The following is a 56,257-nucleotide window of genomic DNA, read 5'->3' on the forward strand; positions in this document are numbered from 1 at the left end:
CTCCCGCCGCCCGGCGAGCCCGAGCGGTACATCCACTGGCTGGCCTCCGACCGCCGTTTCAAGGGCCACGGCGTGGGCGGCGCGCTGCTGGCGCACGCCGCCGAGGCGACCCGGCGGGCGGGCGTCTCCCTGCTCCGGGTGGACTGCTACGCGGGCGACGACGGCAAACTCGTCGCCTACTACGAGGCCAACGGGTTCACCGCGACCGAGCCGTACACGGCGAACGGCGACTGGCCGGGGCAGGTGCTGGCCCGGAGGGTGTGAGCGCACGGGCACCCTCCGGGCACGCGGTTCCCTACCCCGCCGGGGCCAGCTCGCGCTCCCCGTTCTCGTCCTCGCGCTCGCCGCTCTCGCCGCCCTCCCGTGGGACGAACCGCACCCGTGGGTGTCCGTGGTGCCAGCCCACGGTCAGGCGCAGGCCGCCGACGCGGGCCAGGACCAGACCGACGGTGAGGGCGGCGACCGCCGCGATCACGCCGCCGACCGCGAGGCCCGCCCGGACGCCGTACGCGTCCGTGATCCAGCCGGCGATCGGCGCGCCCACCGGCGAGCCGCCCAGGAACACCATCATGTAGAGGGCCATCACACGGCCCCGCATGGCGGGGTCGGTGCCCATCTGGATGGTGGTGTTCGCGGTGACGTTGACCGTCATGCCGAACATCCCGATCGGGGCCATGAGCAGGGCGAACAGCCACAGCGAGGGGGCGCCCGCCGCGACGATCTCCATCGCGCCGAAGGCCACCGCCGCGGCGATCATCACCCGCATCCGGGCCGTGCCGCGGCGGGCCGCCAGCAGGGCGCCGCCCAGCGAGCCGACCGCCATCAGTGTGTTGAAGAGGCTGTAGGCGCCGGCGCCCGCGTGGAAGACGTCGTCGGCGAAGGCGGAGAGGTAGACGGGGAAGTTGAAGCCGAAGGTGCCGATGAAACCGACCAGGACGATGGTCCAGATCAGGTCCGGCCGCCCGGCGACATACCGCAGCCCCTCGCGCAACTGGCCCTTGCCGCGCGGCGCGCGCTCGACGGCGTGCAGGTCGCGGGCGCGCATCAGCAGCAGCCCGGCGATCGGCGCGACGAAGGACAGCCCGTTGGCGAGGAACGCCCAGCCGGTGCCCACGCCGGTGATCATCAGACCGGCGACGGCGGGGCCGACGAGACGGGCGGACTGGAAGTTGGCGGAGTTGAGACTGACCGCGTTCTGTAGTTGGTCGGGGCCGACCATCTCGGAGACGAAGGACTGGCGGGCCGGGTTGTCGACGACGGTCGCGAGCCCGACGGCGAAGGCGGCCACGTACACGTGCCACACCTCGACGTGCCCGCTGAGGGTCAGGGCGGCCAGCGCGATGCCGGTGACGGCCATCGCGGACTGCGTGAACAGCAGCGCGCGGCGCTTGGGGAGCCGGTCGACGAGGACGCCGCCGTAGAGGCCGAAGAGGAGCATCGGCAGGAACTGGAGGGCCGTCGTGACGCCGACGGCGGTCGCGGAGCCGGTGAGGCTGAGGACCAGCCAGTCCTGGGCGATGCGCTGCATCCAGGTGCCGATGTTGGAGACGACCTGGCCGGCGAAGAACAGCCGGTAGTTCCTGACCTTCAGCGAGCTGAACATCGAGGACGTGCGGGCGGGTGTGGGGGTGGGCGGGGAGTCGTGGGCGGCAGGTGCGGGGGCGGAGTCTGCTCCGGGTCCCGAACTCAAAAAGGTTCGCCTCCTCTTGAACTGCTGGACTGCTGAACTGACTGAACTGCCGGGCCGGCAGGGTCGGTTACAGGTGGGCGAGTTTCTCCAGTACGGGGGCGGCGGCGCGCAGTTTCACCCACTCGTCCTCGTCGAGGCCGTCGACCAGGGTGGTCAGGAAGGCGTTCCGCTTGGCGCGGCTCTCCGCGAGCATGGCCTCGGCCTGTTCGGTCTTCGTGACGACCTTCTGGCGCCGGTCGTCGGGGTGCGGCTCCAGCCGGACCAGGCCCTTGGCCTCCAGGAGGGCCACGATGCGGGTCATCGAGGGCGGCTGCACATGCTCCTTGCGGGCGAGCTCCCCGGGGGTGGCCTTGCCGCAGAGGGAGAGGGTGCCGAGCACCGACATCTCGGTCGGGCTCAGCGACTCGTCGACGCGCTGGTGCTTGAGCCGACGGGACAGCCGCATCACGGCGGATCGCAGGGAGTTCACGGCGGCCGTGTCGTCGCCTTGGCTTAGGTCAGGCATCTCTTTAGCGTAACTCATTACTCTCGCTAAACAAGCCGGGGGTTGCCGGGATTCCCGAGACTCCGGCCACGGAAACCCCGTCGTCACTCGAACGAGTGATTCGGCAGCGGAAAGTGATCGAAGTGCGGTACGCGCCCGCGACCCTCGTCTCATGGGGACCAGTGTGCTCAGCCTGCGGATAGACGAGGAGCTGCTCGAGCGGCTCCGGCAGCATGCCGCGAAACGCGGAATGAGCGTCCAGGACTATGTCGTCCAGACGCTCATTCGCGATGACTTCGACGAGCGGTTCCAGACCGCCGTCGAGGAGACGGAGAAGTTCTACGGGCTCACGTGAGCGGCCTCCCGGAGGGGTGCTCCGAGGGGGCGCGGCTCACGTCAGGCCGAGGGCCGGCATCAGGTAGTAGAAGGCGAAGACGGCGGAGACCACGTACATCGGCACCGGGACGTCCCGGCCGCGCCCGGCCGCCAGGCGCAGCACCACGAAGGTGATGAAGCCCATGCCGATGCCGTTGGTGATCGAGTAGGTGAACGGCATCATCACCATCGTGATGAAGGCCGGGACGGCGATGGTGTGGTCGGACCAGTCGATCTCCTTGACCGAGCCGGCCAGGATCAGGTAGCCCACCGCGAGCAGCGCCGGGGTGGCCGCCTGGGACGGGACCATCGTGGCGACGGGCGTGAGGAACAGCGCCACGGCGAAGAGGCCGCCGGTGACCAGGTTCGCGAAGCCGGTGCGGGCGCCCTCGCCGACGCCGGCGGTGGACTCCACGAAGCAGGTGGTGGCCGACGAGGAGCTGGCGCCGCCCGCCGCGACGGCGATGCCGTCGACGAAGAGGACCTTGTTGATGCCGGGCATCTCGCCCTTGGCGTCGGTCAGCTTCGCCTCGTCGGAGACGCCCATGATCGTGCCCATCGCGTCGAAGAAGCACGACAGCAGGACGGTGAAGACGAAGAGGACGCCGGTCAGCACACCGACCTTGCCGAACCCGCCGAACAGGCTGAAGTCGCCGATGAGCCCGAAGTCGGGGGAGGCGACGGGGTTGCCGGGCCACTTGGGGGTGGTGAGGCCCCAGGAGGGGATCGCGGCGACGGCGTCGACGACCAGCGCGAGGACGGTCATGGCGACGATCGAGATCAGGATCGCGCCGGGCACCTTGCGGGTGATCAGCGCCAGCGTGAGCAGGGCGCCGACGACGAAGACGAGGACCGGCCAGCCGTCGAGGTGGCCGTCGGCGCCGAGCTGGAGCGGGACGGTGGTGTGGGCGGCGTCCGGGATGCGGCTGACGAAGCCGGAGTCGACGAGCCCGATCAGCATGATGAACAGGCCGATACCGATCGAGATCGCCTTGCGCAGACCGAACGGCACCGCGTTCATCACGCGCTCGCGCAGCCCGGTGGCGACCAGCAGCATCACCACGAGACCGGCCAGCACGACCATGCCCATGGCGTCCGGCCAGGACATGCGGGGTGCGAGCTGGAGGGCGACCACCGAGTTCACGCCGAGGCCGGCGGCCAGCGCGATGGGCACGTTGCCGATCACCCCCATGAGGAGGGTGGTGAAGGCGGCCGTCACACAGGTGGCGGTGACCAGTTGACCGTGATCGAGCTGGTGACCGTACATGTCCTTCGCGCTGCCGAGGATGATCGGGTTCAGCACGATGATGTACGCCATGGCGAAGAAGGTGGCGAAACCGCCCCGGATCTCGCGCGGCAGGGTGCTGCCCCGCTCGGAGATGCGGAAGTAGCGGTCGAGGGCGCCGTGAGCGGGGCTGGACATGTTTTTGGCGTTTCCTACGAAGAGAAGCGGTCAGGCATAAACCGTTTCAGTATGAACGTATGCCGTTCGAATCAGCCATCTCCGCGCGTAGACCCGGGGGGATCCGACCGTTTCACCAGGCCTCGTAAGCTGTGCCCATGGCCGCGTTCTTCTCGGGACCCACCAAGCACGAGGCGCCGGAGCCCCTGGAGGGCCCCGTCGTCGCCACCATCACCGGCGGCACGATCCTCTGGTTCGTCCTCTTCCTCCTCCAGCTCCCCTTCTACGGCACGCTGGACGACCACGGTCATCTGTGGTGGCTGTGGACCTGCCTCGCGGGGGCCGGGCTCGGGCTGATCGGCATCTGGTACGTCCGCAGGCGGGACGCGGCCATCAAGCGGGCGATCGCCGCCGAGCCCCGGTAGCGGGCGCCGCCGAGCCCGCCACCTCGTCGGTCAGGGGAGGCCCCGTCAGGGGAGGCCCAGTACCGTCGACTCATGGCCCACACCGACGCACCAGCCTCCGTGCCGGCGACGGCGACCGGTCTGACCGCCGCCGAGGTCGCGGACCGCGTCGCGCGCGGTCAGGTGAACGACGTACCCGTGCGCAGCAGCCGCTCGGTCGGCGAGATCGTCCGGGCGAACGTGTTCACCCGGTTCAACGCGATCATCGGCGTCCTGTGGGTGGTCATGCTGGCCGTCGCGCCCATCCAGGACGGCCTGTTCGGGTTCGTGATCCTCGCCAACACCGGGATCGGCATCATCCAGGAGTGGCGGGCGAAGCAGACCCTGGACTCCCTCGCGGTCGTCGGCGAGGCCCGCCCCACCGTCCGCCGCGACGGCACGGCGACCGAGGTCACCACCGCCGCGCTCGTCCTGGACGACGTCATCGAGATCGGGCCCGGGGACAAGATCGCCGTGGACGGGGAGTGCGTCGAGGCGGACGGGCTGGAGATCGACGAGTCGCTGCTCACCGGCGAGGCCGACCCCGTCGTGAAGCGGCCGGGCGACCCGGTCATGTCGGGCAGTTTCGTGGTGGCGGGCGGCGGCGCGTTCCGGGCCACGAAGGTCGGCCGCGAGGCCTACGCCGCCCAGCTCGCCGAAGAGGCGTCACGCTTCACGCTCGTCCACTCCGAGCTGCGCTCCGGCATCTCCACGATCCTCAAGTACGTGACGTGGATGATGATCCCGGCCGCGATCGGCCTGGTCGTCACGCAACTGTTCGTGAAGAACAACGGCTTCAAGGACTCGGTCGCGCGCACCATCGGCGGCATCGTCCCGATGGTCCCGGAGGGGCTGGTGCTGCTCACCTCCGTCGCCTTCGCGATCGGCGTCATCCGGCTTGGCCGAAAACAGTGCCTGGTGCAGGAGCTGCCGGCGATCGAGGGCCTCGCCCGCGTCGACACCGTCTGCCTGGACAAGACCGGCACCCTCACCGAGGGCGGCATGGACGTCACCGAGCTGAGGATGCTCGACGGCTTCGACGAGTCGTACGTACGGCAGGCGCTGGGCGCGCTCGGGGAGTCCGACCCGCGGCCGAACGCCTCCCTGAAGGCGATCATCGACGCCTATCCGGACGTCGAGGAGTGGCGCTGCACCGAGTCGCTGCCGTTTTCCTCCGCCCGCAAGTACAGCGGGGCCAGCTTCAGCGAGGGCAACGGGGAGATCAACACCTGGCTGCTGGGAGCGCCGGACGTGCTGCTGGCCGACGGCGCGCCCGCCCTCGCGGAGACCGGGCGGCTCAACGAGCAGGGCCTGCGGGTGCTGCTGCTGGCCCGCGCCGCCCGCGACCTCGACGATCCCGAGCCCGCGCGCGGTGCCCGGCCCGCCGCGCTCGTCGTCCTCGAACAGCGGCTGCGGCCCGACGCCGCCGACACGCTGCGCTACTTCGCCGCGCAGGACGTCCGCGCGAAGGTCATCTCCGGCGACAACGCGGTGTCGGTGGGCGCGGTGGCCGCGAAGCTGGGGCTGGACGGCCGTACGGTCGACGCGCGCCAACTGCCCGCCGAGCGGGCCGACATGGGGCGGGCGCTGGACGAGGGCACGGTGTTCGGGCGGGTCACCCCGCAGCAGAAGCGGGACATGGTCGGCGCGCTCCAGTCCCGGGGGCACACGGTGGCGATGACGGGGGACGGCGTCAACGACGTGCTCGCGCTGAAGGACGCCGACATCGGCGTGGCGATGGGGTCGGGCTCCGAGGCCACCCGGGCGGTCGCGCAGATCGTGCTGCTGAACAACAGCTTCGCGACGCTGCCGTCGGTGGTGGCGGAGGGCCGGCGGGTCATCGGCAACATCACCCGGGTGGCGACCCTGTTCCTGGTGAAGACGGTCTACTCGGTGCTGCTGGCCCTGCTGGTGGTGTGCTGGCAGGTCGAATACCCCTTCCTGCCACGCCACTTGACCCTGCTCTCCACCCTCACCATCGGCATCCCGGCCTTCTTCCTCGCCCTCGCCCCCAACACCGAACGGGCCCGCCCGCACTTCGTACGGCGCGTGATGCGGTACTCGGTCCCGGGCGGGGTCATCGCGGGCGTCGCCACCTTCGTGACGTATCTGACGGCACGTCACTACTACGTGGGCAAGGGCTCGTTGGACGCCGAGACCAGCGCGGCGACGCTCACCCTGTTCCTGGTGTCGATGTGGGTCCTGGCGATCGTCGCCCGCCCGTACACCTGGTGGCGGATCCTGCTGGTGGCGTCGATGGGCGCGGCGTTCCTGGTGGTCCTGATCGTCCCGTCGCTCCAGGACTTCTTCGCCCTGAAGCTGGTCGGTACGACGATGCCGTGGATCGCGGTGGGGGTGGCGGGGGTGGCGGCGGTCGCCCTGGAACTGACCTGGAAATGGGTCGACCGCCGCTCCCCCGCCTGACTGCTTGCTTCAGGTCGGCTTACTTCACGTCGACGAAGTCGCCCACGGCGCTGATCGCCGGGGTCGTCGTGGTGCCGGCGAAGGTGTAGCGGTAGGTGCCGTCGACGGACGCCGTGACGGTGGTCTTCAGGGTGCCGGTCGAGCTCGTCTTGACGGTCTTGACCGTGGTGTAGGTGGTGCTGCCCTTCTTCTTGAACTGCAGCTTCACCGGCATGGCCGCGTAACCGGCGTACTTGTTGGTGTCCCAGTTGGCACGGCTCAGCTTGCCCGTGACCGTGATGGTCTTGCCCTTCATCACCGGCTCCGGCGCGGCGTTGACCGTCAACTGCGCCTGGCGCTGGACGTTGACCGCGCCCAGGTTGCTCTGGAGCGTGAAGTCGTCGTCCGAGGTGACGTCCTTGGGGAGGGCGAGGGCGCCCACCTTCCAGGTGCCGGCGTCGCTGTTGGCCAGGTCGTCGAAGTCGGTGGAGACGGTCGGCCGGAACTCGATCTTGGCCGTGCACTTGAGGACCGTCGTGGAGGACGCGGTGCAGGTGCCCGGGTTGTCACCGCTGAGCACGTCGGAGTCCAGGGTGAGCTTGGTGCCCCGGTAGAGCACCGGGCCGCTGTCGAAGGAGCTCGCGCTGAGGCTCGCGGGCTTCGTCACCGTGTACGTGGCGGAGACGGTCACCTTGGCCGTGGGGCCGACCACGACGGCCTTGCCCGCGTTCACCTTCACGTTGGAGAAGGTGACGTTCGGCGCGGCCGACGGCGCGGCCTGCGCGGCCGGGACGGCGAGGGCGGAGAGAGCGAGGGCGCCGGAGGAGGCGACCACAAGGGCGCGTATGCGCATGTGTGTTCCTTGAGGCAGGTCGTACGAAGGAAATGAAGAAAGAAGAGGGGTGAAGGGGGGTGAAGCGGGGGCTACTTCACGTCGACGAAGTCGCCGGCCGCGTTGACCGCCGGGGACGTCGTGGTGCCGACGAAGATGTAGCGGTAGTAGCCGTCCACACCGGCCTTGACGGTGGTGGACAGGCCGCCGGTGGCGGTGGTCTTGACGGACTTCACCGTGCTGTAGGTGGTGGAGTCCTTCTTGCGGAACTGAAGCTGGGCGTAGACCCCGGCGTAACCGGTGTACTTGTTGGTGTCCCAGTTGGCGCGGGTCAGCTTGCCCGTGACCGTGATGGTCTTGCCCTTCTTCACCGGCTCCGGCGCGGCGTTGACCGTCAACTGCGTCTGGCGCTGGAGCTTGACGGTGGCGAGGGAGTCGGCCTCGGTGTAGCCGACCTTGCTCCAGTCGATGCTGTCGGCGTCCCGGTCGACGTCGTTCCAGTCCATGATGAAGCCGACGGCCTTCCACGTGGCGGCGTCGGCGTTGGCCAGCTCATCACCCGGGTAGATGTCGATGGTGCTCTTGCACGTGGCGACGGTGGCCGTGGTGTTGGTGCAGACCGGCCAGTCGTCGCCGATCAGCAGGTTGTCCGACTCGTCGAAGTCGCCGCGGTAGATGAACAGGTCCAGCTCGGTGTCCTGCGCCGTGACGTCGACACCCGCGCCGTGCGTCACCTTGAAGCTGACCGGCACGGTGACCTTGCCGCCGGTGCCCGCGACGACCGGCTTACCGTTGTTGATCTTCACGCCGGTGAACTTGGCGTCCAGCGGGTACGGCGTACCGGTGTCGGCGGGCGCCGAACCGGTGAAGGCCGTCTTCCCCGAGATGGCCGCGTGCACAGCCTTCAGGGTGTCGACGGTGTGGTGCGAGTCTTTACCGACGGCCTGCGCGGCCGGCACGGCGAGAGCGGAGAGAGCCAGGGCGCCGGTGACGGCGGCCACGGTGGCACGGATGCGCATGCAATCCCCCGGTGGAGAATGGACCCGATTGCCCGAGTCGCCCTGCGGCTCGTCATCGGACAGGGTCCAAGTGATCGTGGAGCCTGTTGGCTCATGAAGGAAGATCCGTGCCGCATGTGAATGGTTGTACCGAGTGAGGGTGATTCTCTGACGGTTTTTCGGAGGAGGTCCTCTCGGGTTCTAGGAGGCAAGTGAACGACAACGCGCTCATCGAGGCGATCCGTGACACGCCTGAAGGGTTCGGACTGAACGGCGCCTACTACCCGACTGCCATGATCCTCACGGGAATCGACGTCGGCAGGTCAGGCGGGCTGCTGCGGGGCTTCAGGGAGTGGCTGGTCGTCCGCGCGGACGAGTGCAACGGCCTCCAGTGGCATCAGCTCGTCCTCCTGGACCTGTTCCCCGACATGAGGCTCCAGGGCTGGAAGAACCCGGAGCACCTGACCCCGGACCAGCACCGCCAAGCCGTGGACCACCTCTTCTCACTCGTCCTCGAATTCCTGGACGTACGGAACAATCCGCGAGAGCTGGGCCGCATGTACACGCGGCACGAAACGATGTACGCGCACATCGAGGGCTAGCGGGAACAGCCGGAACCAGCGACGGCCGCCCCACCAGGAATGCTCCGGTGGGGCGGCCGTTCCGATTGTGTCGGCCTCAGTCGAACCAGCGGTCCCGTGCCAGTTCTCCCGTGCGGGACGGGTCCTCCAGGAGGGCTGCGACCTCGAAGCGGCGGGGCCATTGGTGGGTTGCCCAGGACAGGGCGGCGGCTACGCCTTCCAGGGTGGCGGCGTGGGGGACGCCGTCGGGCGGGAGGCGCCAGTCGATTTCCGTGCCGGACACGACCAGTTCCTCGTGTTCGACGTATGTGGCGGGGGTGCGGGGGCCGAGCAGGGCCCGTACCGACTCCGGTACGTCGTGTTCGGCGCCCTCGGAGTCGATGGGCCCGGTGACGGACTCGCTCAGGCGGCGGACTTGGAACAGTTCGGCCAACTCGGCGGCGCGGGAGGGGCGTACGGGCAGGAGTGGGACGCCGTTCGTGAAGGGGAGGAGGTCGGGTGAGTCGACCACCATCGCGTCCGCCGCGTCCACTACCTCGACCCGGCCGTCGACGACGGCGCGCAGGTCGTCCGGGAGGGTGACCTGATCGGGGTCCAGGTCAGCCAACGCGCTGTACAGGCCGTGCAGTTGGGCGGCGGTGACGGGGCGGTCCGGGTCGGCGAGGCGGTCCAGGAGTTCGGCCGCGCCGCCCGGCTCGTCGAGGAGGGCGGACACGGATGTCCGTACGCCCAGGGCGCGCAGTACCTGTTCGTCGTCGAAGCCGGTGGCGTCGGCCTCGTCGTACAGGCCGTGCAGGAGGGGGTCGCCGCCGGCCGCGAGGAGGCCGGCCGGGCGGCGGCCGTCGAGCACCGGGTTTCCGCGCAACCACCAGGCGGTGTACGGCCGTACGGCCTCGTGGGTGCCGTCCGGGAGGAGGATGCGGACGGGCTGGGTGAGGGCGTCGCGCAGCGGTGGCTGCGCGAGCAGGGCGAGGGCCTGCGGCCAGCGGTCCTCGTCGACGAGGTCGAGGTCGCGGACGGCGACCAGCTCGGTGGCGACCGGCGGGACGGGGCTGTCGGGGAAGCGGTCGAGGATGTCCTCGCACCACACGTCGACGGCGTCCAGCAGGCCCGCGTCGTCCGGTTCGGCGAAGTCCCCTTCGCGCGGCTCCAGTTCGTCCGGGTCGAGGACGACGTCGGCGGCGCGTACGAGCGCGAAGTTCGCCAGCACCCCGCAGGCGGCGAGCGGCCGTTCGCCCCACTTGTCCGCCAACTCTGCGTCGACGGAGGCGAGTTCGTCCTCCCGGATGACGGAGGCGAACGGGCTGCCGGGGAGGACGAGTTCACCGGCGGGGACGAGTTCGCCGTCCTCGTCGGGCAGGGCGAGGGCGCCGAGCCAGGGTTCGTCGCCGGGCTCCAGGCCGGCGTCCCGGACGAGGGCGAGGACCGTGTCGGCGAGTTCCTCGGCGTCCGGGGTGTCCTGGTCGTCCCAGGCCCCGCCGTCGTCGTCCAGGGACGCGGCGACGGCGGCCCGCACCTGCGGGGTGGTCAGGACGGCGCGGGGCGTGGCGGGCAGCGCGCCGAGCTTCTCCAGGAGGGGGTGCGCGGCGTCCTCGTGGGCGACCTTGAGGCCGAGCCGGGCGAGGACCTCGGCGTCGACGCCGGACGTGTCAGGAGTGGGCAGCAGTACCTGGCGCGGGCCGATGGTCGTCCGGCCGTCGGCCAGCGGTACCGGCAGCCCGGAGAGGCGGTCGGGGTCGACGCCGGCGAGGCTGTCGTAGAGCCGGTACCACCAGTCGGGGTCCTTCTCCAGGCCGGCCAGCCGGTCGATCGCGTCGGCGAGCGGGATCCGGGCGACGCCCAGCGTGCGCAGCTCGACCCGCCGTTCCAGCCCGGCGGGCAGCAGCGTCGGCAGGACCTCCGCCAGCACCCGCACGGTGTCGGCGCCGGCGCCCTCGACGACCTCGGCGTCCCGCGGACGCAGCGCCTCCGGGAACTCGACGACGTCCTCGCCCTCGTTCTCCGGGACCGGCGCGACGGCGGGCGGCAGGAACGCGGTGCGCGGCAGCCGGTCGAGGACGGCCTGCCGCAGGGCGCCGTCCAGCTCGCCCTTGCCCAGCGCGCCGGGCACGAGGTCGATGATCCCCGCGCCCACCGGCCTCCAGCCGGCGAGGAGTTCGGCGTAGAGGTCCGCCGCGCGCTGCACCAGGTGGTCGGTCAGCGGGCCGGGGGCGGCGTGCCGGCGGGTGGTGTCGAGCGGGAAGGAGGCGATGAGCAGGGCGGGCACGCCGAGGGGCTCGTCGCTGGGGGTGGGCGCGTGCACGACGGGCGTGGTCCGGGGCCGGGCGGGCGCTCCGTCCGCGTCGACCGGCACGGCCCAGGTGACCGACCAGTGGGGCCGCAGCCGCTCCTCCACCGGCCGGTCGGCCAGCAGCTCGGCGGCGAGGGAACCGTGCGTGGCGACGACCCGCCACCGGGTGCTCCCGTCCCGCGTGTCCTCGACGACGGTCAGCGCGCCGTCGGCGGAGTCGGCGGACCGGCGCAGGACGCGCGGCGCGTCGTCGCCGACCTCGATGACGACCTCCGCAAGGCCCGGCAGGGCGAGCAGCAGGGCGTCGTCGACTGCGGTGAGGAGCCGTTCGGCGAGGTCGGCGGCGGCCGCGTCGCGCAGCGGCAGGATGACGGCGGTGTCGTACGGGTCGGGCGCGGTGCCCTGGGCGGCGAAGGGCAGCCGCAGCAGCGGCACATGCCCGTCCCGGCGCCGGACCTCGTCACCGAGGCCGGGGCTGTGCCGGGCGGTGTCGGAGGCGAGCGCGCGGGCCTCGGCGAGGTCCCAGCGGACACCGCCGTACCGTCCGACGACGGCGGGCTCGTCGGTCACGGCGAGGACGGCGGCGAAGCCGACGCCGAACCGTCCGACGGCCACCTCCGACTGCCGGGCCTCGCGCTTGGCGGAGGCGCGGAGGGTGGCGAGGGACTCGACACCGGCCGCGTCCAGGGGCGCGCCGGTGTTGGCGGCGACGAGGACGCCGTCGCGCAGGGTGAGCCGCAGCCGCCCCGGGACTCCGGCGCGGGCCGCGGCGTCGGCGGCGTTCTGAGCGAGCTCGACGACGAGCCGGTCGCGGTACCCGCCGAGGACGAGGTCCTCCTCGGCGTTGGCGTCCTCCCGGAAACGGGCGGGACTCGTGGCCCAGGCGTCCAGGACTCCGCGACGCAGGCGGGCCGTGCCGAAGGGGTCCGCGCCCTCGGGTGCCGGCCGCACGAACTTGCTCACGTACGTTCACTCTCCTCATCGGCGTGGGCACGAAGGTACCGCGAGGAGGAGGAGCGGCCGAACGGGACGGTTGCGGGGCGGTCGCACGGCGGTCACGGGGGCCGGTCCGGACACCGGACCGACCCCAGATCACAATCACACAACGACTACGAGCCGACCCTGCGATCGGACAACTGCTGGATGGTTACAAGTGCACGGCTACGAGTGCCCCAGCTCCGCCGTGTCCGCGTCGTCCTCGTCCGCCGCCGTCGGCACGGAACCGGAGTCCGGGGCCGGGCGCAGCGGGAAGGGGTCCACGCGGGTCTCGTCGACCACCGGCGGGGCGGGCCGTGGCGGCGTCGGCATGACCGCCGCCTCCGAGTGCCCGCCGCAGCCGTACGACAGGGAGACGACGCGGCCGTCCGCCGGGGAGAACTCGTTGGCGCAGACGCCGAAGGCCTGGCCGAGGGAGCCGCCGATGGGGGTGAGGAAACCGCAGCTCACGCAGGGTGCGGGGGCTGCCTGGGCCATGGGTGTGGTGGGGCCGAAGCCCTCCTCCCAGCGGTCCGCGGCGATGCCCAGTCCGTACCGGGACAGGACGCGCGCCCGGCGCATCCCGAGCTCCTCGGCCACCGCGGCGATGGTCCCGCGCACCGGTGTCGTGGGCAGTTTCGCCGGGGCCGCCTGGGTCACCTCGGCGTCCTCCGCCTCCACCAGCTCGGCCATCTCGGCGGAGACGGGCGAGTTCGGCAGCGGCTCGTCGACGCCGGTGAAGCCCGGCTCCAGGCGGAGATCCTCGGCGTCGGTGGGCAGGAGGTCGCCGGGGCCCATGTCGCCGGGCCGCAGCCGCTCGCTCCACGGGACCCACTCGGGGGCCAGCACCGCGTCCGGGCCGGGCAGCAGGACGACCTCGTCCAGGGTGACGAGCTTGGCTCGGGACGCCCTAGCGACCGTCACCGCCCAGCGCCAGCCCCGGTAACCGAGCTCCTTGCAGCCGAAGTAGTGGGTGACCACCCGGTCGCCCTCGGAGAGCATGCCTACGTGCTCACCGACCACACCGGGGGCGGCTGCCTCCTCGGCTGCGGTACGGGCGAGGTCGACGGCCTCGGCGCACAGGCGGTCGGGGGTGCGGCTTCGCGTGGTCGCTGCGCTCACAGGTATCGCTTCTCTCCTACGCCGTCTCTCGGTGCGCCTGCCTGAAGGCGGCGGGTGCGGACGGAGCGGACCAAAGGGCCGCGTCGACGTCCGCGCCCGATCGCGCTCGGGCGCACCTGCTGTCATCCATTCTGCGGGATGGCCGGGAGGCGCGCGGCCGAGAACGATCGCCACGGCGCGCTACGCACGCTACCTGCTTCCGGACGTTCGTCCTACACCGACAGGACGTTTCCCCTTTTTGAAAGCCTCCGGAAGCCACCGTAAGCCTCCGGACACCGCCTCGAACAGCCACCTGCACGTCCTTCGCAGGCCCGCCCGACCGTCCCCGGACGCCCGCCCCGGCACCGATCACCCGGCCTGATCACACGGCCGCCGACCGGATCACACGGCCATACGTGCGGTAACCCCACTACATGGCACGTTCTCGGGGCACTATGACGGGGTGGCAGCCGCGAGGACACCCCAGGGCGCCACCGGGATCGGTGCGACGAAGGGGAACAAGGGGAGGAGCCGGGTGAGCGGTTCGGGCCGGATGAGCGGGTCCGTCCGCGCGGTCGGCCGTGCCCTGCACTTCCCGTTCACCGGCGCCGCCCGCGGCATCCGCAAGGCCACGCACGCGCACGGCGCGGGCGAGTCCGGCCTCGGCAAGCTGATCGAGCTGCACGGGGTGAACGGCGCGGGCGATGTCATGATCACCGTCGCGCTCGCCTCCACCGTCTTCTTCTCCGTGCCGACCGACGAGGCCCGGGGGCGCGTCGCGCTCTACCTCGCCATCACCATGGCCCCCTTCACCGTCCTCGCCCCCGTGATCGGCCCGCTCCTCGACCGGCTGCCGCACGGGCGGCGCGCCGCGATGGCCGGGGCGATGGCCGCCCGGGCGGTCCTCGCGCTGGTGCTGTCCGGCGCGGTCGCCACCGGCAGCATCGAGCTGTATCCGGCGGCGCTCGGCGTCCTCGTCTCGTCGAAGGCGTACGGGGTGGTCAGGAGCGCCGTCGTGCCGCGGCTGCTGCCGCCCGGCTTCTCCCTGGTCAAGGCCAATTCGCGGGTCACCCTCGGCGGTCTGCTGGCCACCGGCGTCGCCGCGCCCGTGGGCGCCGGGCTCCAGGCCCTGGGGCCGCGCTATCCGCTGTACGGCGCTTTCGTGATCTTCGTGGTGGGTACGTTCCTGTCGTTCACGCTGCCCCGGAAGGTGGACTCCGCCAAGGGCGAGGACGTCGCGCTGCTCGCCGCCGACGAGCAGCACCTGCACGGCCCGCACCTCAAGGAGGTGAAGCGGCCGGGGCTGCGGACGGTCGGCATCGCCGTCACGCACGCGCTGGGCGCGAACGCGTCGCTGCGCTGGCTGTCCGGGTTCCTGACCTTCTTCCTGGCGTTCCTGCTGCGCGAGCACCCGCTGACCGGGCAGAGCGCGGCGGTGTCGCTGGGCATGGTGGCCGTGTCGGCGGGCGTCGGCAACGCGCTCGGGACGGCGGTGGGGGCGTGGCTGCGCTCCCGGGCCCCGGAGCTGATCATCGTGGCGGTCGTCGCCGTCGTCCTGGGCGCGGTGCTGGTCACCGCCGTCTTCTTCGGCGCGTTCCTGGTGGCCTGCCTGGCGGCGATCGCCGGGTTCTCGCAGGCGCTCGCCAAGCTGTCGCTGGACGCGCTGATCCAGCGGGACGTGCCGGAACTGGTGCGCACGTCGGCGTTCGCCCGCTCGGAGACGATCCTCCAGGTGTGCTGGGTGTTCGGCGGCGCGGTCGGCATCGTCATGCCGCTGAACGGCACGCTGGGCCTGTCGGTGGCCGCCGCGGTGGTCGCCCTGGGCTGGCTGACGACGGTCCGCGGCCTGCTGTCCTCGGTACGGCACGGGGGCGGCGCGAAACCCCGGGTGGCGTGAGCGCGCCCCCGCCCGGGCGGGCATCGCGTGGCGTAATGCGCGGCGCAACGCACGGCCACGCCGCACCCCGCGTAAGGAGACGGCTGGACGTGCCCGATAGCCTTCCGCCATGACCACGATGCCCCGCGGCGGAGCCGCTGATGTACTCGGCGTTCGGCGACGCCGCCGCGCCGTCGCCGCCGCCGGCGCCGTATCCGCCGGACTGCTCCTCCTGTCGGCCTGCGACAAGCCGACGCCGCTGTCCACGATCACCGTCGGCCGCACCTCGGTCAGCTCCGAGGCGACCTGCGGCGGCGAGGGCGACGCCCTCAAGCCCGCGGCGCTGACCGCGTGCCTCGCCGACAAGGACATCAAGTCCATCAGCGTCGACCCGGACGAGACCGTCCGCTTCGGCGTCGACCCCGACGTGGCCGACAAGCGCTGGACGATCCTCATGAACGGCCAGCCGCTCACCGAGGACAGCGACAAGACGTACCGGACGATCCCGGGCAGCGTCTTCTTCAACGCCCAGTACGGCGCTCAGGGCAACTCCACGCTCGTCACCATCAAGGCGGGCGACGGCAAGAAGGCGAGCCAGGCGGCGACCGGCCTGTGGTCCTTCAAGCTGAAGAAGGACGACTGACCACGCCTCGCGCACGCGTCCTCGTGGCCACCGCGGTCCCCGCCGAACGGGACGCGGTGGCACGGGCGTTGCCGGAACCCGGCCACGAGGTGCGGCTGCCGGGCGTGACCCTGCACCGCACCGCCGGGGCCTACGACCTCCTGGCCGCCGGAGTCGGCCCGGCCCTGGCCGCCGCCTCCGTCTCCGCCGCCCTCACCGCGGCCGCGCTGCGCGGTGACCCGTACGCCCTCGTCGTCTCGGCGGGCATCGCGGGCGGGTTCGCGCCCGCCGCCCCCGTCGGCTCGCTGGTCGTCGCCGACGAGATCACCGCCGCCGATCTGGGCGCGGAGACCGCCGACGGCTTCCTGCCGGTCACCGAGCTGGGCTTCGGCACCGTCACCCACCGTCCGCCCGAATCCCTCGTACGGGACGCCACAGCCGCCACCGGGGCCCCCGCGGGCGCGGTCCTGACCGTGTCGACGGTCACCGGCACCGCCGCCCGCGCCGCCGCCCTGCGCGAGCGCCATCCGCGCGCCCTCGCCGAGGCGATGGAGGGCTTCGGGGTCGCCGAGGCGGCCGCCGCGCACGGCGTGCCCGTGCTGGAGATCCGCGCGGTCTCCAACCCGGTCGGCCCGCGCGACCGCGCCGCCTGGCGCATCGGCGAGGCACTGGCCGCCCTGACGACGGCCTTCGGGAAGCTCGCACCCGTCCTGGAGAGTTGGACCCCACATGACCACCAGTGAGCCTGCATCGACTTCGGCATCAACGTCGGCATCGGCGTTGCGGATCGCGTACTCGCCCTGTCCGAACGACACGTTCGTCTTCGACGCCCTCGCGCACGGCCGGGTGCCGGGCGGGCCCACGCTCGACGTGACGTTCGCGGACATCGACGTCACCAACGGCATGGCGGAGCGCGGTGAGTTCGACGTGCTGAAGGTGTCGTACGCCGTGCTGCCGTACGTCCTCGACACGTACGCGCTGCTGCCCTGCGGGGGCGCGCTGGGCCGGGGCTGCGGCCCGCTGGTGCTGACCCGGGAGGCCGGGGTCGACCTCACCGGCCGGACGGTCGCCGTGCCGAGCGAGCGGTCGACGGCGTATCTGCTGTTCCGGCTGTGGGCGGCGGACACGGTGCCGGGGGGCGTCGGCGAGATCGTCGTCATGCCGTTCCACGAGATCATGCCGGCCGTGCGGGACGGCAAGGTCGACGCGGGCCTGGTCATCCACGAGGCCCGCTTCACGTACCAGAACTACGGCCTGCACAAGCTCGCGGACATGGGCGAGCACTGGGAGTCCACGACCGGCCTGCCGATCCCGCTCGGCGCGATCATCGCCAAACGCTCGCTTGGAGCAGGGGTGTTGACCCGCCTGGCCGACGCGATCCGTACGTCGGTGCGCGCCGCCTGGGACGCCCCCGCGGTGTCCCGCCCGTACGTCATGGCGCACGCCCAGGAAATGGACCCGGCCGTCGCCGACCAGCACATCGGCCTGTACGTCAACGAGTTCACGGCCGACCTCGGCGAATCCGGTTATGCGGCGGTGCGCGGACTGCTCACCCGCGCGGCGGCCGAGGGGCTGTTGCCGCCCCTCGGCCCACACGCACTCGATTTCCCGTAAAGGGTCGGACGCCCGGTCGTCGGACGCCCGGTTGTCAGACGTCCAACTGGTCGGCGACCGCGCGCAGTAGACCGGCGATCTGCTTGCCGGAGGTCTTCTCCGGGTAGCGGCCCTTTTCGAGCATCGGCGTGATGTTCTCGAGAAGGGTCGTCAGATCCTGGACGATGGAGGCCAGTTCGTCGGGCTTCTTGCGCTGCGCCGCGGCGACCGAGGGGGTCGGGTCGAGAACGATGACGGAGAGCGCCTGGTCCCCGCGCTGTCCGGCGACGACGCCGAACTCCACTCGCTGGCCCGGCTTCAGTGCCTCGACTCCGGCGGGGAGGACCGAGGAATGTACGAAGACGTCACCGCCGTCGTCGCGGGAGAGAAAGCCGAAGCCCTTCTCGCTGTTGAACCACTTGACCTTGCCGGTAGGCACGTCTGTCCTCGTCCTCGTACTCGTCGGGAAAACTGCTTCGGAAACGGCTCTGGAACCGTTGTGGAACGGCTCTGGATAGCACTTGGGCGGGTCCACCATGACCCGCCGGTACCAAGGCTAATGGTCTTCGGGCCGGTGACAAGACGTCCCCCGGTCGTTCCTCAGGGCTGGGAACTACCCTGGTCGGGTGCGTGACAAAACCCAAACGAATTCCGCCGTCCCCGGTGACCGACTGATCCGTGCCGGTGCCATCGTCTTCTTCGTCGGCGCCGTGGCCACGCTCGTCACGGTCGCCCCGTTGTTCCTCGGCGCGACGCCTTTTCCGACATACATGTTCGGACTGAGCATGCTCATGGGCGTCGGCTTCCTGATCGCCGGCGCGGGAGTGCTGCGCTCGGCCGCCGCCGGACGGCGTCAGGCGCGGGGCGCGGAGGGCTAGTCGGCGAGGTGGCCGGTGAGCCAGGCGGGGAATTCGGTGAGGTCGGCGAGCACGACATCCGCACCGGCCGTCCGCAGTTCCTCCGCATCGATCGGCCCGGTCGGCACGGCAACGGACAGCGCCCCGGCGGTGTGCGCGCCGATGACGTCGCCCACGTGGTCGCCGACGTAGACGCTCGCGCCGTGCGCGCGCAGCGCCTCCGCCTTCCGCTCGGCCCACAGGTCGCCGATCACCGCGTCGGGCCCGAGCCGCAGATGCTCCACCTGGAGCTTCGCGTTGGGCTGGTGCTTGGCGGTGACGACGATCGCCCGCCCGCCGGCCGCCCGCACGGCCGCGATCGCCTCCCGGGCGCCGGGCAGCGCGCTCGCGCCGGTGACGCCGTGCTCCGGGTACAGCGAGCGGTAGACGTCGGCCATGGCCGCGACCTGCTCCGCCGGGTACCAGTGTGCCAACTCCGTCTCGGGCGGCGGACCTAGCCGGGTGACGACCAGATCGGCGTCGATGTACGTCCCCGTCCGCTCGGCGAGCGCCAGGTAGGTGGCGCGGATGCCGGGCCGGGAGTCGATCAGGGTCATGTCGAGGTCGAAACCGACGGTGAGCACGGGCGCGGATGACGTCATACGGCCATTCTGCCCGCCCACCACAACCCCCCGCCTTTGCTTTTACGCCTACCTTTGCTTCTGCGACCGCCAGACCAGGAACAGCGCGGACGCCACGGCCGCGCCCCGGATCACCCAGGGCCAGGTGCCGGCGAGCGCGTCGTTCATGTGCCCGGCGGCGATGGGCTCGCCCCAGCGGCCGTCGGAACGGCCCCACAGCCACACCAGCCCGGCGGCGACCGAGAGCCCCGGCAGCCAGATGACCGCGAACTTCGTCTCCCGCTCGGTCAGCCGACGCGAGACATAGGCGATGGCCCAGCCCGCGATCAACGCGAACCAGTTCCCGAGCACCGCACCCGCGACGAGAGACCCGGCGGCGATGAGCAGCAACGGGTTGCTCCAGCGACGGCCGGGCCCATCGGAGGAACCTCGGGGGAAAGGAAGACGAAGGAGACGGCGACGACGGGGTCGGGCGTCTTCGTCGCCATCCCCGTCTCCGTCAGCCCCGTCTCCCGCATCCGCACCCTCCGCGTCCTTCCCCTCGACCGTCCTGGGCGGCGGGGGCTTGAGCAGGTCCGGGATCTCCACACCGCCGACGAACCCCGGGACGTCGTCGCCGAGTTCGAGCGGCGCGGGCCCGCGCAGCCACCAGTCGGGGTCGGCCGCCTTCGGTCTGTCGCCGGACTTCTGGAGGGGTACGGAACCCGTCCCGGGCTGCGGCACGGCCCGCTGGACGGGCACGGAGGGCGCGGGCTGCTGCGGCGCGCCGGTGCCGCTGTCGGCGGCGGCGTCGACGAGGTCGTCGGGGCTGCCGAGGCGGTCGATGATGCGGCGGACGGCGGCAGGCGAGTCGACGGTCGCCTTCGCCCGACGCCGGTCGATCTCGTTGCGCAGCTCGGACACGAGCCGCATCCGCGTGGCCGACGACAACTGCCGCTGCTGCGCGACATCCCCGACCCGGCTCAGATACTCGTAGACGACTTGGTCGCTCTCGATCCCCACGGAAAGAAGCTACCTCGTCTGTTTGGTGGTTCCGGCTCACCTTTGTCAGCGCCGGCCCGCATAAACCAGCCCGTCCGGCGATTGAGGACGAGGCCCCTTAAGGGCCGAAGCGGGGGTCTGGGGGCGCAGCCCCCAGGGGGCGCCACCCGCTACCGTGGGCAAGATGAGCACCGAGGACGAGCCGGCCCCCCGCTCCCTAGCGGCAGCGCTCCGCGCCCGGGACGACGCTTCCCTGGCCGCACTGCTGCGCGCCCGCCCCGACCTCATCACCCCGGTCCCCACCGACCTCACCCAGCTCGCCACCCGCGCCGGCACCCGTGCCTCCGTCGTCCGCGCGCTGGAGCGGCTCGACCGGTTCGCCCTGCAGACGGCGGAGGCGCTGGCCGTGGCCGACGACCCGGCGACGTACGGCGAACTGCTCGCGCTGACGGCGGGCGACGCCCGCGACCCGGCCGTCGTCGAGGCGCTCCCGGGCGCGCTGGCGGCGCTGCGCGAACAGGCCCTGGTGTGGGGCGCCGACGACCGCCTGCACCTGGTCCGCACTGCCCGCGAACTGCTCGCGCCGTCCCCGCAGCACCCGTCCCCGACGGGGCTCGGGCCGAGTGTGCGGGAGGCGACGGCGGGCATGTCGCCGGGCCGGATCCAGGAGATCGTGGCGGCGGCCGGGCTGCCGTCCACGCACGACCCGGTGTCCGCCGTCGCCGCGCTCACCGCCCTCTTCGGTCACCGCAAGAAGATGGCCGCGCTGCTCGCCGGTGCGCCCCCCGAGTCGCTCGACGTGCTGGAGCGGCTGGTGTGGGGGCCGCCGTACGGGCAGGTCACGCATGATCCGGCGGCGCGGCTGCGCTGGCTGCTGGACCGCGGACTGCTGCTGCCGACGGCGCCCGGGACCGTCGTACTGCCCCGCGAGGTCGCCCTGCATCTGCGCGCGGGGCGGGCGCACCGTACGCCCGAACCGGCGCCGCCCGCCGTGGAGCCGGCCGCCGCGCACGCGCCGCAGGTGGTGGACGCGACGGCGGCCGGGCAGGCGTACACGGCGCTGGCGACGGTCGAGGAGCTGCTGAAGGACTGGGACGAGGGCGGGCCCGCGGCGCTGCGGGCCGGCGGGCTCAGCGTGCGCGACCTGAAGCGGACGGCGGTCGCGCTGGACGTGTCGGAGCCGGTGGCCGCGTTCTGGGTGGAGCTGGCGTACGCGGCGGGGCTGCTCGCCTCCGACGGCGAGGCCGACGAGCGGTACGCGGCGACCCCGGAGTACGACGAGTGGCTGGAGCGGCCGCCGGCGGAGCGGTGGGCGCGGCTCGCGGAGGCGTGGCTGACGGCGACCCGGACCGCCGGGGTGGTCGGCGGCCGGGACCTCAAGGAGCGGGCGCTGTCGGCGCTGGGTCCGGGCCTGGACCGGTCCGCCGCGCCCGAGGTCCGCCACCGGGTGCTGACGCTGCTGGCCGGGCTCCCCGAGGGCACCGCGCCCGACCCGGAGGCCCTGCGCGCCCGCCTCCGCTGGGAACGCCCCTTGCGCGGCCCCCAGAACCACCAGAGCCCGCAGACCCCTCCGGGTTCTCAGGGTTCTCAGAGTTCTCAGGGTGACGAGGATCTGCGGTCCCGGCTGGCCCGCTGGACCCTGGCGGAGGCCGAGTCGCTGGGCGTGACCGGCCGGGGCGCGCTGTCGGCACAGGGCCGCGCCCTGCTGGGCGCACCGCACCCGCCGAAACCCCCGCCCGCGCCCGCCGCCCCGACCGGCCCCGGCGACCGGCTCCCCGCCCACCACCAGCACCACCCCGTCCCCGCCGCCCAGGCGCCCCTCTCACCCCCCGAGCAGGCCGTCGCCACGGCGGCCGCCGCCCGGCTGCTGGCCCCGCTCCTCCCCGAGCCCCTGGACCACGTCCTGCTCCAGGCGGACCTGACGGCGGTCGCCCCCGGCCCGCTGCGGCGGCCCCTCGCCGATGTGCTGAACGTGCTCGCGGACGTCGAGTCCAAGGGCGGCGCGACGGTCTACCGCTTCACGCCGGGCTCGGTCCGCCGCGCCCTTGACGCCGGTCGCAGCGCCTCCGACCTGCAAGCCTTCCTCGCCGAGCACTCGCGCACCCCGGTGCCGCAGCCGCTGGCGTACCTGATCGACGACGTGGCCCGCCGGCACGGCCATCTGCGGGTGGGCGCGGCCTCGGCCTACGTCCGCTGCGACGACGACGCCGTACTGAACGAGATCCTCGCCGACAAGCGCGCCGTCGCCCTGCGCCTGCGCCGCCTCGCCCCCACGGTGCTCGCCTCGCAGGCCGACCCGGCGACGCTGCTGGCCGGGCTGCGCGCGATGGGGTTCGCGCCGGCCGCCGAGTCCGCCGAGGGCGACGTCCTGATCGCCCGCGCGCACGCCCACCGCACCCCGCCCCGCACGGCCCCCGAGCCGGTGCCGGACGGCCCGCCGGTCCCCGACGCCACGCTCCTGACGGCCGCGATCCGCGCGATCCGGGCCGGCGACCAGGCCGCGACCACCCCCCGCAAGCCGACGACGGAGGACGCCGCGCCGCTCGCCCCCGGCGAACTCCCGCGCACCAGCCCCGCCGAGACCCTCGCCACCGTCCAGGCCGCCGTCCTCACCGGCGAGAGCCTCTGGATCGGCTACGTCAACGCCGAGGGCACCGCCAGCCAGCGCGTCATCGCCCCGGTGCGGGTGGAGGGCGGCTTCGTGACGGCGTACGACCACACGGCGGACGAGGTCCGCACGTACCCGCTGCACCGGATCACGGGCGTGGCGGAACTGGCGGACGACTGACGACACGCCCTTTCGGGGCCTTCAGCACTCCCCGACGGAGGCGTCGGCGGGCAGCCCGAAGTGGGCGCGGGCCGCGGTCTCCAGGGCGGCGGACGACATCGGCTCCTGGAGCGCGGACCTGACGTAGACGCCGAAGTGGGCGTGGGTCCACGGCGTGTACCCGGCGCCGTCGGGCGGCTCCTCCCGGGAGACGACGCGGTAGCCGCCGTCGGCCGCGTCGTCCCGCTGGAGCCGCACGACCTGCGGGAACTGACCGGCGCCGCACTCCACCAGGCCGCCGTCCCGGACCCCGTACCCGACGCACAGCGTGTTGACGCCCGCCCGCACCTCGCCCGCGTGCGCCGCCAGTTCGAGCGGCTCGGCCCGGCAGAACCAGCGCGCGTCGAGCGCGGACCCGCTCTCGCCGCTGCCGCTGTCCTGTGAGTCCGCCGCGATCCGGGCCTCGATCACCGGCCGTATCTCGCCCCACAGCCGGGCGTCGACGGCGGCCGGCCACAGCACCCACGTGCCGGTCGCCGCCAGCACCGCCGCCGCCCCCACCCCGGCCGCCGCCCTGCGAAGCGACAGCACCGACTCGGCCGACCGAGCCGACTGGACCGGCATACCGTGAACTCCTCACCGCGTCGCGCCCACCGCGCTGCTCCCCCGGTCAGACACCCGACCGGTGCCCAGGGTTGCGGTCCGGCAGCGACCCCCCGTTTCGGGACGCCGTACGGCACACTGGAGGTTTGGCCCGCGCGGAAGGGATGGCGTACGTGAACGGACCACTGATCGTCCAGTCGGACAAGACTCTGCTCCTGGAGGTCGATCACGAGCAGGCCGGCGACTGCCGTCGGGCCATCGCGCCGTTCGCGGAGCTGGAGCGGGCGCCGGAGCACATCCACACCTACCGGGTGACCCCGCTGGGCCTGTGGAACGCGCGGGCGGCCGGGCATGACGCCGAGCAGGTCGTGGACGCGCTCGTGCAGTACAGCCGCTACCCGGTGCCGCACGCGCTGCTCGTCGACATCGCCGAGACGATGGACCGCTACGGCCGCCTGACGCTCAGCAAGCACCCGGCGCACGGCCTGGTGCTGACGACCACCGACCGGCCGGTGCTGGAGGAGATCCTGCGCTCCAAGCGGGTCGCCCCGCTGGTCGGCGCCCGGATCGACCCGGACACCGTGATCGTGCACCCCTCCGAGCGCGGGCAGATCAAGCAGACGCTGCTGAAGCTGGGCTGGCCGGCCGAGGACCTCGCGGGGTACGTCGACGGCGAGGCGCACCCGATCGACCTGGCCGAGGACGGGTGGGCGCTGCGCCCCTACCAGAAGCAGGCCGTGGAGAACTTCTGGCACGGCGGCAGCGGGGTCGTCGTCCTGCCGTGCGGCGCGGGCAAGACGCTCGTCGGGGCGGGGGCGATGGCCGAGGCGAAGTCGACCACCCTGATCCTCGTCACGAACACGGTCTCGGCGCGGCAGTGGAAGCACGAGCTGGTGAAGCGGACGTCGCTGACCGAGGAGGAGATCGGCGAGTACAGCGGGACGCGGAAGGAGATCCGGCCCGTCACCATCGCCACCTACCAGGTGCTGACGACCCGCCGTAAGGGCGTCTACCCGCACCTGGAGCTGTTCGACTCCCGGGACTGGGGCCTGATCGTCTACGACGAGGTGCATCTGCTGCCCGCGCCCGTCTTCAAGTTCACCGCCGACCTCCAGGCCCGCCGCCGGCTCGGTCTGACCGCGACGCTGGTGCGCGAGGACGGCCGGGAGTCGGACGTGTTCTCGCTCATCGGGCCGAAGCGGTTCGACGCGCCGTGGAAGGAGATCGAGGCGCAGGGCTACATCGCGCCCGCCGACTGCGTCGAGGTCCGGGTCAACCTGACCGACTCCGAGCGGCTGGCGTACGCGACGGCCGAGGCGGAGGAGAAGTACCGCTTCTGCGCGACGACCGCGACGAAGCGGAAGGTGACGGAGGCGATCGTCCGCCGCTTCGCGGGCCAGCAGATCCTGGTCATCGGCCAGTACATCGACCAACTCGACGAGCTGGGCGAGCACTTGAACGCCCCCGTCATCAAGGGCGAGACCTCCAACGCGCAGCGCGAGAAGCTCTTCGACGCCTTCCGGCAGGGCGAGATCAGCGTGCTGGTGGTGTCGAAGGTCGCGAACTTCTCGATCGACCTGCCGGAGGCGACGGTCGCCGTGCAGGTCTCGGGCACCTTCGGCTCCCGCCAGGAGGAGGCGCAGCGCCTGGGCCGGGTGCTCCGCCCGAAGGCGGACGGCCACCAGGCGCACTTCTACTCCGTCGTCGCCCGCGACACCCTCGACCAGGACTTCGCGGCCCATCGCCAGCGCTTCCTGGCGGAACAGGGCTACGCCTACCGGATCATGGACGCGGACGAGCTGCTGGCGGAGAGCTGAACCCGGGAGCGGGCGGGGCGGGCAGGGCCGGCGTCACTTACGGCGGACGCCTGCTTCCTCTCCGTACTCACCGAGGATGATCACGTCGAAGGCGGCGCGCACGAAGACCTTTATCGCGCGCAGGCTGTCGCCGACGCGGTGATGATGGATGTCGGACGGGTCGGACACGGGGGTCGCACCGGACGGGCGACCGGGGGCTGGGGTGAGGGTCGCTGCACTCATGCCTCCATGATGCGATCCGGGGCATAAAGGGGGCATCGGTCCTGAGTCCCGACCTTGTGTACTACTTGAGTACCCCTGGGTGGAGCCGCCTCCCCTAGGGGGCCGCCCGCTGCTCGAGTAGGGGGCCACCCGCTGCTCGAGTAGGGGACCCGCTCCTCGGGGGCCTGGGCATTGTTGGACGCATCCGTGGTCGGAAGAGCATGATGGGTGTTTGGAGCTCGTCGGCGAGTCTCCTGCCGGCCGAGCTCCGAGCACTCCCTCGCATGTGACGGGAGACTGACCATGGAGCACGCCACCACGACCACGCCCGACCCCACCCACCACACCGATTACACCGACTACACCGCGTCCGCCGTCATCGACGAGCGGGGCGTGGTGACGGGCTGGACCGAGGAAGCCCAGCGGTTCCTGGGCTTCCCAGCCGCGGAGATCGTGGGGCGATCGGCCGCCGTCCTGCTGGCGGACCCTCTCCCCGAAGCGACACCGCGATCGTTCGCGGACCTGCCCCGTTGGCATGGCACGGTCCGGCTGCGGCATCGCGACGGCTCGTGCCTGGAGACGCGGCTGCTGGTCCATCGCCGGGCGTTCGACGGTCTGGGGCAGGGCGAGTGGCTGATCGTCGCGCCCGTCCTGAGCGAGGCCGATTCCCCGTACAGCGGGGAGCCGCTGATGGAGCGGGCGTTCGCCGAGGGGCCCTGCGCCGCCGCGATCTACGACAGCGACCGGCGGCTGCGGCGGGCGAACGCGGACATGGAGGCGGCGCTGGGGCTCGCCCAGGAGGACATGCGGGGGCTTCGGGTGTCGGAGATCATCCTGCATCCGCACATCGAGGAGACCGACAAGGCCATCCGGGAGGTCCTGGCGACCGGCGAGCCACAGCATCGGGAGAACTTCCTGCCGACGCCGGGCCGCAGCCGCCAACAGGCGTGGGCCGTCTCCATCGTCCCGCTGCGGGGGCGCGACGGCCGGGTGAACGCCGTGTGCCTGGCCGCGCACGACGAGTCCCGGCAGTATTGGGCGCGCCAGCGGCTCCAACTGCTCAACGAGGCCAGCGCCAGCATCGGCAGCACGCTCGACGTCGTACGCACCGCGCAGGAACTCGCCGACGTGGCCACTAGGGGGCTCGCGGATTTCGTCAGCGTCGACATGCTCCGCCTGCGCGAGAACGGCGACAACGGCGAGACCGATGGTGCTCCGACCGCACCCGTGCGGACGGAGCGCGCCGAACCGGTCGCTCTGCGCCACATCGCCAAGGCCGCCGTCACCGAGAGCTGCCCCGAGATCCCCTTCGCCGTCGGCGACGTGGAGACCTGCCCGGAGGATTCGCCGCAGGCCGAGTGCCTGGCGACGGGGCGGACCGTCTCACGCACGGTGACGGCACCGGACACGCCGGACGCGCAGGACGCGCAGGACGCGCAGGACGGAGCCGGGGAGCGACTCGGCTTCCATGTGATGGCGGTGCCCATGCAGGCCCGTGGCGTGACGCTCGGCGTGGCGGTGTTCGGTCGCCGCCGGTTCCAGGAGGCGTTCGACCCCGACGACCTGCTGCTGGCGGAAGAGATCACGGCCCGCGCCGCGGTCTGCATCGACAACGCCCGGCGCTACACCCGGGAGCGGAGCACCGCGCTCACCCTTCAGCGGAGCCTGCTGCCGCGACGGATGCCCCGGCAGGCGGCGGTGGAGGTCGCGTCCCGCTATCTGCCCGCCGGCGCGCAGGCCGGCGTGGGCGGCGACTGGTTCGACGTCATCCCGCTCTCCGGCGCCCGGGTGGCCCTGGTCGTCGGTGACGTCGTCGGCCACGGCATCCAGGCGTCCGCGACGATGGGCCGCCTGCGCACGGCGGTGCGCACCCTGGCCGACGTGGATCTCCCCCCTGACGAACTGCTGACCCACCTGGACGACCTCGTCACCCACCTCGCCGACGACGTGTACGACGCCGGTCCCGATGCCGGCGCGGTCGCCGCGGAAGCGACGACGGGTGACGTCGGGGCCACCTGCCTCTACGCCGTCTACGACCCCGTCTCGCGCCGTTGCACCCTGGCCCGCGCGGGCCATCCGCTCCCCTTCACGGTCACGCCCGAGGGGACCGCCGAACTGCTCGGTCTCCCGGCCGGCCCGCCCCTGGGCCTGGGCGGTCTGCCCTTCGAATCGGCGGAGGTGGAACTGCCCGAGGGCAGCCTGCTGGTTCTCTACACCGACGGTCTCGTCGAGGCGCGTGGCCGGGACATCGACGAGGGGCTCGACATTCTGCGCCGGGCGCTCACCCGGCCGGCCCAGTCCCTCGACGAGGTGTGCGACGCGGCGCTCAAGGCCTTGCTGACCGACCGCCCGGAGGACGACGTCGCCCTGCTGATCGCCCGCCCCAAGGCACTCGACGCCGGGCAGGTGGCCACCTGGGACATCCCGGCCGACCCCGCTTCGGTGGCCGGGGCGCGCAAGAGCATCTCCGCCCAACTGGACGCGTGGGGGCTGGAGGAGACCGTGTTCACCACCGAGTTGGTGGTGAGTGAGCTGGTGACCAACGCCATCCGGTACGGCGAACCGCCCATCCAACTCCGCCTCATCCATGACCGTACGTTGATCTGCGAAGTCTCGGACGCCAGCAACACGGCCCCGCACCTGCGCCGGGCGCGCCTGTTCGACGAGGGAGGCCGCGGACTGCTGCTGGTCGCCCAACTCACCCAGGGCTGGGGCACCCGACAGTCGACCAACGGCAAGACGATCTGGGCGGAACAGACACTTCCCGTGCTTTAGCCGACCGGGGAAAGACCCTGGGGGGCCCTACGGGAGACCCGGAGGCGACCCGGGGAAGCCCAACGGGAGACCCGGAGGCGACCCGGGGAAGCCCAACGGGAGACCCGGAGCCGACCCGGGGGAGTGAAAACCGTTCGCCTCCGCCGCTCCCACTCCCCTAGAATCTCCGCTCTTCCCCGCCTCCCTCAACCGGAGCGCCGCCGTCCGGCCGGAAACCGGACGGCATCCCGCAGCCGCAGTCCACCCTGCGGCGCCACCCCCAGCCGGCCGCCCGGAGGCACCCCCTTGTCCACGCCGTCAACCACGCCGTCCACCTCGTCTCTGCCCACCGCCCCCGCCCCCTCCCCCTCCCCCGAGGACCCCCTCGCCCGCGAGCGCGGCCATCTCACCTCCTCCCGCGCCGCCCTGCGCGCCATGCGCGAGGACGTCGAGAACCTCGACATCACCGACGTCACCGCGAACTGGGTCAACGCCCAGATCCTGGGACGCCAGATCGAGGACCGCATCAAGGCGCTCGCCGACCTCAGCGACACCCCGCTGTTCTTCGGCCGCCTCGACTACCTGCACGCCCCCGGCGCCGACCGGGCGGAAGGGGCCGAGGGCGAGCGGTTCTACATCGGGCGACGGCATGTGCACGACGGGGACGGCGACCCGATGGTCATCGACTGGCGGGCACCGGTCTCGCAGCCGTTCTACCGGGCGTCGAAGAAGGACCCGATGGACGTCGGGCTGCGCCGCCGCTTCGGTTACACCGGCGGCGACCTCACCGCGTACGAGGACGAGCACCTCTCCGACCCGGCGGAGACGTCGCAGACCAGCAAGCTGCTCCAGCAGGAGATCGAGCGGCCGCGTGTCGGCCCGATGCGGGACATCGTCGCGACCATCCAGCCCGAGCAGGACGAGATCGTCCGCAGCGGGCTGGGCGGCACGGTCTGCGTCCAGGGCGGCCCGGGCACCGGGAAGACGGCCGTCGGCCTGCACCGGGTCGCCTACCTCCTCTACGCGCACCGCGAGCGGCTCGCCCGCACGGGCACGCTGGTCATCGGGCCGAACAAGTCCTTCCTCCACTACATCGAGCAAGTGCTGCCCGCACTGGGCGAGTTGGCGGTGCGTCAAGGCACGGTCGACGACCTGGTGGCCCATGTCGAGGTGCGGGGCGTGGACGACACGGCGGCGGCGGTCGTCAAGGGCGACGCGAGGATGGCGGAGGTGCTGCGGCGGGCGGTCTACGCGCACGTCAGCATGCCGGTCGAGCCGATCGTCGTGGTGCGCGGCTCACGGCGCTGGCGCGTCCCGGCGTACGAACTGGAGCAGATGGTCCGGGAGTTGCTCGACCGGGACATCCGTTACGGGGCCGCCCGCGAGGCGTTGCCGCAGCGCATCGCGCATGTGGTGCTGGTGCAGATGGAGCGCTCGGGCGAGGCCCCGGACGACCGGGTGCAGGACGCCGTGGCCCGCAGCAGCGCGGTGAAGGCGGCGGTGAAGGCGGTCTGGCCGGCCGTCGAACCGGCGAAACTCGTCCTGCGGCTGCTGTCCGACGCGGAGTTCCTCGCCACGCACGCGGCGGGCGTGCTGACCGAGGACGAGCAGCGGACGATCCTCTGGCCGAAGCCGGTGCGGTCGGTGAAGGCGGCCAAGTGGTCGGCGGCGGACGCGGTGTTGATCGACGAGACGACGGACCTCGTCGAGCGCACGCACTCCCTCGGCCATGTCGTCCTGGACGAGGCGCAGGACCTGTCGCCCATGCAGTACCGTGCCGTCGGCCGCCGCTGCACGACGGGTTCGGCGACGGTCCTGGGCGACCTCGCGCAGGGCACCACCCCCTGGGCGACTGGGAGTTGGCAGGAAGCCCTCACCCACCTCGGCAAGTCGGACGCGGCGATCGAGGAACTGACGGCCGGTTTCCGCGTCCCGACGGACGTCATCACCTACGCCTCCCGCCTGCTCCCGCACATCGCCCCGGGCCTCACCCCGGTCGCGTCGGTCCGCGAGAACCCCGGCTTCTTCGCCCTCCGCCCGATCACCGACGACACCGAAGTAGTGGCGGCCTGCGAGGAGTTGCTCCGCAACGAGGGCTCGACGGGCCTGATCGCGGCAGACCCCCGCATCCCGGCCCTGACCAAAGCCCTCACGGCGGCAGGCATCGGTTTCCTCTCCCCCGGCGAGGAAACCACGACAGAAACCCGCCTCACCCTGGTCCCCGCCTCCCTGGCCAAGGGCCTCGAATACGACTACGTAGCCCTGGACGACCCCCAAGCCATCATCAACGCAGAACCAGACGAACGAACAGGCCTACGCCGCCTGTACGTAGCCCTGACCCGAGCGGTATCGGGCCTGATCGTGACCCACACGGACCCACTGCCTGTGCAGCTCGGCTGAGGGAGCCTCTGTCACCGCCGAGGACAGTCCCGGCACGCCATGGAGACGGGCGGTGCGTTGCGGGTGGCAGGGCTCCTCGGGGGCGGTGCCCCGGTGCGCGGGGTGGCGGGCCCGACACGTGCGCCCAGAGGAACGGCGGCGCTGTCGACGGGTTCGGCGGTGAAGACGTAGCTCAGGCCGGTGCCGGTGATCACCTGGAACACATACGGTCTGCCTTCGTCGAGCCCGTCCAGGGCCCATTGGAGTTCGTCGGCGTCGCGAAGCCAGGCGTGCACCTGCCGGGCGGTCGGACCGTCGAGCCGACCGACCACGGGGCCCACACGCCCACGCAGACAACGCATGACCAGTCGTGCGGAGTTCGCCTCGTACTCCCCGAGCACGGTGCGGAATCCGCCGGGCACATACGCGACCACCCGCAGCCGAAATCCCAGGTCCACCCGCGTCGAGGCCATCCGCGCCGCCGTCACGACTCCGTCCCGTCCGGCAGCGCCAAGTGCCCACACGATCTTGCCGATCCCGTCACGCGGGCTCACGCCCCAGTCGACGGCCAGCGCGTCGACGAGGGTCAGACCCCGGCCGGACTCGTCGTCGACCCCGGCGTATCCCAACTCCGGTTTCCCATCGCCGGAGTCGGAGACTTCGAGGCGCAACCCGGCAACGCCCAGTTCGAACCGAACGCCGATTCTCCGGCCGTTCGTCGTCCTGGCCTTGATGGCGTTGGTGGTCAGCTCGGAGAGCAATAGAGCGGCGCAGTCTGCGAGTTCACCGTTCACGCCCCAAAGGGCGAGTTGCTTCCGGAGTTCCTCACGGGCACGCCCGACGCTCCGGCGATGCCTGGGGAATGTGTGCGCCTTGCTCTGCACCGGTGCAGGCGGCGCGAGTTGGACGGGTACGGCTCTTGCGGGCATAGCTCATCCCCTTGAGAGCTAGGGAGAACACGTCTCGTCACGAAACGAGAGCGCTGGGTAACTGGAATCAGAATGCACGGCACTTGCGCCGACCGCAATCTACTCATTGGAAATAGTGCCATGATCTTTTACGGCGGATAGTGTTCCACCGAAGAGAATCCACACGAAGGGGGCACTCATGGCCGGAGCGCGTCCAACAGTTCGACGACGTCGCCTTGCCGCACTTCTGGTCGAGTTCCGGGAGCAAGCAGGGAAGAGCCTTGACGATGCGGCAGAACGCATCGGCTGCCACCGGACGAAGATCAACCGCATCGAGAACGCGCGCCTGGGCATCTCCCTGGGCGAGTTGCGCGACCTGCTGACGTTCTATGGCGTCGAAGACCCCACGCGGGTCGAGGAGATGGTGTCACTGGCCCAGCGCAGCCGGGAACCGGGTTGGGTGCAGCGTGCGGGGCTGGCACGCCCGACCTACACGGACTTCATCGACTACGAGGGCACGGCCGACTACATCCGGTCGTATCAGAACAACCTCATCGCCGGACTGTTGCAGACCCCCGACTACGCACGGGAGGTCATCTCCGCGCGCCCGTCCACCCTGAAGCTCGAAGAGGTGGACGCACTGGTCGAGGCCCGCATGAAGCGCCAAGAGGTGTTGCAGCGCAGTACCCCTCCACGGCTCTGTGTGATCGAGGCAGAGGCGGCCCTTCGACTTCAGGTCGGCGGCAGAGAGGTGATGCGCAAACAGTTGGATCATCTGGAAGCGATGGCCGGCCATCCGTCCGTAGAAGTTCAGGTCATCCCTGACCGAGCAGGGGCGCACGCAGGACTGGCCGGATCGTTCGTGCTCTTCGCCTTTCCCAACTCGATGTTCTCCGATGTCGTGTGCGTGGAACATCGCATCGGGACGTTCTATATGGAGACCCTGGAAGAAACATCGGAATATACGCTCATCTTTGATTCGCTCCGTTCAATCGCCTTGAGTCCTGGTGACAGCCTCAGCATGATCGCCCGGGTACGGCAGGAGCTGTAGCAGCAATGAAGTGGAGAGGTACCGAGGGATGAGCACCCCCAATCTTGAGACCGCAACGTGGCACAAGAGCAGCTACAGCGGGCAAGGCGGCGACTGCGTCGAAGTGGCGTACACCGCTGACGGGGGCCGGGCCGTCCGTGACAGCAAGGACCCGGCCGGGGCCGTTCACTTCTTCGGGTCCGACCAGTGGACGCACTTCGTGGCCGCGCTCAAAACCAGCGAACTGCCGACGCCCTGAGTCTTCCACCTGCCGTGCAGACGTCAGCCGGCACAGGCGGTTGCCATGACTGGAACGAACGCCTTCGCCCTCGGATCCAAGAGCACGTAGTTGAAGCACAGTTGGGGCGGCAACTACCGCACCCCTGGCATCCCGCGCTGAAGGCCATCTCGTGATCGAAGCATCCGTCGCGGCCGTACCCGGCTTGGTCGTCTCCTTCCTGGTTCTCGCCGTCGTGTTCGCGGTGCCCACCGCGCTGGTGGCCAAGGCCCGCAACAAGCCCTGGCCGCTGAGAACCGCAGTGGCCGGGTACGCGGCCGGCATCCTCGCGGTGACCCTGCTCCCAGGTGCCGCCGGCCTTGAGGCCTGGCAGTGCGACACGGGAGCGCCCACGCACCTGTTCACCTCGGTCAGTTCCCTGCTGAACATCGCCCTCTTCGCACCGGCCGGGTTCCTGGCCGTCCTGGTGTTCCGGCGGCCGGTCACCGTGGCGGCCGCGGGTGGCTTCCTTAGTGCGGCGGTCGAGCTGACGCAGTCGGCGGCGAGCTTCGGCCGGTCGTGCAGCGTGAGCGATCTCGCGGCGAACGCGGTGGGGGCCGTGGCCGGGGCCCTGGCCGGGGCTTTGTGGCTCTACCGACAGCGCGGGCTGCCGCGCGAACCCGTGCGCGACCTCCTGTGGGGCACCACTCTCGCCGTGGCCGGTGCCGTGGCGGTGACGGGAGTCTTCGACAGCCGCATCACCGGGGTGGACGTCGTCGCCAGGGACGAGCGGACACACAGCCTCGCCGAGTCCTCCATGCAGGCCAACGAGTGGATCACCGGCGCGGCCAAGGGCATCTACGGCAGCGACACCGAGGTCACGGAATCCGCCACCCGGAAGAGCGGGCGGCGGTTGAAGATCACCGCGGAGACGAACCGCGGCAGCATCTCAGGCTGGTGGCCCGACAAGGACCTCGTCAGCGCGTGGTCGTCGGACACGCGCGGCGACGAAGGGTCCGTCACCGAGGCCCAAGTCGCCAAGGCCGCCGACAAGTTCGCACGTCGGTGGTTCCCGAAGAACGTCGCCGGAAGCGAGCGGAAGATCCGCTCCATCGGGGACGGCCCCACCCGGGCCTACACCGTGATCTACCGGCGCTACGCGGACGGCGTGATGACGCCGATGCGCCTCGACCTCACCATCACCACAACCGCTCGGGTCATCGGGTTCTCAGCCGTGACAGTCGAGGATCCCGCACTGCCGCAGGTCACGGTCGACGCCTCGACGGGCAAGCCCCTTTCCACCTCCTGACCCGCCCTTCGAAAAGGGAGTTCACCCGTGCTCGGAGGGAAGCCTCACCTTGCACACACCGCCCGACGCTACGACCGCTGCCGCAGTCGAGACCTTGAAGGAGTACGAAGTTGAAGACGATTCCTGACGCATCGACTCTCCCGGCCTGGCGCAAGTCCAGCTACAGCGAAAACGGCGAAGGCGCTTGCGTCGAGGTCTCGGACCGATACCTCACCGGCGTCCCCGTCCGTGACTCCAAGGCACCCCACGGCCCCGCGCTCGTCTTCGAGTCGGCCGCCTGGTCGTCCTTCGTCGGCGCGGTCAAGGGCGAGGAGTTCACCGCCTGAACCCGTAGCGGCTCCGGACAACCGGCCCCTACCCCCCGTCCACCACCCGCCGCCACTCCCCCACCGCCGTCGCCGACACCGGGCCGGTCCAGCCGGTCGGGCGGGCCGCGCTGCCGATGTGGAAGGCGTCGATGCCGGCGGACCGGAGTGGGGGGACGTGGGCGAGGTGGAGGCCGCCGCCGACGAGGAGTTGCTGCTCGTAGCCGGGTTCGCCGTGGCGGGACGCCTCCGTGCGGAGGGTGGGGAGGCCGGTGTCGACGCCTGCCGCCGAACCGGCCGTGAGGTAGGTGTCCAGTCCGGGCAGGCCGTCCAGTTGCTTGCGCAGGGCGTCGCGGTCGGCGGCGTGGTCGAGGGCGCGGTGGAAGGTCCAGCGGCAGCCGTCCAGCTCGGCGACGATCCGTTCCACCGCCGCCAGATCCACCCCGCCGTCCGCGTCCAGGAACCCGAGCACGAACTCCTCCGCGCCCGCCGACCGCAGCTCGCGCGTGAGATGGACGAGGCGGTCGACATCCGACGCGGCTCCCGCCGCGAAGCCCTCGGACAGGCGGAGCATCACGCGCAGAGGCAGGTCGACGGCGGCCCGGATCCGGGCGAAGGCCGCGACCGGCGGGGTGAGCCCGTCGGCGGCCATGTCGGTGACCAGTTCGAGGCGGTCCGCGCCTCCGGCCTCGGCGGCGACCGCGTCCTCCACATCGAGGGCGATCACCTCCAGCACTGCACGCTTGCTCATGGGACCCCATTCGTCGACGGGCGGCTACGGATCCGACGCAGATCCGGTACAGGTCTAGTCCAATTGAGGATACGCCTCCGCGGCCGGCCCTCCCGCGCGACAATGAAGACATGGCCGATCTCGACGCCCTGCGCACCCGCTTCAGTCACGCCCTGGAGAGGGCCCGGTCCCCCGTCGGCGGCCCCGACCCCGTGCCGTACGCCGACAACCTCCTCGCCCGCTGGCAGGAGCCGCAGCGCCGCTATCACACGCTCACGCACCTCACCGCAGTCCTCGACCGCGTCGACGAGCTGGAGGCGTACGCCGACGACGCCGACGTCGTACGGCTGGCGGCCTGGTTCCACGACGCCGTCTATCTGCCCGACCGCTCCGAGAACGAGGAGCGGTCCGCCCGGCTCGCCGAGCGCGCCCTGCCCGAGGCGGGGGTGTCGCGGGAGCGGACCGGCGAGGTCGCGCGGCTCGTCCGGCTCACCGTCAGCCACGACCCGGCCGACGACGACCCCGACGGCCAGGTCCTGTGCGACGCGGACCTCGCGATCCTCGCCGCGCCGCCGTCCGCGTACGCCGCCTACACGGCCGCCGTCCGCGAGGAGTACCACTTCGTCCCCAGCGACGCCTTCCGCGCCGGCCGGTCCGCCGTCCTGCGTCAACTCCTCGAACTGCCACGGCTGTTCAGGACGCCGTACGGCAGCGAGCGGTGGGAGGAGACGGCCCGCTACAACCTGCGCGGCGAACTGGAGCTGCTGGCCTCGTGACCACCGGTGCTCCGCCCCCGCGCATCCCCGCCGCCCGCCTCACCCTCGAAGGCCTCACCCCGCCCGCCGCCGCCGGACTGCGCGCGGGCGGCGGCGGAGGGTTCGAGTGGCTCGGGGGCGGACCCTACGAAGGCACGCGCGACGCCGCCGGAATGCTCGTCAAGGCGTACGTGAACGGCGTGCACCGGCCCGAGTTCGGCCTCTACGTCCTCGTACGGCACGAGGACGGCCGGGCCGTCGGCAGCATGGGCTTCCACGCGGCTCCCGACGAGGACGGCCGCACGGAGATCGGCTACGACCTGGTCGAGGCGGCCCGCGGCCACGGCTACGCCACCGAGGCGCTGCGCGCGCTGGCCGCGTGGGCGCTGGCGCGCAGCGACGTACGACGCCTGTTCGCGGTCGTCGAGCACGCCAACGCGGCCTCCCGCGCCGTACTGGAACGGGCCGGGTTCGTCCGGGTCGCCGAGAGCGACGGGGACGGAGGCGACGACGCCTACGAGCTGACCTGACTCAGGGTGCGCTCTGCGGGTCGGCGGCCCCGCCGCCGCCCTTGCGTCTGCGCAGGCCGGACGTCGTCAGCAGCCGGATCACCTCACGGCTGCTCACCTCGACCGCCCCGGCGGCCACCACCTCGGCGTAACGATGGGACGGGATGTCGTAGTGGTCGCGCTCGAAGGCCCGGCGCGGGATGCCCGACGCGTCGGCGAACGCGTGCAGTTCGGCGTACGAGACGTCGCTGACGAGGTGGGACCACATCCGGCCGTGGCCCGGCCAGGCCGGCGGGTCGATGTAGACGGTCACGAGCACCTCACGAGGATGGCGTGCCCCCCGCGGCCGAGCCCAGCGAGCCCACCGACGCGACCTTGACGCCCGCCTTGTGGCACACCCAGTGCGGGTCCGGGCCGAGTTCGGGCTCGACGTCGAGGGCGTGCGGGTCGCCGGAGCCGCAGACCGGGCACAGGGGCCAGCGGCCGTGGCGTTCGAGGATCGCGTCCTGCACGTCCTGCGCGACCAGCCCCGCCACGTACTCCGCGCCCGCCGGCCACTGCTCGACCCACCAGCGGCGCTGCACGACGGAGTCCTCGACCATCGACACGACGTCCGCCGCGGCGACCTCGCCCGAGGCCAGATCGGCGAGCACCAGGGCGCGCGCCGCGTGCAACGCCTGTTCCAGGGGGCTGATGGGGTTGCCGGTGGGGTCCATGCCCCTATTGTGCGCACGCCTGGCCCACTCCCCGAACGGAAAATACCGTGAGGAGAGCGGTCGCAGGCAGCCGCACTGGACCCTCGCCGGAAAGAGTCGACCCCGATGACCTCCCCGATGACCTCGCGCAACCTCCTCCCCCAACTGGCTTCGCTGACCACCGAAGCCTTCCGCCCGGAACTCGCCGAGATCGATCTGCTCCCCACCCTCGACATCGCCCGGCTCATGAACGCGGAGGATTCCGCCGTTCCCGCCGCCGTCGCCGCGCAGCTTCCGCGGATCGGTGCCGTCGTCGACGCCGTCGCCGCGCGGATGGCGCGCGGGGGGCGGCTGGTGTACGCCGGTGCCGGTACCGCCGGGCGGCTCGGGGTGCTGGACGCGTCCGAGTGCCCGCCGACCTTCGACACCGCCCCCGGGCAGGTCGTCGGGCTGATCGCGGGCGGGCCGGCGGCGCTGGTGACGTCCGTCGAGGGCGCCGAGGACTCCCGGGAACTGGCCGAGGCGGACCTGGCCGCCCTCGCCCTCACCCCGGACGACACCGTGGTCGGCGTCTCCGCCTCCGGTCGCACCCCGTACGCGATCGGCGCCGTGGCGTACGCGCGGGCGCGGGGCGCGCTGACCGTCGGGCTGGCCTGCAACGCGGGCAGCGCGCTGGCCGCCGCCGCCGAGCACGGGATCGAGGTGGTCGTCGGCCCCGAACTGCTCACCGGCTCCACCCGGCTGAAGGCGGGCACGGCGCAGAAACTGGTCCTCAACATGATCTCGACGATCACGATGATCCGGCTGGGCAAGACGTACGGGAACCTGATGGTCGACGTCCGCGCCTCGAACGAGAAGCTGCGCGCCCGCTCACGGCGGATCGTGGCGCTGGCGACCGGCGCGGCGGACGACGACGTCGAGGCGGCCCTCACGACGGGCGACGGCGAGGTGAAGAACGCGATCCTGGTGCTGCTCGCCGGGGTGGACGGGCCGACGGCCGCCCGCCTTCTGGAGGAGTCCGGGGGACATCTGCGCGCCGCGCTCGCCTCCGCCGACGGCTGAGCCGCACGCTCGGGGGGTGCGTACCGACTCCTCCTCCACAGCCGCCTCCCCGGCCGCCGCCACAGCCGCCGCGATCCTGCCCCTGGTCGGCGGCCCCGCGAACGTCACCACCGTCGCCCACTGCATGACCCGGCTCCGCCTCGTCCTCACCGATCCGTCCCGGGCGGACGAGACGGCGCTGCGGGCGCTGCCCGGGGTGCTGGGGGTCGTCGTGGCCGACGGCTCGTGGCAGGTGGTCCTCGGCCCGGGCGCGGTGACGACGGTGACGACCGAGTTCGAAAAGCTCCTCGCCCACCACCACTCCGGCACGGAGTTGCGAGACGCGCAACGACTGCGCGACGCGACCCCCCTCAAGACCGTCCTGCGCCGCATCGCCGCCGTCTTCGTCCCGCTGATCCCCGCCCTGATCGGCTGCGGAATCCTCGCCGGCCTCAACGGCCTTCTCCTCAACGCCGGTTGGCTGCCGGGGCTGACGCCCGCGCTGGCCGCCGTCGCCGCCGCCTTCATGTCGCTGATCGCCGTCTTCGTCGGCTACCAGACGGCGAAGGAGTTCGGCGGGACGCCGATCCTGGGCGGCGCGGTCGCGGCGATCGTCGTCTACCCGGGGGTCGCGAAGGTGACGGCGTTCGGGGTGACGCTCGCCCCCGGCCAGGGCGGGGTCCTCGGCGCGCTGGCCGCCGCGCTGCTCGCGACGTACGTCGAGAAGCGGTGCCGCGGCCGGCTCCCGGAGAGCCTGGACGTGCTCCTCACCCCCACCCTGACGGTCCTCGTCGCCGGCCTCGGCACGCTGTACGGCCTGATGTACGCGGCCGGCGCGGTCTCCACGGCGATCGGCACGGCCGCGAACTGGCTGCTCACGACCACGGGCCCGATCGCGGGCCTGATCCTGGGCGGCCTTTTCCTGCCCCTGGTGATGCTCGGCCTCCACCAGGCCCTCATCCCCATCCACACCACCCTCATCGAACAGCAGGGCTACACGGTCCTGCTCCCCGTCCTGGCGATGGCGGGCGCGGGCCAGGTCGGCGCGGCACTCGCGGTGTACGTCCGCCTGCGCCACGACACCGCCATCCGTACGACGATCAGATCGGCACTCCCGGCCGGCCTGCTGGGCATCGGCGAACCCCTCGTCTACGGCGTCTCGCTCCCCCTCGGCCGCCCCTTCCTCACCGCCTGCGCGGGCGGCGCGGCCGGCGGCGCCTTCGTCGGCTTCTTCGCGACGCTCGGCGACAAGGTCGGCGCAACGGCGATCGGCCCGTCCGGCTGGGCCCTGTTCCCCCTGCTCACCGGCCCCCGAGGCCTGGCCATGACAGCGGCGATCTACGCGGGCGGCCTGCTCACGGCCTACGCGGTCGGCTTCGCGACGACCTACGCCTTCACCGGCCCACTGGCCACCCGCCGCACCCCGTAGCCACACAACCACCGCTCACCACCACGTCCCCCGCGCTCCGCGCCCCGACCGGCGTTCGTCCTACCCTTGGGCCCATGAACCACGCCCAGCTCACCTCTCTCGGTCGTGCGCTCCGGCTGCTCGGGGAGCATGGCGACGCGCTGACCGCCGACACGCCCGACGCCCGGCTGCATGAGGTCAAGGCCGATCTGAAGCGGGCCCTGGAACTGCTGGACGACGGTGTCGTCGGTGCCACGCCCACCACCCGGTGCGCCGAGCACCCGCACGGCCCGGTCGACGAGGCCGCCCCCGACCTGTGCCTGCTGTGCGAGACGCGCCGCCGGTCGGCCCGGCGCGCCGAGTTCAACGGCCCCGCCCCGCAGGCGCCGTACACCCCGACTCCCTCGATCTCCCGTTACGGCACCCGCGCCGACCGCCCGCAGCCCCAGCAGCGCTGGCTGCCGGAGCTGTGGAACGGCCAGGAGTGGCACCTGTGCGGAACCCCGAGGCGGGACCGGCGCGAGGCCGAGCTGTACATCGCCGCCCTGCGCCGCGGCTCCCGGCCGGCGATGGCCTACCGGCTGGTGCACGAGTTCACCGACTACGAGGTGCTCCGCATCTGGGGCACCCCGGTGAAGGTCGACATCGAGCCCCTCGGCAACCTCTGAGACACGTCGGACGGGTTGTGGCTCAGCTCAGGGTCTTCAGGGCGGCCGCGTCGTAGGGGGCCAGCTCGTCGAGGCGACCGCCGAGGACCTTGGCGGCCCACTCCGGGTCCTGGAGCAGCGCCCGCCCGACGGCCACCATGTCGAACTCGTCGCGCTCCAGCCGGTCGAGGAGGTCGTCGATGCCCTTGACCTGGGAGCCCTCGCCCGCGAAGCCGCCGATGAAGTCGCCGTCGAGGCCGACCGAGCCGACGGTGATGGTGGGCTTGCCGGTGAGCTTCTTCGTCCAGCCCGCCAGGTTGAGGTCGGAGCCGTCGAACTCGGGGAGCCAGTAGCGGCGGGTGGAGGCGTGGAAGGCGTCGACACCGGCGGCGGCGAGCGGCGCGAGGATGGCCTCCAGCTCCTCCGGCGTCTCGGCGAGCCGCACGTCGTACGCCTCCTGCTTCCACTGCGAGTAGCGGAAGATGATCGGGAACTCGGCGGAGACGGTCTCGCGGACGGCCGCGATGATCTCGGCGGCGAACTTCGCGCGGGCCACGGGGTCGCCGCCGTACGCGTCGGTGCGGCGGTTGGTGCCGGACCACAGGAACTGGTCGAGCAGGTAGCCGTGCGCGCCGTGCAGCTCGACACCGTCGAAGCCGATGCGCTCGGCGGCCGCGGCGGCCTGCGCGAACGCGCCGATGACGTCGTCCAGGTCACGCTGGGTCATCGCCTTGCCGACGCCCTCGGTGCCGTCGAGACGCACCCCGGAAGGCCCGACGGCGGGCGCGTCGGCGAACGGCGGCTCACCCTGGTTGCGGACCATCCCGATGTGCCACAACTGCGGCACGATCGTCCCGCCGCCCGCGTGCACGGCCTCGGCGACCTTCGCCCAGCCCGCCAACTGCTCCTCACCGTGGAACCTCGGCACCCGGTCGCTCTGCCCGGCCGAGTCGTGCCCGACGTACGTCCCCTCGGTGACGATGAGACCGACACCGGCGGCGGCGCGCCGCGCGTAGTACGACACGACGTCCTCACCGGGAATCCCGTCCGGCGAGAACATGCGCGTCATCGGCGCCATCGCGATCCGGTTCGGAACGGTCAGCCCGTTGATGGACACCGGCCGGGAGAGAATCTCGGCGGCACGGGAGGGGGCAGGCGGGGTGACGCTCACGTGGGGCTCCTCAGGTAGGGGACCAGGGGTGGGACGAGTGGCTTGACCAGGCGGTATGTGCATGTGCATCGAGTACCTGGTACGACAACCCCCGGCGGCCCCGGCACCATTCCGCCCGCCCCGCGATTCCCCCTGTGATCCCGCCCACGCACCCCGGTTCCGCCCCGGACACGCCCGAGGGCGGCACCCCCTGCTGGAACAGGGAGTGCCGCCCTCGGTCGCGTACTGCCATGAACCGCTGATCCTCGGGGGATCAGAAGTCCATGTCACCGCCCGGCATGCCGCCGCCGGCCGGGGCCGAGGCCTTCTCCGGCTTGTCGGCGATGACTGCCTCGGTGGTGAGGAACAGCGCGGCGATGGAGGCGGCGTTCTGCAGGGCAGAGCGCGTGACCTTCGCCGGGTCGATGATGCCTTCGGCGATCATGTCGACGTACTCACCGGTCGCGGCGTTCAGGCCGTGGCCGATGGGCAGGTTGCGGACCTTCTCGACGACGACGCCACCCTCGAGACCACCGTTGACGGCGATCTGCTTGAGCGGGGCCTCGAGCGCGATGCGCACGGCGTTGGCGCCGGTCGCCTCGTCACCCTCGAGCTCCAGCTTCTCGAAGACGGCGGCGGCCTGGATGAGCGCCACGCCGCCACCGGCGACGATGCCCTCCTCGACGGCGGCCTTCGCGTTGCGGACGGCGTCCTCGATGCGGTGCTTGCGCTCCTTGAGCTCCACCTCGGTGGCGGCGCCGGCCTTGATGACCGCGACACCGCCGGCGAGCTTCGCCAGGCGCTCCTGCAGCTTCTCGCGGTCGTAGTCCGAGTCGCTGTTCTCGATCTCGGCGCGGATCTGGTTGACCCGGCCGGCGACCTGGTCCGACGAGCCGGAGCCGTCGACGATGGTCGTCTCGTCCTTGGTGATGACGACCTTGCGGGCCTTGCCCAGCAGGTCCAGGGAGGTGTTCTCGAGCTTGAGACCGACCTCCTCGGAGATGACCTCGCCACCGGTGAGGATGGCGATGTCGTTCAGCATCGCCTTGCGGCGGTCGCCGAAGCCCGGGGCCTTGACCGCGACGGACTTGAAGGTGCCGCGGATCTTGTTGACGACCAGCGTCGACAGAGCCTCGCCCTCGACGTCCTCGGCGATGATCAGCAGCGGCTTGCCCGACTGCATGACCTTCTCCAGGAGCGGGAGCAGGTCCTTGACGTTGGCGATCTTCGAGTTGGCGATCAGGATGTACGGGTCGTCGAGGACGGCCTCCATACGCTCCATGTCGGTGGCGAAGTACGCCGAGATGTAGCCCTTGTCGAAGCGCATGCCCTCGGTGAGTTCCAGCTCCAGACCGAAGGTCTGGGACTCCTCGACGGTGATGACGCCTTCCTTGCCGACCTTGTCCATCGCCTCGGCGATGAGCTCGCCGATCTGGGTGTCGGCGGCGGAGATGGAGGCCGTGGAAGCGATCTGCTCCTTGGTCTCGACATCCTTCGCCTGCTCCAGCAGGGCACCGGAGACGGCCTCGACGGCCTTCTCGATACCGCGCTTGAGAGCCATCGGGTTGGCGCCGGCGGCTACGTTGCGCAGGCCTTCCTTGACGAGCGCCTGGGCGAGGACGGTCGCCGTGGTCGTACCGTCGCCCGCGACGTCGTCCGTCTTCTTGGCGACTTCCTTGACCAGCTCGGCGCCGATCTTCTCGTACGGGTCCTCGAGCTCGATCTCCTTGGCGATGGAGACACCATCGTTGGTGATCGTGGGGGCGCCCCACTTCTTCTCGAGGACGACGTTGCGGCCCTTGGGGCCGAGCGTCACCTTCACGGCGTCCGCGAGCTGGTTCATGCCGCGCTCGAGGCCGCGCCGTGCCTCCTCGTCGAACGCGATGATCTTGGCCATGTGAAGTGGTCCTCCCGGACTGGGGTGGATTGCTCCGGACCGCGCAGGCGCCCGCGACGGACGGCTCGCCGGCCTCGTGGTTCCTTGCCCCACCTGGCCTGCGGGCCTCGCCGACCCGATCCTCGTTGTCACTCTCACCTTCAGAGTGCTAACGCCAATGATTAGCACTCGGCATGGTCGAGTGCAAGCGGCTCGAGCGAATCCGCAGGTGAACAACGGTCCCGGCGCGGGACTGAAGACGACGGCCCGGGTACGACGGCCCGGGTACGACTGAAGGGCCCGTACCCCGGGAGGTACGAGCCCTTCAGTCGTAGTGCGGACGTACAGACATGCGGACGTACAGAAGAACGACGCTGTCAGTCGGCGCGTGCTTCAGCCGGTCGCGAGACGGACCATGTCCGCCTGCGGCCCCTTCTGGCCCTGCGAGATCTCGAAATCGACTCGCTGACCCTCTTCCAGGGTGCGGTAGCCGTCCATCTGAATCGCGCTGTAGTGGACGAAAACATCCGCACCACCGTCGACCGCGATGAAGCCGTACCCCTTCTCCGCGTTGAACCACTTGACGGTGCCCTGAGCCATGCCTAACTCCCCTATTACTGGCCCTTGCACAGATCCACACTTCGCGGATCCGGGTCAGACCTCACCCCCCACACGATTGGGGGCGTGCGCCGGAACGCGTCGACCGCGGCCGAATGTATCTGTCCAACTGCCCTCTGCAACAGGTCACTTGGACGAGAATTCTGGACGCGCGAGATCCGGAATGTGGCGAGAATTCGCCAGAACTCAGGGCAAGTCGGGCCCCGCAAAAGCCACAAAAGCCACGAATGAGGCGCGCACTTTGGCTGCTTCTCATCGGACGGTGGGCAGAAAGAAAAGGTTCCGGATCCTGTGATCACGACCCGGTTCCCCAACTGTACCGCGCTCAACCACACTGAATTGCCCCCTCCGCTTCAATCGCGGAGAGGGCAATTCGATGAACTCTCGGTAATTGCTGTTACCGACGGTCAGTACCGGCGGGTACTGACCGACAGTCAGTGACCATTCGACGATTCAGCCGCCGGCGACGGCCGGGATGATCGAAATACCGGCGCCGTCCGGGGTCGCCGTGTCGAGCCCCTGCTCGAACCGGACGTCGTCGTCGTTCACGTACACATTGACGAACCGCCGCAGCTTGCCCTGGTCGTCCAGAACCCGGGCGGCGATCCCGGTGTGGTTCTTCTCCAGATCAGAGATGACCTCACCAAGGGTCCCTCCCTCGGCCGACACCTCGGCAGCACCACCGGTGTAGGTGCGGAGGATTGTAGGGATCCGAACAGAAACGCTCATGCTGTGACCTCCGGTCAGGTAATCGCCGTCAGGGGCGCGGGGCTGTGTTGAATATGCGGCTACCGCCGCGTGGGCGCGACCGACCCCCACCGGCCCGCAGACGAACAACAACGACTGCTAAACGAGCCCCGCTTCGCGGAACGACTCAAGGTTGGGACGAATCGTCGCCGTAAGCCCGGTCCCCGCCACCGCGTCCAGCGTCTTCAGACCATCCCCCGTGTTCAGGACGACAGTCGTCAACGTCGGATCCAGCAACCCGCTCTCGATCAACTTCTTGGCGACACCGACGGTCACGCCACCCGCGGTCTCCGCGAAGATGCCTTCCGTCCGGGCGAGCAGCCCGATCGCGTCGACGACCTGCTCGTCGGTCACGTCCTCCACCGCCCCGCCCGTGCGCCGCGCGATGTCGAGGACGTACGGCCCGTCCGCCGGGTTGCCGATGGCCAGGGACTTGGCGATGGTGTTCGGCTTCTGGGGGCGTACGACGTCGTGGCCCGCCTTGTACGCGGCGGACACCGGCGAGCACCCCTCCGCCTGCGCGCCGAAGATCTTGTACGGCCTGTCCTCAACGAGCCCGAGCTTGATCAGCTCCTGCAAGCCCTTGTCGATCTTCGTGAGCTGCGAGCCGGAGGCGATGGGCACGACGAGCTGGTCGGGGATCCGCCAGCCGAGCTGCTCGCAGATCTCGTACGCCAGCGTCTTGGAACCCTCGGCGTAGTACGGCCGCAGGTTGACGTTGACGAAGCCCCAGCCCTCGCCGACCGGGTCGCCGATGAGCTCGGAGCAGAAGCGGTTGACGTCGTCGTAGTTGCCCTCGATGCCGACGAGTTCGCCGCCGTAGATCGCGGCCATGACGATCTTGCCCTGCTCCAGGTCGTGCGGGATGAACACGCAGGAGCGGAAGCCGGCGCGGGCGGCGGCGGCACCGACCGCGCCCGCCAGGTTGCCGGTGGAGGAGCAGGAGAGGGTGGTGAAGTGGAAGGCGCGGGCGGCCTCGATGGCCTGGGCCACGACGCGGTCCTTGAAGGAGTGCGTCGGATTCCCGGAGTCGTCCTTGACGAAGAGCTTGCCGGCGTCGACGCCCAGCTCGCGGGCCAGGTTGTCGGCCTGGACGAGCTTGGTCCAGCCGGGGTTGATGTTCGGCTTGTCCGCCACGTCGGCCGGGACGGGCAGCAAAGGCGCGTAGCGCCAGATGTTCGCGGGGCCCGCCTCGATGCGCTTGCGGAGCTCTTCGGTGTCGTAGGCCGAGAAGTCGTAGGCGATCTCGAGGGGGCCGAAACACTCTTCGCAGGCGAAGACCGGGCCGAGGGGCACGCGGTGGCCGCACTCGCGGCAGCTCAGCGCGACGGCGGGGCCGAGGTCGACGGGCGTGGAGTCGGCGGTGGGGCCGGTGGTGTTTCCAACAGTCTGCGCAGCCATGTGAGGCGAGGCCCTTTCTCCTCATCTTCCTCACGACGCATCTCGCCGTGAGACGGATTTGGCACCTTCCCGAGCCGGGAGCCTCGCCGCAGACGTGCGGACAAGACCGGCTGGAGGGTTGCCGGGGCTTCATCGGGCCGTATCCCTCTGCCCCTCTGGATGAGCGGTATGAAGTTGTGATCGGCGACCTCTGACATGCGATGGTCATCCGCGTTGTTCAAGACTGTAACCGAAGGCCAGGACAGTTGAGATAGTCGTCCGAACCGCGAGATGGATCACACGGTCACCTGCCGTGCACCTGCTGTGATCACGACGTGAGGAGCCGCTGACCGTGCTGGAAGAAGTCGAACGCTGGCTGGCCGCCCGCTCCTGGTCCGTGACCGATCGCCCGCTGCACCGGATCATGGCCGCGAAACGCGCCACGAACCAGTCGGTGTCCGTGGTCCTGCCCGCGCTGAACGAGGAGGAGACGGTCGGTGACATCGTCGCCGTGATCCGTCACGACCTCATGCACCAGGTGCCGCTGGTCGACGAGATCGTCGTCGTCGACTCGGGGTCGACCGACCGCACGGCGGAGGTCGCGGCGGCGGCGGGCGCGCGGGTCGTGCACCGGGACGCGATCCTGCCCCGGATCCCCGCCGTGCCCGGCAAGGGCGAGGTGCTGTGGCGGTCGCTGCTGGTCACCACCGGGGACATCGTCTGTTTCATCGACGCCGACCTGCGGGAGTTCTCCTCCGACTTCGTCTCGGGGATCGTCGGCCCGCTGCTCACCGAGCCGGGCGTGGATCTGGTCAAGGGCATGTACGACCGTCCGCTGGGCGGTGCGGCCGGTCAGGGCGGGCGGGTCACCGAGCTGATGGCCCGGCCGCTGCTCAACATGCACTGGCCGCAACTGGCCGGGTTCGTGCAGCCGCTCGGCGGCGAGTACGCGGCCCGCCGCAGCCTGCTGGAGCAGTTGCCCTTCCCCGTCGGGTACGGCGTGGAGCTGGGCATGCTGGTCGACGCCCTGCACCTGGTGGGGCTCGACGCCCTCGCCCAGGTGGACGTCGGCGTGCGCAAGCACCGGCACCAGGACGGCCAGGCGCTGGGCCGGATGGCGGCGACGATCTACCGCACCGCGCAGCTCCGGCTGGCCCGCGGGCACATGATCCGTCCGGCCCTCACCCAGTTCGAGCGCAGCGGCGACGGCTTCGCGCCGCGCACGTACTCCGTGGACACCGAGGAACGGCCGCCGATGGCGGAGATCACGGAGTACGCCACCCGCAGGGTCGCCTGAGAGCTGACACATGCCCGCCGTCTGTAAAAGTTGCGGGGCCTGTATACGGCCTCGCAACTGTGCGCTACCAAACGTTTGAGCGTTTCCCGACAGGGCTAGGTTGGGCGTATGGCTTCCACGCACGAAACGGCTGCCCGGGGTGCTGAGGTGCTGGTCGCGTCGAACCGCGGTCCGGTCTCCTACGAGGTGCGCGAGGGCGGCGCGCTGCACGCGAGACGCGGGGGCGGCGGGCTGGTCTCCGGCCTGTCGGCCATCGGCCCCGACGTGGGCGCGCTCTGGGTGTGCGCGGCGCTCTCCGACGGCGACCGGGAGGCGGTCAGGCGCGGGGTCGGCGAGGACGGCGTCCGCATGCTGCCCATCCCGGCCGACGTGCACGCCGACGCCTACAACGGCATCGCCAACTCCGTCCTCTGGTTCATCCACCACCTCCTCTACCAGACCCCGCTCGAGCCGGTCTTCGACGCGGAGTTCCGCCGCCAGTGGGCGTCGTACGAGGCCTACAACCGGGCGTTCGCCGAGGCGCTGGCCGAGGAGGCGGCGGCCGGGGCGGCCGTCCTCGTCCAGGACTACCACCTGTGCCTGGTCCCCGGGATGCTCCACGAGCTCCGCCCCGACCTGCGCATCGGCCACTTCTCGCACACCCCGTGGGCCCCGCCGGACTACTTCGCGCTGCTCCCCCAGGACATCCGCGAGCGGTTGCTGACCGGCATGCTCGGCGCGGACCGGCTGGGCTTCCTCACCCGGCGCTGGGCGGACGCGTTCACCGCCTGCCGCACACAGTTCGCCGGGGCCGGGGACGTGCGGAAGACGCAGGTGGGCGTGCACGGGCTCGGGGCCGACGCCGACTTCCTGCGGGAGCGCTCGCACCGGCCGGACGTCGACGAGCGCATGGCGGATCTGCGAGCCCAGATCGGCGCGGGCGAGGACGGCGAGGCGCGCAGGACGATCGTCCGTGTCGACCGCACCGAGTTGTCCAAGAACATCGTGCGCGGCCTGCTGGCCTACCGGCAGCTCCTCGACGACCACGAGGAGTGGCGCGAGCGGGTCGTCCACGTGGCGTTCGCGTACCCCTCGCGCCAGGATCTCGCCGTCTACCGCGACTACATGGCGGAGGTCCGCCGCCTGGCGGAGGAGATCAACTCTGCCTACGGCACGCCCGGTTGGACCCCGGTCCTGCTGAACCTGGAGGACGACTTCGCCCGCTCCCTCGCCGCCTACCGGCTCGCCGACGTGGCCCTGGTCAACCCCATCCGGGACGGCATGAACCTGGTCGCCAAGGAGGTCCCGGTCGTCTCCGACGAGGGCTGCGCGCTGGTGCTGTCCCGGGAGGCGGGGGCGTACTGGGAGCTGGGCGAGGACGCCATCGTCGTCAACCCGTACGACGTCATGGAGACCGCCCGGGCCCTGCACGAGGGTCTGACCATGAAGCCGGCGGAGCGCGCCGAGCGCACCGAGCGCCTCACGGCGGCGGCGACCGCGCTGCCCCCGGCCCAGTGGTTCCTGGAGCAGCTCACGGCCCTGCGGGAGATGCGGGAAAGTCCGGAGAGTCCGGAGAGTCCGGAGAGTCAGCCGAGCTGAGCGGCCAGCTCGCGCAGCAGGCGTACGACGCCGGCGGGCCCGTCGACGACGAGGTCCGCGCGTTCCGCCAGCGCGCCGACCTCCGTGCTGCCGCTGCACACCAGCAGGCCCGGGACGCCGTCGGAGCGGAGTTTCTCGACGGCGGCGAAGGCGGGGAGGTCGCCGAGGTCGTCGCCTGCGTAGAGAACCGACCGCGCGCCGGTCTCGCGGACGTGGTCCAGCAGCGCCACGCCCTTGTCCATGCCGGGCGGGCGCAGCTCCAGGACCAGGCGGCCGGGTTCGACGATCAGGCCGTGCCGGGTCGCGAGGTCGGTGAGGGGGGCGCGCAGCGCGTCGAAGGCGGCCTGGGGGTCGTCGGCGCGGCGGGTGTGGACGGCGACGGCCCGGCCGCCCTTCTCCTCGACCCAGACGCCCGGCCGGTCCCCGGCCGCCGTCAGGATCCCCGGGAGTTCGGCCCGCGCGGCGGCCACTCCGGGGTGCGGGGCGGGGGCGTTCAGGGTGCCGGTGCGGGCGTCCCAGCGTTCGGCCCCGTAGTGGCCGAGGACGGCGAGGTGCGCCAGCCCGTCGACCCCGGCGAACCCGCCGTGCCGTACGGCGACCTCGGCCGGCCGCCCCGTGATGACGGCCACGGCGGCGACCTTCGGCGCGAGGGCCGCGAGCGCGGGGACGGCGTCGGGGTGCGCCCTGGCGTCCTGCGGGTTCTCGACGATCGGGGCGAGGGTGCCGTCGAAGTCGAGGGCGACGAGGGTGCGGGAGGGCCGCGCGAGGATCGCGGCAAGCGCCTCGCGACCGGCGGGGGTGGTGGGTTCGGGGTCCGTGGAGTGCGTCTCTTGGGTGCCCATACGGCGACCATAGCCAACGGGCGACGAGCTGCGGACGGGACTGGCTTACGAGCTAGCGCTCCCCGCGTCTCGACTCCCGGACCCTTCGGAGTCTGTTGACCGTGACCGGGTCGTGGGCCAGGGCGCGGGGGTCGTCGAGGAGGGCGTTGAGGAGTTGGTAGTAGCGGACCGGGGAGAGGTGCAGTTCCTCGCGGATCGCCCGTTCCTTCACGCCGGGGCCGGGGAAGCCGCGCCGTTCCAGGGCGAGGATCCCGCGTTCCCGTTCCGCCAGCTCTTCGTCTCGCCGTTCCATGCCCGCACCGTAACGCCCACCACCGACACCGGACCGACTCGGCCGACTCCGCTCACTCGGTGGCGGAGTCCAGGGTCGTCGCCGTCGCCTGGAGCTCGCCGAGTACGTCGGCCGGGTTGCCCTTCGCGGTCACGGCGCGGCCGATCCGCTTCTTGATCTCGGCGCTGACCTTCGCCCAGGTGGTCCGCCCGACGGGGTAGGTCTCGGAGAGCGGGAGTTCCGCCAGGAACGGCCGGAGGTCGGCGTCCTGCTCGGCCGTGCTCATGACCTCGGAGGCGGAGTTGGTGACCGGCAGCAGGTTGTACTCGCGAGAGAAGGCGAGCACGTTCTTCTCGTTGTAGACGAAGTCGAGGAAGTCGCCGATCTGCTCGGCGTGCCCGTTCTTCCGGAAGGCGGTCATCCAGTCGGCGACGCCCAGGGCGGTCTTGCTGGGGCCTGCGACCCCGGGCATCGGCACCATGCCGAACTGGACGCCCTTGCTCTCGGCCGTCTTCATCAGCGAGGGGTGCCCGTTGAGCATGCCCACCTCGCCTTTGGCGAACGCGGCGAACGCGGCGGCCCGGTTCAGCTCGCCCGGCGCGACCGGCCCGGTCAGCCCCTTGCCGACCAGTTTGTTCTTCAGCCAGTCGAACGTGGCGACGTTCTCGGCGGAGTCGAGGCTGTAGCTGCTGACGGTCTGGGTGTAGCCGCCCCCGCCGCTGAGCAGCCATTGCAGCGTCTCGGCCTGCGCCTCCTCGGAGCCCAGCGGCAGCGCGTACGGGTACTTCACGCCCTCGGCCTTGAGAGCCTTCGCGGCCTGGGCGAGCTGGGCCCACGTGGTCGGCGGGGTGAGGCCGGCCTTGGCGAAGAGGGTCTTGTTGTAGAACAGCAGCCGCGTGGAGGAGGCGAACGGCATGCCGTACTGCACCCCGCGCACCTCGCCCGCGTTGGCGAGCTGGGAGACGAAGTCGGCCTCTACGGGGATGGAAAGCACGTCGCCGGCCTTGTAGAGCAGGTCGTCGGCGGCGTAGTCGGCGTACGCGCCGATCTGGGCCAGGTCGGGGGCGTCGCCCGCGTCGACCATCGCCTTGACCTTGGCGTCGACGTCGTTCCAGGAGTACACGGTGACGTCGACGGTGACGCCGGGGTGATCCTTCTCGTACGCCTTGACGAGCCGGTCCCAGTACTTCTTCGAGCTGTTGGCGGCGCTGTCGCCGTAGTCGGCGGCGACCAGTCTCAGGGTGACGTCGTCGGGGCCTCCGACAAGTCCGCAGCCGGCGAGGACCGCCGCCATGCCGAGGGCGGACGCCGCCGCGATCGTCCCTGACTTCCGCGCCCGCCGCTGCACCGGATCTCCACTTCTTCGACTAATTGTCCATACCATTGGATTCGTTATCCGGAGTAAGGTCTACACCACGTAAGTGGACTAGACCTCTCATGGGTCGGCGGTCCACACTGTTCCGGTGAGACATGTCATCGCCCTGGATGTGGGCGGCACCGGGATGAAGGCCGCGCTGGTCGGCGCGGACGGCACGCTGCTGCACCGGGCCCGCCGGGCCACCGGGCGCGAGCGCGGCCCCGACGCGGTCGTCGCCGGCATCCTCGACTTCGCCGCCGACCTGCGCGAACACGGTGCCCGCCGGTTCGGCGAGCCGGCCGCCGCGGCGGGCGTCGCGGTGCCCGGCATCGTCGACGAGGCGAACGGCGTCGCCGTCTACGCGGCCAACCTCGGCTGGCGGGACGTCCCGCTGCGCGAGCTGCTCACCGTCGCGCTCGGCGTGCCGGTCGCCCTCGGCCACGACGTCCGCACCGGTGGCCTCGCCGAGGGCCGGATCGGCGCGGGGCGGGGCGCGGACCGGTTCCTGTTCGTGGCGCTGGGCACCGGCATCGCGGGCGCGATCGGCGTCGACGGCCGGGTGGAGGCGGGCGCGCACGGCTTCGCGGGCGAGATCGGCCACATCGTCGTACGGCCCGGCGGGACCCTGTGCCCGTGCGGGCAGCGCGGCTGTCTGGAGCGGTTCGCTTCGGCGGCGGCGGTGAGCGAGGCGTGGGCGGCGGCCTGCGGCGACCCGGAGGCGGACGCCGCCGACTGCGCCAAGGCCGTCGCGTCCGGCGACCCGAACGCCGTTCGGGTCTGGCAGTCGGCGGTGGACGCCCTCGCCGACGGCCTGGTCACCGCCCTCACCCTGCTGGACCCCCGCACCCTCATCATCGGCGGCGGCCTCGCGGAGGCGGGGGAAACCCTGTTCACACCCCTACGGGACGCGGTCCGACGCCGGGTCACCTTCCAGAAACTCCCACAGATCGTCCCGGCGGCCCTGGGCGACAGCGCGGGCTGCCTGGGAGCGGGCCTACTGGCCTGGGATCTCCTCAACACAACCAACAACGACACGGAGGTAACCCCCTAATGGCCACCCCCTCAGGGGCGCGGGACAGCGCCGATATGCGGCTCCGCCGCGGGGCGCAACCAGCCACAACGCACCCGCAGGTACTGACGGGCGCGAGGGTGGTACGACCGACGGGCGTGGTACCCAACGGCACCATCACGATCACCGGCACAAAAATCACACCCAACGCCCCGCACGACAACGCGACGGCGATCGACGCAACGGTGATGGACGCGACCGGCCACTGGCTAGTACCCGGCTTCATCGACCTGCACAACCACGGCGGAGGCGGCGCCTCGTTCCACGGCACCGCCGAGGAAGTCCAGCAGGCCATCCACACGCACCGCCGGCACGGCACGACCACCCTCGTCGCCTCGACCGTCACCGACGACATGGACGTCCTGGTCAGCCAGGCAGGCCTGCTCAGCGAGCTGGCCGAGCAGGGCGACCTGGCCGGCATCCACTTCGAGGGCCCCTTCATCTCACCGTGCCGCAAGGGCGCGCACTCCGAGGCGCTGCTGCGGGACCCGGACCCGGCGGACGTGCGCAAGCTGCTCGACGCGGCGCGCGGCCAGGCGAGGATGGTCACCCTGGCGACGGAACTGCAAGGCGGCCTGGACTCCGTACGCCTCCTCGTCGAGCACGGTGTGATCGCCGCCGTGGGTCACACGGACGCGACGTACGAGCAGACGGTCGAGGCCATCGAGGCCGGTGCCACCGTCGCGACGCATCTCTTCAACGCGATGCCGCCGCTCGGTCACCGCGCCCCCGGCCCCATCGCCGCGCTCCTCGCGGACGAGCGGGTGACGGTCGAGCTGATCAACGACGGCACCCATCTGCACCCGGCCGCACTGGAGTTGGCGTTCCGGCACGCGGGCGCGGGGCGCGTCGCGTTCATCACGGACGCGATGGACGCGGCCGGTATCGGCGACGGCCACTATCTGCTCGGGCCGCTGGAGGTCGAGGTCAGCGCGGGCGTGGCCCGGCTGGTGGAGGGCGGCACGATCGCGGGCTCCACCCTCACCCAGGACCGCGCCTTCCAGCGGGCGGTGACGATCGACCGCCTCCCGGTCGAGGACGTCGTCGCCGCGCTGTCCGCCAACCCGGCCCGGCTGCTGGGCATCGACGACCGGGTGGGCTCCCTGGAACCGGGCAAGGACGCCGACCTGGTCCTGCTGGACGCCGACTTCACCCTCAAGGGCGTGATGCGCAAGGGCAGTTGGGTGGTCGATCCCCAACTGGATCCCCAACTGGATCCTCAACTGGCCTGAAACGTCCAGTCCTACGGCAACGGTGGCCGACCCCGCTCTGGGCCGGTCACCGTCTCTTTGGCATGATCGGGCCTCCGGCAGCAGGTGCGTGAGGGAGGTGCGGAGGTGATCCTCACCGTCACCCTGAACACCGCTCTCGACGTCACCTACCGCGTCCCGGCCCTGCGGCCGCACACCTCGCACCGGGTGACCGACGTACGGGAGCGGGCCGGCGGCAGGGGGCTGAACGTCGCGCGGGTGCTCGCCGCCCTCGGTCACGAGGTGACGGTCACCGGGTTCGCGGGCGGGGCCACCGGACGCGTCGTGCGGGACCAACTCACCGCCGTGCCAGGGCTCGTGGACGCGCTCGTCCCGGTCGCCGGGGCCACCCGCCGCACGGTCGCCGTCGTCGACGCCCGCACCGGCGACACGACCCGGCTCGACGAACCCGGACCGCTCGTCGTCCCGGCCGAGTGGTCCGCCTTCCAGGAGGCGTACGGTGAACTGGTCGTCGGTGCCGACGCGTTGGCGCTGTGCGGCAGTCTGCCGCCGGGGGTGCCGGTGGGCGCGTACGCGGCCCTGATACGGACCGCGCGGGCCGCCGGGGTGCCCGTCCTGCTCGACACGAGCGGCGAGCCACTGCGCCGGGGCGTCGCCGCCCGCCCCGACATCGTCAAGCCCAACGCCGACGAACTGGCCGAACTCACCGGCTCCCACGAGCCGTTGCGCGCCGCCCAGGACGCCCGCAGACGCGGCGCACGATCGGTGGTCGCCTCCCTCGGCCCGGCGGGCCTGCTGGCGGCGACCCCGGAGGGCCGCTGGCACGCCACCCCACCCGACCCCGTCCCCGCCAATTCGCCGGGCACCGGCGAGGCGGCGGTCTGCGCGGGCCTGCTCTCGGGCCTGGTCGACCAACTCCCGTGGCCGGAACGCCTGTCCCGCGCGGTCGCCCTGTCGGCGGCGACCGTACGGGCCGCGACGGCGGGCGAGTTCGACCGGGCGTCGTACGAGGAGCTGTCGGGCCGGATCACGGTGACCGGCGAGGCCACCGCGGCGTAGAGCGACCTGCCGCCCGGTAACCCGTCGGCCCGTCGGCTACTTCGTGACCTGGCCCGCCTTGAGCCTCAACTGGTCGATCAGGACGTCGCACTTGTCGCCGTCCTGGCAGGAGATCGTGAGGGTGTTGGTGCCCTTGGTGAGGGTGGGCCAGGTGTAGCTCGTCGTCCAGCCCTTGACGTAGTCGCCGGCGGGGGCGTGGGCGAAGTTGTCCAGGCCGAACTTGCTGCCGAACGTCTTGCCGTTGACGGTGAGCGTCATCTCCTGGTCGGCACCGGGCACGCTGTACTCCGCGAAGAGGGTGTACGTGCCGTCCGACGGGATGTCGTCGACCTTCCAGGTGACCGAGTTGCCGACCTGGTTGAGGTTGCCGACGTAGGTGCCGCCCGCCGCCTCCGCGCCCTGGACGTCCGAGGCCAGTGCGGCGCTGCCGCCGAGGGTCAGGGTCTTCGCGTCGACCGGGTCCGGCAGCTTGCCCGCGGTCTCCTCGCCGGTGGCCGACTCGCTGGGCGAGGCGCTCGTGGAGGCGGAGGGCGCGGTGGAGGTCTGGTCGCCGTCCGCCTTGTTGTCGGTGTTGGAGTCGCCGTTGGCCATGGCGACCGCGATGCCGATGACGACCGCGGCGACCACCGCGACCGCGCCGATCAGCAGCCCCTTGGTGTTGGGGCCACGGCCACGACCGCCGCCGCCACCGCCCTGATGCCCGGGCTGCCGTCCCGTAGGGGGTCCGCCGGGGAAGCTCTCGGGGGCGCCGTAGTGGGCGTTCTGCTGGCCGTACCCGCCCTGCTGCTGGGGGACCGCCGGCGGCTGGCCGTACTGGCCGTACTGCGCGGTCTGCTGCTGGGCCTGCTGCGGCTGGCCGTACTTGCGCTCGCCGACCGCACGCACTCTGTTGACGGAGTTGGGGTAGCCGTAGCCACCGCCGGAGGGCGGCTGAGCGCCGTTGGCCTGGCCGTCGGCGTAGAGGTAGCCGAACGGGTCGTCGTCCTCGGGCGTACTCGCGCCGTTGTTGCCGGGCGTCATCCCTTCGTACTCCTCAAAGTGCGGGGCGGATGCGATACGCGTACGGGCAGCGGAATACGCGTACCAATACGTGCGGAGAACAGCGAGCCTACCCGCTCCCCACCCTCCGAACGGGTGACTCGGATCGCATCAGCCCGGCGACGACACCGCTGACCTGGTGATCATCCGGCGCGTCTGTGCTGTTTGGGACGAGATCGTTTCTCGACGTACATGCGCTCGTCGGCCGACTTCAGCACTTCGTCCGCGGTCATCCCGCAATGCGCCCAGCCGATGCCGAAACTGGCCCCCACCCGCACCGCCCGGCCCTCGGCGCGGATCGGCTGGATGATCTCGTTGCGCAGGCGTACGGCGAGGTCGGCGGCGTCGGCCCGGCCGAGGCCGTCGGCGAGGATCACGAACTCGTCGCCGCCGAGCCGGGCCACCGTGTCGCCGTCCCGGACGGCGCGCGAGAGGCGGCGGGCGACCTCGATGAGAACCGCGTCACCCGCGTTGTGCCCGAACCGGTCGTTGATCGACTTGAAGCCGTCGAGGTCGCAGAAGAGGACCGCGAGGCCCTTGGTGCCGTCGTCGTGACTTTCCTCGGG

At 71.5% G+C, this 56,257-nt stretch carries 53 protein-coding genes, 1 pseudogene and 1 riboswitch (2 of these 55 cut by a window edge); of the genes and pseudogenes, 28 read left to right on the forward strand and 26 right to left on the reverse strand.

The window, feature by feature from the left end; all coding sequences use genetic code 11:
• Positions 1-264, forward strand: the 3' portion of a protein-coding gene (locus tag BMZ82_RS13745) for a GNAT family N-acetyltransferase (protein WP_093775464.1). The gene continues 264 nt to the left of window position 1, outside the view; only the last 264 of its 528 coding nucleotides appear in the window; its start codon lies off the left edge, out of view; its stop codon occupies positions 262-264.
• 31 nt (positions 265-295) lie between these two features.
• Here BMZ82_RS13745 and BMZ82_RS13750 read toward each other — a convergent pair whose 3' ends face one another.
• Positions 296-1,690 (reverse strand): MFS transporter, encoded by a 1,395-nt coding sequence (locus BMZ82_RS13750; RefSeq protein ID WP_093775324.1) that lies wholly within the window; start codon positions 1,688-1,690, stop codon positions 296-298.
• A 67-nt stretch (positions 1,691-1,757) separates the two neighbouring features.
• Positions 1,758-2,195 (reverse strand): MarR family winged helix-turn-helix transcriptional regulator, encoded by a 438-nt coding sequence (locus tag BMZ82_RS13755; RefSeq protein ID WP_093775326.1) that lies wholly within the window; start codon positions 2,193-2,195, stop codon positions 1,758-1,760.
• Between the two features lie 151 nt (positions 2,196-2,346).
• Here BMZ82_RS13755 and BMZ82_RS13760 point away from each other — a divergent pair, with 151 nt between their 5' ends.
• Positions 2,347-2,529 (forward strand): CopG family antitoxin, encoded by a 183-nt coding sequence (locus BMZ82_RS13760; RefSeq protein WP_020130247.1) that lies wholly within the window; start codon positions 2,347-2,349, stop codon positions 2,527-2,529.
• Positions 2,530-2,565: 36 nt separating this feature from the next.
• Here the strand turns inward: BMZ82_RS13760 and BMZ82_RS13765 are convergent, their stop codons facing one another.
• A complete protein-coding gene (locus BMZ82_RS13765) occupies positions 2,566-3,972 on the reverse strand; it encodes an NCS2 family permease (RefSeq protein ID WP_093775328.1) in 1,407 nt (468 codons plus the stop codon).
• A 137-nt stretch (positions 3,973-4,109) separates the two neighbouring features.
• Here BMZ82_RS13765 and BMZ82_RS13770 point away from each other — a divergent pair, with 137 nt between their 5' ends.
• The gene (locus BMZ82_RS13770; RefSeq protein WP_093775330.1) at positions 4,110-4,376 is read left to right on the forward strand and encodes a DUF2530 domain-containing protein; all 267 of its coding nucleotides are present in this window, start codon (positions 4,110-4,112) and stop codon (positions 4,374-4,376) included.
• 72 nt (positions 4,377-4,448) lie between these two features.
• Positions 4,449-6,818, forward strand: coding sequence for an HAD-IC family P-type ATPase (locus BMZ82_RS13775; protein WP_093775332.1), 2,370 nt, complete (start codon positions 4,449-4,451; stop codon positions 6,816-6,818).
• Positions 6,819-6,837: 19 nt separating this feature from the next.
• Here BMZ82_RS13775 and BMZ82_RS13780 read toward each other — a convergent pair whose 3' ends face one another.
• On the reverse strand, positions 6,838-7,650 hold the full coding sequence (locus BMZ82_RS13780) for a hypothetical protein (protein WP_093775336.1): 813 nt from the start codon (positions 7,648-7,650) through the stop codon (positions 6,838-6,840).
• Between the two features lie 71 nt (positions 7,651-7,721).
• Positions 7,722-8,648 carry a hypothetical protein gene (locus BMZ82_RS13785; protein ID WP_093775338.1) on the reverse strand — a complete coding sequence of 309 codons (927 nt, stop codon included), beginning with the start codon at positions 8,646-8,648 and terminating at the stop codon, positions 7,722-7,724.
• Between the two features lie 191 nt (positions 8,649-8,839).
• Between BMZ82_RS13785 and BMZ82_RS13790 the strand changes: the two genes are divergently transcribed.
• Positions 8,840-9,229: a hypothetical protein gene (locus BMZ82_RS13790; RefSeq protein WP_093775340.1), complete on the forward strand. Its 390-nt coding sequence runs from the start codon at positions 8,840-8,842 to the stop codon at positions 9,227-9,229.
• A 76-nt stretch (positions 9,230-9,305) separates the two neighbouring features.
• Here BMZ82_RS13790 and BMZ82_RS13795 read toward each other — a convergent pair whose 3' ends face one another.
• Positions 9,306-12,461, reverse strand: a complete 3,156-nt coding sequence (locus BMZ82_RS13795; RefSeq protein ID WP_093775342.1) for a sacsin N-terminal ATP-binding-like domain-containing protein — start codon at positions 12,459-12,461, stop codon at positions 9,306-9,308.
• Positions 12,462-12,659: 198 nt separating this feature from the next.
• Complete coding sequence (locus BMZ82_RS13800; RefSeq protein WP_093775344.1) at positions 12,660-13,595, reverse strand: DUF3027 domain-containing protein; 936 nt, start codon at positions 13,593-13,595, stop codon at positions 12,660-12,662.
• A 442-nt stretch (positions 13,596-14,037) separates the two neighbouring features.
• Here BMZ82_RS13800 and BMZ82_RS13805 point away from each other — a divergent pair, with 442 nt between their 5' ends.
• From BMZ82_RS13805 to BMZ82_RS13820, 4 genes are all read left to right on the forward strand, one after another.
• A complete protein-coding gene (locus BMZ82_RS13805; RefSeq protein WP_177244483.1) occupies positions 14,038-15,471 on the forward strand; it encodes an MFS transporter in 1,434 nt (477 codons plus the stop codon).
• A 109-nt stretch (positions 15,472-15,580) separates the two neighbouring features.
• Positions 15,581-16,093 (forward strand): DUF2771 domain-containing protein, encoded by a 513-nt coding sequence (locus BMZ82_RS13810; RefSeq protein ID WP_093775348.1) that lies wholly within the window; start codon positions 15,581-15,583, stop codon positions 16,091-16,093.
• Positions 16,063-16,815, forward strand: a complete 753-nt coding sequence (locus BMZ82_RS13815) for a futalosine hydrolase (protein WP_256251898.1) — start codon at positions 16,063-16,065, stop codon at positions 16,813-16,815. The genes BMZ82_RS13810 and BMZ82_RS13815 overlap by 31 nt, the downstream gene beginning before the upstream one ends.
• Positions 16,802-17,686: a 1,4-dihydroxy-6-naphtoate synthase gene (locus tag BMZ82_RS13820; RefSeq protein ID WP_093775353.1), complete on the forward strand. Its 885-nt coding sequence runs from the start codon at positions 16,802-16,804 to the stop codon at positions 17,684-17,686. The genes BMZ82_RS13815 and BMZ82_RS13820 overlap by 14 nt, the downstream gene beginning before the upstream one ends.
• A 34-nt stretch (positions 17,687-17,720) precedes the next feature.
• On the opposite strand, the gene BMZ82_RS42525 is transcribed toward BMZ82_RS13820, so the two are convergent.
• Complete coding sequence (locus tag BMZ82_RS42525) at positions 17,721-18,104, reverse strand: cold-shock protein (RefSeq protein ID WP_093775355.1); 384 nt, start codon at positions 18,102-18,104, stop codon at positions 17,721-17,723.
• Positions 18,105-18,291: 187 nt separating this feature from the next.
• Between BMZ82_RS42525 and BMZ82_RS13830 the strand changes: the two genes are divergently transcribed.
• Complete coding sequence (locus BMZ82_RS13830; RefSeq protein WP_093775357.1) at positions 18,292-18,543, forward strand: hypothetical protein; 252 nt, start codon at positions 18,292-18,294, stop codon at positions 18,541-18,543.
• Here the strand turns inward: BMZ82_RS13830 and BMZ82_RS13835 are convergent.
• Positions 18,540-19,163: an HAD family hydrolase gene (locus BMZ82_RS13835; protein ID WP_093775359.1), complete on the reverse strand. Its 624-nt coding sequence runs from the start codon at positions 19,161-19,163 to the stop codon at positions 18,540-18,542. The two genes, BMZ82_RS13830 and BMZ82_RS13835, sit on opposite strands and share 4 nt — an antisense overlap.
• A gap of 48 nt (positions 19,164-19,211) precedes the next feature.
• Positions 19,212-20,144: a hypothetical protein gene (locus BMZ82_RS13840; protein WP_093775361.1), complete on the reverse strand. Its 933-nt coding sequence runs from the start codon at positions 20,142-20,144 to the stop codon at positions 19,212-19,214.
• Positions 20,145-20,307: 163 nt separating this feature from the next.
• Here BMZ82_RS13840 and BMZ82_RS13845 point away from each other — a divergent pair, with 163 nt between their 5' ends.
• Positions 20,308-22,911, forward strand: a complete 2,604-nt coding sequence (locus BMZ82_RS13845; RefSeq protein ID WP_093775466.1) for a helicase C-terminal domain-containing protein — start codon at positions 20,308-20,310, stop codon at positions 22,909-22,911.
• Between the two features lie 21 nt (positions 22,912-22,932).
• Here BMZ82_RS13845 and BMZ82_RS13850 read toward each other — a convergent pair whose 3' ends face one another.
• Positions 22,933-23,514, reverse strand: a complete 582-nt coding sequence (locus tag BMZ82_RS13850) for a hypothetical protein (RefSeq protein WP_256251899.1) — start codon at positions 23,512-23,514, stop codon at positions 22,933-22,935.
• A gap of 152 nt (positions 23,515-23,666) precedes the next feature.
• Between BMZ82_RS13850 and BMZ82_RS13855 the strand changes: the two genes are divergently transcribed.
• Positions 23,667-25,310, forward strand: a complete 1,644-nt coding sequence (locus BMZ82_RS13855; RefSeq protein ID WP_093775470.1) for a DNA repair helicase XPB — start codon at positions 23,667-23,669, stop codon at positions 25,308-25,310.
• Positions 25,311-25,343: 33 nt separating this feature from the next.
• Here BMZ82_RS13855 and BMZ82_RS13860 read toward each other — a convergent pair whose 3' ends face one another.
• A complete protein-coding gene (locus BMZ82_RS13860; protein WP_093775363.1) occupies positions 25,344-25,532 on the reverse strand; it encodes a hypothetical protein in 189 nt (62 codons plus the stop codon).
• 282 nt (positions 25,533-25,814) lie between these two features.
• Here BMZ82_RS13860 and BMZ82_RS13865 point away from each other — a divergent pair, with 282 nt between their 5' ends.
• Together BMZ82_RS13865 and BMZ82_RS13870 are read left to right on the forward strand one after the other, a co-directional pair.
• Entirely contained in the window at positions 25,815-28,286 is a 2,472-nt protein-coding gene (locus BMZ82_RS13865; protein WP_093775365.1) for a SpoIIE family protein phosphatase, read from the forward strand.
• Positions 28,287-28,607: 321 nt separating this feature from the next.
• Positions 28,608-30,665, forward strand: a complete 2,058-nt coding sequence (locus tag BMZ82_RS13870) for a HelD family protein (protein WP_093775472.1) — start codon at positions 28,608-28,610, stop codon at positions 30,663-30,665.
• A gap of 11 nt (positions 30,666-30,676) precedes the next feature.
• Here the strand turns inward: BMZ82_RS13870 and BMZ82_RS39385 are convergent, their stop codons facing one another.
• Positions 30,677-31,573, reverse strand: coding sequence for an ATP-binding protein (locus BMZ82_RS39385; protein WP_107487663.1), 897 nt, complete (start codon positions 31,571-31,573; stop codon positions 30,677-30,679).
• Positions 31,574-31,751: 178 nt separating this feature from the next.
• Here BMZ82_RS39385 and BMZ82_RS13880 point away from each other — a divergent pair, with 178 nt between their 5' ends.
• The 4 genes from BMZ82_RS13880 (at position 31,752) to BMZ82_RS13895 (ending at position 34,434) form a co-directional block, all read left to right on the forward strand.
• Entirely contained in the window at positions 31,752-32,603 is an 852-nt protein-coding gene (locus tag BMZ82_RS13880; protein WP_093775367.1) for a helix-turn-helix domain-containing protein, read from the forward strand.
• Between the two features lie 28 nt (positions 32,604-32,631).
• Positions 32,632-32,841, forward strand: coding sequence for a DUF397 domain-containing protein (locus BMZ82_RS13885; RefSeq protein ID WP_093775475.1), 210 nt, complete (start codon positions 32,632-32,634; stop codon positions 32,839-32,841).
• A 151-nt stretch (positions 32,842-32,992) separates the two neighbouring features.
• Positions 32,993-34,108, forward strand: coding sequence for a VanZ family protein (locus BMZ82_RS13890; protein WP_143098855.1), 1,116 nt, complete (start codon positions 32,993-32,995; stop codon positions 34,106-34,108).
• A gap of 110 nt (positions 34,109-34,218) precedes the next feature.
• Positions 34,219-34,434, forward strand: a complete 216-nt coding sequence (locus tag BMZ82_RS13895; protein WP_093775371.1) for a DUF397 domain-containing protein — start codon at positions 34,219-34,221, stop codon at positions 34,432-34,434.
• A gap of 28 nt (positions 34,435-34,462) precedes the next feature.
• On the opposite strand, the gene BMZ82_RS13900 is transcribed toward BMZ82_RS13895, so the two are convergent.
• A complete protein-coding gene (locus tag BMZ82_RS13900) occupies positions 34,463-35,164 on the reverse strand; it encodes a copper homeostasis protein CutC (protein ID WP_093775373.1) in 702 nt (233 codons plus the stop codon).
• Positions 35,165-35,274: 110 nt separating this feature from the next.
• On the opposite strand from BMZ82_RS13900, the gene BMZ82_RS13905 reads away from it, so the two are divergent.
• Both BMZ82_RS13905 and BMZ82_RS13910 read left to right on the forward strand, forming a co-directional pair.
• Complete coding sequence (locus tag BMZ82_RS13905) at positions 35,275-35,919, forward strand: HD domain-containing protein (protein WP_093775375.1); 645 nt, start codon at positions 35,275-35,277, stop codon at positions 35,917-35,919.
• Positions 35,920-35,942: 23 nt separating this feature from the next.
• Positions 35,943-36,428: pseudogene (locus BMZ82_RS13910) on the forward strand (GNAT family N-acetyltransferase); the annotation flags it as partial.
• 1 nt (position 36,429) lies between these two features.
• On the opposite strand, the gene BMZ82_RS13915 reads toward BMZ82_RS13910, so the two are convergent.
• Entirely contained in the window at positions 36,430-36,720 is a 291-nt protein-coding gene (locus tag BMZ82_RS13915; protein WP_093775477.1) for a DUF4031 domain-containing protein, read from the reverse strand.
• Positions 36,721-36,727: 7 nt separating this feature from the next.
• The gene (locus BMZ82_RS13920; protein ID WP_093775379.1) at positions 36,728-37,123 is read right to left on the reverse strand and encodes a hypothetical protein; all 396 of its coding nucleotides are present in this window, start codon (positions 37,121-37,123) and stop codon (positions 36,728-36,730) included.
• A 105-nt stretch (positions 37,124-37,228) separates the two neighbouring features.
• On the opposite strand from BMZ82_RS13920, the gene murQ reads away from it, so the two are divergent.
• From murQ to BMZ82_RS13935, 3 genes are all read left to right on the forward strand, one after another.
• Positions 37,229-38,164 carry an N-acetylmuramic acid 6-phosphate etherase gene (murQ, locus tag BMZ82_RS13925; RefSeq protein WP_093775381.1) on the forward strand — a complete coding sequence of 312 codons (936 nt, stop codon included), beginning with the start codon at positions 37,229-37,231 and terminating at the stop codon, positions 38,162-38,164.
• A gap of 16 nt (positions 38,165-38,180) precedes the next feature.
• Positions 38,181-39,572 carry a PTS transporter subunit EIIC gene (locus BMZ82_RS13930; RefSeq protein WP_093775383.1) on the forward strand — a complete coding sequence of 464 codons (1,392 nt, stop codon included), beginning with the start codon at positions 38,181-38,183 and terminating at the stop codon, positions 39,570-39,572.
• Positions 39,573-39,646: 74 nt separating this feature from the next.
• Entirely contained in the window at positions 39,647-40,219 is a 573-nt protein-coding gene (locus BMZ82_RS13935; protein ID WP_093775385.1) for a hypothetical protein, read from the forward strand.
• Between the two features lie 22 nt (positions 40,220-40,241).
• Here BMZ82_RS13935 and BMZ82_RS13940 read toward each other — a convergent pair whose 3' ends face one another.
• The 5 genes from BMZ82_RS13940 to thrC form a co-directional block, all read right to left on the reverse strand.
• Complete coding sequence (locus BMZ82_RS13940) at positions 40,242-41,369, reverse strand: NADH:flavin oxidoreductase (RefSeq protein ID WP_093775387.1); 1,128 nt, start codon at positions 41,367-41,369, stop codon at positions 40,242-40,244.
• A 253-nt stretch (positions 41,370-41,622) separates the two neighbouring features.
• Positions 41,623-43,245: a chaperonin GroEL gene (groL, locus tag BMZ82_RS13945; protein ID WP_093775389.1), complete on the reverse strand. Its 1,623-nt coding sequence runs from the start codon at positions 43,243-43,245 to the stop codon at positions 41,623-41,625.
• 372 nt (positions 43,246-43,617) lie between these two features.
• Positions 43,618-43,824 carry a cold-shock protein gene (locus BMZ82_RS13950; RefSeq protein ID WP_007493268.1) on the reverse strand — a complete coding sequence of 69 codons (207 nt, stop codon included), beginning with the start codon at positions 43,822-43,824 and terminating at the stop codon, positions 43,618-43,620.
• Positions 43,825-44,295: 471 nt separating this feature from the next.
• Positions 44,296-44,571 carry a MoaD/ThiS family protein gene (locus BMZ82_RS13955; protein WP_093775391.1) on the reverse strand — a complete coding sequence of 92 codons (276 nt, stop codon included), beginning with the start codon at positions 44,569-44,571 and terminating at the stop codon, positions 44,296-44,298.
• A gap of 117 nt (positions 44,572-44,688) precedes the next feature.
• Positions 44,689-45,990, reverse strand: coding sequence for a threonine synthase (gene thrC, locus BMZ82_RS13960; protein WP_093775393.1), 1,302 nt, complete (start codon positions 45,988-45,990; stop codon positions 44,689-44,691).
• An 18-nt stretch (positions 45,991-46,008) separates the two neighbouring features.
• Positions 46,009-46,156: riboswitch (SAM riboswitch) on the reverse strand.
• 165 nt (positions 46,157-46,321) lie between these two features.
• On the opposite strand from thrC, the gene BMZ82_RS13965 reads away from it, so the two are divergent.
• Complete coding sequence (locus BMZ82_RS13965; protein WP_093775395.1) at positions 46,322-47,266, forward strand: glucosyl-3-phosphoglycerate synthase; 945 nt, start codon at positions 46,322-46,324, stop codon at positions 47,264-47,266.
• A gap of 108 nt (positions 47,267-47,374) precedes the next feature.
• Entirely contained in the window at positions 47,375-48,844 is a 1,470-nt protein-coding gene (locus tag BMZ82_RS13970; protein WP_093775397.1) for an alpha,alpha-trehalose-phosphate synthase (UDP-forming), read from the forward strand.
• Here the strand turns inward: BMZ82_RS13970 and otsB are convergent.
• From otsB to BMZ82_RS13985, 3 genes are read right to left on the reverse strand one after another with little or no spacing between them, the layout of a single operon-like run.
• A complete protein-coding gene (otsB, locus tag BMZ82_RS13975) occupies positions 48,832-49,686 on the reverse strand; it encodes a trehalose-phosphatase (protein ID WP_093775399.1) in 855 nt (284 codons plus the stop codon). The genes BMZ82_RS13970 and otsB overlap by 13 nt on opposite strands.
• A gap of 52 nt (positions 49,687-49,738) precedes the next feature.
• The gene (locus BMZ82_RS13980; protein ID WP_093775401.1) at positions 49,739-49,978 is read right to left on the reverse strand and encodes a DUF3263 domain-containing protein; all 240 of its coding nucleotides are present in this window, start codon (positions 49,976-49,978) and stop codon (positions 49,739-49,741) included.
• 52 nt (positions 49,979-50,030) lie between these two features.
• Positions 50,031-51,251 (reverse strand): extracellular solute-binding protein, encoded by a 1,221-nt coding sequence (locus BMZ82_RS13985; protein ID WP_093775479.1) that lies wholly within the window; start codon positions 51,249-51,251, stop codon positions 50,031-50,033.
• Positions 51,252-51,420: 169 nt separating this feature from the next.
• Here BMZ82_RS13985 and BMZ82_RS13990 point away from each other — a divergent pair, with 169 nt between their 5' ends.
• The 3 genes from BMZ82_RS13990 to BMZ82_RS14000 all read left to right on the forward strand — a co-directional run bounded on the left by BMZ82_RS13990 (position 51,421) and on the right by BMZ82_RS14000 (position 54,653).
• Positions 51,421-52,365, forward strand: coding sequence for an ROK family protein (locus BMZ82_RS13990; RefSeq protein ID WP_093775403.1), 945 nt, complete (start codon positions 51,421-51,423; stop codon positions 52,363-52,365).
• Positions 52,366-52,400: 35 nt separating this feature from the next.
• Complete coding sequence (nagA, locus tag BMZ82_RS13995; protein ID WP_093775405.1) at positions 52,401-53,615, forward strand: N-acetylglucosamine-6-phosphate deacetylase; 1,215 nt, start codon at positions 52,401-52,403, stop codon at positions 53,613-53,615.
• A 105-nt stretch (positions 53,616-53,720) separates the two neighbouring features.
• Positions 53,721-54,653 carry a 1-phosphofructokinase family hexose kinase gene (locus BMZ82_RS14000; RefSeq protein ID WP_093775407.1) on the forward strand — a complete coding sequence of 311 codons (933 nt, stop codon included), beginning with the start codon at positions 53,721-53,723 and terminating at the stop codon, positions 54,651-54,653.
• Positions 54,654-54,689: 36 nt separating this feature from the next.
• Here the strand turns inward: BMZ82_RS14000 and BMZ82_RS14005 are convergent, their stop codons facing one another.
• Both BMZ82_RS14005 and cdgB read right to left on the reverse strand, forming a co-directional pair.
• Entirely contained in the window at positions 54,690-55,673 is a 984-nt protein-coding gene (locus BMZ82_RS14005; RefSeq protein WP_093775409.1) for a CBM35 domain-containing protein, read from the reverse strand.
• 161 nt (positions 55,674-55,834) lie between these two features.
• Positions 55,835-56,257: the final stretch of a diguanylate cyclase CdgB gene (gene cdgB / locus BMZ82_RS14010; RefSeq protein WP_093775411.1), read on the reverse strand. 1,239 nt of this gene lie beyond the right edge of the window; only the last 423 of its 1,662 coding nucleotides appear in the window; its start codon lies beyond the right edge, outside the window; it ends in the stop codon at positions 55,835-55,837.

Origin of the sequence: Streptomyces sp. yr375 (assembly GCF_900110755.1) — a bacterium.
In the GTDB taxonomy this organism is placed as follows: domain Bacteria; phylum Actinomycetota; class Actinomycetes; order Streptomycetales; family Streptomycetaceae; genus Streptomyces.

Coding starts and splice junctions, on each gene's coding strand:
- BMZ82_RS13755 (WP_093775326.1), bottom strand. CDS start 2,195: ATGCCTGACCTAAGCCAAGGCGACGACACGGCCGCCGTGAACTCCCTG.
- murQ (WP_093775381.1), top strand. CDS start 37,229: ATGACCTCCCCGATGACCTCGCGCAACCTCCTCCCCCAACTGGCTTCG.
- BMZ82_RS13955 (WP_093775391.1), bottom strand. CDS start 44,571: ATGAGCGTTTCTGTTCGGATCCCTACAATCCTCCGCACCTACACCGGT.
- BMZ82_RS13760 (WP_020130247.1), top strand. CDS start 2,347: ATGGGGACCAGTGTGCTCAGCCTGCGGATAGACGAGGAGCTGCTCGAG.
- BMZ82_RS13850 (WP_256251899.1), bottom strand. CDS start 23,514: ATGCCGGTCCAGTCGGCTCGGTCGGCCGAGTCGGTGCTGTCGCTTCGC.
- BMZ82_RS13775 (WP_093775332.1), top strand. CDS start 4,449: ATGGCCCACACCGACGCACCAGCCTCCGTGCCGGCGACGGCGACCGGT.
- BMZ82_RS13980 (WP_093775401.1), bottom strand. CDS start 49,978: ATGGAACGGCGAGACGAAGAGCTGGCGGAACGGGAACGCGGGATCCTC.
- BMZ82_RS13920 (WP_093775379.1), bottom strand. CDS start 37,123: ATGGACCCCACCGGCAACCCCATCAGCCCCCTGGAACAGGCGTTGCAC.
- groL (WP_093775389.1), bottom strand. CDS start 43,245: ATGGCCAAGATCATCGCGTTCGACGAGGAGGCACGGCGCGGCCTCGAG.
- nagA (WP_093775405.1), top strand. CDS start 52,401: ATGCGGCTCCGCCGCGGGGCGCAACCAGCCACAACGCACCCGCAGGTA.
- BMZ82_RS13865 (WP_093775365.1), top strand. CDS start 25,815: ATGGAGCACGCCACCACGACCACGCCCGACCCCACCCACCACACCGAT.
- BMZ82_RS13935 (WP_093775385.1), top strand. CDS start 39,647: ATGAACCACGCCCAGCTCACCTCTCTCGGTCGTGCGCTCCGGCTGCTC.
- BMZ82_RS13950 (WP_007493268.1), bottom strand. CDS start 43,824: ATGGCTCAGGGCACCGTCAAGTGGTTCAACGCGGAGAAGGGGTACGGC.
- BMZ82_RS13785 (WP_093775338.1), bottom strand. CDS start 8,648: ATGCGCATCCGTGCCACCGTGGCCGCCGTCACCGGCGCCCTGGCTCTC.
- BMZ82_RS13885 (WP_093775475.1), top strand. CDS start 32,632: ATGAGCACCCCCAATCTTGAGACCGCAACGTGGCACAAGAGCAGCTAC.
- BMZ82_RS13900 (WP_093775373.1), bottom strand. CDS start 35,164: ATGAGCAAGCGTGCAGTGCTGGAGGTGATCGCCCTCGATGTGGAGGAC.
- BMZ82_RS13970 (WP_093775397.1), top strand. CDS start 47,375: ATGGCTTCCACGCACGAAACGGCTGCCCGGGGTGCTGAGGTGCTGGTC.
- BMZ82_RS13985 (WP_093775479.1), bottom strand. CDS start 51,251: ATGGCGGCGGTCCTCGCCGGCTGCGGACTTGTCGGAGGCCCCGACGAC.
- BMZ82_RS13880 (WP_093775367.1), top strand. CDS start 31,752: ATGGCCGGAGCGCGTCCAACAGTTCGACGACGTCGCCTTGCCGCACTT.
- BMZ82_RS13810 (WP_093775348.1), top strand. CDS start 15,581: ATGACCACGATGCCCCGCGGCGGAGCCGCTGATGTACTCGGCGTTCGG.
- thrC (WP_093775393.1), bottom strand. CDS start 45,990: ATGGCTGCGCAGACTGTTGGAAACACCACCGGCCCCACCGCCGACTCC.
- BMZ82_RS13770 (WP_093775330.1), top strand. CDS start 4,110: ATGGCCGCGTTCTTCTCGGGACCCACCAAGCACGAGGCGCCGGAGCCC.
- BMZ82_RS13820 (WP_093775353.1), top strand. CDS start 16,802: ATGACCACCAGTGAGCCTGCATCGACTTCGGCATCAACGTCGGCATCG.
- BMZ82_RS13845 (WP_093775466.1), top strand. CDS start 20,308: ATGAGCACCGAGGACGAGCCGGCCCCCCGCTCCCTAGCGGCAGCGCTC.
- BMZ82_RS13860 (WP_093775363.1), bottom strand. CDS start 25,532: ATGAGTGCAGCGACCCTCACCCCAGCCCCCGGTCGCCCGTCCGGTGCG.
- BMZ82_RS13765 (WP_093775328.1), bottom strand. CDS start 3,972: ATGTCCAGCCCCGCTCACGGCGCCCTCGACCGCTACTTCCGCATCTCC.
- BMZ82_RS13780 (WP_093775336.1), bottom strand. CDS start 7,650: ATGCGCATACGCGCCCTTGTGGTCGCCTCCTCCGGCGCCCTCGCTCTC.
- BMZ82_RS14005 (WP_093775409.1), bottom strand. CDS start 55,673: ATGACGCCCGGCAACAACGGCGCGAGTACGCCCGAGGACGACGACCCG.
- BMZ82_RS39385 (WP_107487663.1), bottom strand. CDS start 31,573: ATGCCCGCAAGAGCCGTACCCGTCCAACTCGCGCCGCCTGCACCGGTG.
- otsB (WP_093775399.1), bottom strand. CDS start 49,686: ATGGGCACCCAAGAGACGCACTCCACGGACCCCGAACCCACCACCCCC.
- BMZ82_RS13905 (WP_093775375.1), top strand. CDS start 35,275: ATGGCCGATCTCGACGCCCTGCGCACCCGCTTCAGTCACGCCCTGGAG.
- BMZ82_RS13835 (WP_093775359.1), bottom strand. CDS start 19,163: ATGACGTCATCCGCGCCCGTGCTCACCGTCGGTTTCGACCTCGACATG.